Raw genomic sequence first — 57,671 nt, 5'->3', positions numbered from 1 at the left:
ATCGGATGCCGTGATGCCCGAGGTCGAGTAGGGCTGGCTAAAAGTAACCGTGAAACTGGTCGGATACTGCGGTTGCGTGGCCCCGTACTGCGTCGATCCGTTGGCCGGAGATGTCGAAAGAACAGCGAACGGCGAAAGATATCCGACGATCGACGAAACGATGGGCGTTCCGCGGCCGGTGACTAGATCGTAGCCCACCGTGGCGCTATACGTGCCGTTGCTGCCGCCGGTGATGTCGTGAAAGGCATTGCTCGGCATCGAATAGATATCGGGCAGCGTTTGCGTCGCGCCATTCAACGAACCGATTCCGTCGATCGCCCGGCCTTGATCGGCGATGGCGATGATCGCAGCCCAAGAAGGCGCGCCGAGGCTGGTGCCGCCGACCTGCACCCAACCGGCGCCGCTGCCATAATCGAACGAATTCACGACCGCCACGCCTGTGTTCGGATTGGCGTCGAACGACACGTCGGGCATCGCACGGTAGGCCACATTGTTGACGTCGCTGTCGGAACTCGGCACCACCGAATCCTGATAGGAGGGCTCGGGTTCATACACGCTAATGCCGCCGCCGGTCGCCGAGCTGCTGCTATTGTCCCAAACCGTTTCGCTGGAGTACGTGCCCGATGGGGCGAGATACGTGGGCGGAGCGTTCGGATTGGGATTTAACGTCGTGCCGCCGACAGACAAGACGTTCGGCGAATAGGCCGGATAACCGCCGGGCGAGCCGGCGTCGCCGGCGGAGGAGACGAACGTGATGCCGCCGGCTAGCTCCGTTCCGCCCGTCGTGGCGGCGCCCCCCAAATGGCCAGACGGCGTCGTGAAAATCGAATCGTCGGAGGCTTCGCCGTTGAACTCCGATGCTCCGAAACTCATCGAAATGACATCCACGCCGGGCGTGTTTGCCGCGGTCGAGACGGCGGCGAACAAATCCGTCAGGCTGCTGCTATTGGACTCGACGAGCAAGATCTTGGCATCCGGCGCTAGGGCATGGGCCCATTCGACGTCGAGCGAGATTTCCAGCGACCAATCGTTGTTGCTGCCGGGCGTGGGCGTGCTGGGCAACTGCGTCGTGCTGCCGGTCTGCCCTTCCACGGTGAACGTCGGCGGCGCCGTGATGCCAAATGCCGAATCGAAAGTCGTCAAATCGGCTTGGATGTCGGGATCGTTGTAGGCATCGATCAGAGCGATCGTCTGCCCGGCGCCATTGCCCTGGATCGTTCCGCCGGCGAAGGCGACTTGGTCAAAATCATAGACGCTTTCGATTTCGGCCGGCGTGTAGGCGGCCGAGGGTGGCGACGCACTGCCGGTTGCAGGCGATGCGGTTCCAAGCGGATTCGCCAGTGCGACCGTTGTATAGGCCTGTTCGGTCAGCCCCTGCGCCGAAAGCATGCAGCGGGGCTCGAGCCGTTCGACGGCCGTTCGGAATTCCAGCTCGCGGCCACGCCGACTAAAACGGGCAAACCCAGCGCCGGACTGCCCACCCCGATTCGACTGGCGTCTTCCGCGAGGCGACATGAGCGATCCGTTCGGGAGCAAAGCGAAACCACCCCGCGAACTTCAGTTCCGCGAGGCCGATCCTGGGCACTTATTCCGTGGAATCATCCCCGCGGAAATGGATTTGAATCGTGGGCAAATACGGGCGCGAAGATAAGATCCCGATTTGGCGCCGGCATCATTTGAGCCTAACCACGTTCTGCGAGGGCGTCAAGCAAACCGCCCCAACCGCCCCAACCGGCCAACCGGCCAACCGGCATCGTATGGCCAGACGACGCACTGCCGCCAACCTGCCGCTCAGCATGCTGGCCCGAAGCGTTCGCGAGGAAAGAACCCGCCGACCGGCGCTTCCTCGCTAACGCTTCGGGCTAGTATTTTGAGCCAAAGCGTAGGTTTCCACCGCCGGAATGCCCCGTATTAAAGGGGGGATGTTGCCTGTGATCATTCGATCGTTTGATGTCGCACGATTTCACCCTCCACCATGTAAATCACGTCTTCGGCGACATTCGTGGCCATATCAGCCAACCGCTCGAGGTGTTTCGACACGGAGTTTAGCTTCAACAGATATTCGGTCCGCTCGGGATTGCGGCGGATGGCGGCAAGGATCTGCCGGCGGATTCGCTGGCGAGATTCGTCGACTTCATCATCCTCCTCGCGCACCTGCCGGGCCAACGCGGCATCAGCGTTCACCAGCGCGTCGAGACTTTGCTTGACCATATTTTGGGCCTTCATGGCCATGCCGCGGAAATCGACCGGCAGCTCCATCGCCTCCGCCCCCGCGAGATAGCTGGTTCGCTTGGCGATGTTCCTCGCCAGGTCGCCCATCCGCTCGAGGTCGTTGTTGATCTTGAGCGTGGCGACGACGAACCGTAGATCGTTGGCCACAGGCTGATAGAGGGCCAGAATTTTCAGGCACTCTTCCTCGACCTCGACCTCCATGCGGTCGATCACCGAGTCGTTGGCGATCACCTTTTGGGCCATCACGGCGTCGCGATTGATAAGCGCGGAGATGGCGTTCGCAATGGCCTCTTCGACGAGGGTGCCGACGTATAAGATTTTCTGCTTCAGAGCGTCGATTTGCCGATGGATGTGTTTCGTCATCGCTGGGAATGGAGTCGAAAGGATTTATCGCGTAAGAGCATTTTCCCATCGCGACTCGGTGTGTCAAGCAAACGAGCGGCGTCCGGGCGCCAATCCTTGCCGCTTGCGGCGATCCGTGCCATCATACGGGCGGCCGCGTCGGTGATGCGGATCATGGCGGCCACGAAGCATAGGGGATTCGGCGATGCCCATCACGATCGACGGCGCGATGTACGAAGCGCAACCCGGCGAACGCCTGGTCGACGCCATCAATCGCGCCGGCACGAAGCTGCCGCAGGTCTGCTACCATCCGCAACTTGGGCCGATCGAAACCTGCGACACCTGCATCGTGCAGGTCGGCGGGCAACTCGTGCGGGCATGCGGCACGAAAGTGGCCGACGGCATGACGGTCGTCACCAAATCGCCCGCCGCGCTCGCCGCCCAGCACGAGGCGATGGATCGCATCCTCGCCAATCACCTGCTCTATTGCACTGTTTGCGACAACAACAACGGCAATTGCGCGGTTCACAACACCACGAAACTGCTCGCCGTCGAGCATCAGAAAATTCCCTATCGGCCCAAGCCGTATCCGGTCGACGACACGAACCCCTTCTATCGCTACGATCCGGATCAGTGCATTCTCTGCGGGCGGTGCGTCGAAGCGTGTCAGAATGTGCAAGTGAACGAGACGCTTTCGATCCGCTGGGAAGATCCGCAGCCGCGCGTGCTGTGGGACGGCGGTTCGGCGATCGGCGATTCGAGTTGCGTGTCGTGCGGCCATTGCGTCACCGTCTGCCCGTGCAATGCGCTGATGGAAAAATCGATGGTCGGGCATGCGGGCTTTTTCACCGCGCTGCCGAAGCCGGCCATCGACGGCATGATCGACGTGGTGAAAGGCGTCGAGCCGGAGACGGGCTACGGCGCGATCATGAAATTTTCCGACGCCGAATCGGCCATGCGCGATAGCCGCATCCGCCGCACGAAAACGGTTTGCACGTATTGCGGCGTCGGCTGCAGTTTCGAAGCATGGACTAAGGACCGGCATCTGCTGAAAATCGAGCCGCTCGAAGGGCCGGCCAACGGGATTTCGACCTGCATCAAAGGCAAATTCGGCTGGGACTTCGTGAATAGCCCCGACCGGCTCACGACGCCGCTGATCCGCGAGAACGGCCGCTTCCGCGAGGCGAGCTGGGAAGAAGCGCTCGGCTTCGCGGCGCGGCGATTCGCCGAAATCAAGGCCGAGAGTGGGCCCGATGCGCTGGCGTTCATCTCTTCGTCGAAATGCACGAACGAAGAGAGCTACTTGATGCAGAAACTGGCCCGCGCCGTGATCGGCACCAACAATATCGACAATTGTTCGCGCTACTGCCAAGCCCCCGCCACGACCGGCTTGTTCCGCACCGTCGGCTACGGCGGCGATTCGGGCTCGATCTCCGATATCGCCCAAGCAAGCCTGGTGTTGATCATCGGCAGCAACACGGCCGAGAGCCATCCGGTGTTGGCGACGCGCGTGAAGCGGGCCCACAAGCTCAATGGCCAAACGCTGATTGTCTCCGATTTGCGCGAGCATGAAATGGCCCGCCGCGCGGATGTATTTCTCCGCCCCAAGCCGAGCACCGATCTGATCTGGCTCTCAGCCATCACGCGCTACATCCTCGACAACGGCTTAGCCAAAACGGATTTTCTCGCCAAATGGGTCAATGGGCTCGATGAATACCGCAAGTGCCTCGAGCCCTTTACGCTCGAATTCGCCGCCCAGCGCACCGGCCTCGCCATCGAAACGCTCAAAGACGTCGCCCAGCGGATCGCCAAAGCCGAAAGCGTTTGCATTCTGTGGGCGATGGGCATTACGCAACACAGCCAGGGCTCCGATGCCTCGACCGCGATCTCCAACCTGCTGCTCGTGACCGGCAACTACATGCGCCCCGGCACCGGCGCCTATCCCCTGCGCGGGCATAACAACGTGCAAGGCGCAAGCGACCACGGTTCGATGCCCAACGCCTTGCCCGGCTATCAATCGATCGACGACCAAGACGCTCGAGCCCGGGTCGAAACGGTGTGGGGCGCGAAGCTGCCGACGACCAAGGGGCTCGACAATCATCAAATGGTCGATGCCGCGCTCGAAGGAAAGCTGCGGTCGATCTATGTGATCGGCGAGGAAATGACGATCGTCGATTCAAATGCGAATTACGTCGCTTCGGCGTTCGAGAAAATCGATTTCTTCGTCGCGCAAGACATCTTCTTCAGCCACACTTGCCAATATGCCGACGTGGTGTTGCCCGGCACTCCGAGCCTCGAAAAGGAGGGGACCTTCACCAACACCGAGCGGCGAGTTCAGCGGCTGTACCAAGTGTTCGAGCCGCTTTCGGGCGCGCGGCCGGATTGGCAAATCATTCGCGACGTGGCCAATCATCTCGGCGCGAAGTGGAAATACGAACATCCGTCGGAAATCATGGACGAGGTGGCGGCTGTTGCGCCGTTGTTCGAGGGCCTGAACTACGAGCGGCTCGAACGGTTCAAATCGCTGCAATGGCCGGTGCATGCCGGCGGCAAGGATGAGCCGCTGCTGTATACCGAGCATTTCGCGTTTCCGGACGGCAAGGCCCGGCTGTTTCCGATCGGCTGGAAAGAACCGCCGGATCAGCCCGACGGCGAATTCGACCTGCACCTGAACAACGGCCGCCTGCTCGAGCATTTTCACGAAGGCGATATGACGTATCGCTCCGCCGGCATCCGCCATATGACGCCGGATACGTTCGTCGAAGTGTCGCCGGCGCTCGCCGCCGAACGGGGCATTCAATCCGGCACCTGGGTGCAGCTAACGTCGCGCTACGGGCAAGTGCGCGTGCGGGCGCTGGTGAGCGATCGTGTGCGGGGCAAGGAGCTTTACATGCCGATGAACTCGGTCGAAAGCCCCGTGAATCGCCTGACCAGCAGCCATACCGACGCCCAAACGCACACGCCCGCCTATAAAGAAACCTCCGTGAATATGCAAATCCTGCCAGAGCCGCTCGGCGATAGCCCCTTGCCGCGATTCAACCACCGCTTCGGCCACCCCACGCCGCAGAATGGAGTCGAAGTGCGGCGGAAATGGAAGCGCGCCGACTATCGTCCGCCCGACGGCGTGCAACTTGTTCAACTCCAGACCGACATGGGAAGCGTGAGAAAGTAGCGGGCACCCATCGTGTGCCGTCCGGGCACACTTAGCCCGAAGCGCTAGCGAGGAAGCGCCGCAAACGCGGTTTGATCTCCGTTTAATTTCGGACGAGTGTAAGCCGGAGACGGCACACGGAGAGCTTGTGAAAGAATGGGGACTGGCTCCGAACTCGCTTGATGAAACACCGGCAAAAACGGTCGGCGTGAGGTGCCTGTCCCCATTCTTTCACATCCTCGGAGTGTGCCTGCTACGTAACGCGAAAGAGGAGCACCAGCGATGGCACGGCCGATTCTCTTCGAACTGCCGCCGCGCGATCCGCGCGCCGAGCTGCAATCGCGGTTAGCCGACGCGCCGGCGGAGCATGCCGAAGCGCTCTTGGCCGCCTACGAAGTGTTGCAGGGATTGCACGACCGCGGCGTGTTCGACCTGTTGCGCGGCGCGCTCGGTTCCAGCGACCGGCTCATCGAGATTCTGGTCGAAGAAGCGAAATCGCCCGACGCGATTCGCGCGCTCCGCAATTTCCTGATTCTGACAAAGCTGTTCGGCAGCATGGATTCCGACCGGCTCCGAGGCATCACCGGCGTAATCACCGACACACTGCTGCGGCCGCAAGAAACCGAGCCGCCAAGCATGTGGGCAATTTTCCGCCGGCTATGGAACAAAGACTTCCGCCGCGGCGTTGCCATCGGCCAAGATTTCTTGGAAAAGATCGGCCGCGCGCTGTCGAGCAAGAGCGGCCCGGAAAACCGTTAGCGGCGAACTGTTTGGCGGCGCGAACAGGCTTGTCGCGGCCACCTTAAATCGCCGCTTCGGCGGTTTCGCCGGTGCGGATCCGCACCACGTCGAGCAATGGGCTGATAAAAATTTTGCCGTCGCCCACCTGGCCGGTTCGGGCGCTGCGGAGGATCGTGTCGACCACGTCGGCCGCCTCTTGCTCGTTGACGACCACTTCCAGCTTCACTTTCGGAAGAAAATCGACGGCGTATTCCGCTCCGCGGTAGATCTCGGTGTGACCCTTCTGCCGGCCAAACCCGCGCACTTCGGTGACCGTCATCCCTTGCACTCCCTTGGCGTGCAGCGCGTCTTTCACTTCCTCCAATTTGAAGTGCCGGATAATGGCTTCGATCTTTCGCATCGAGTTCTCCCGAATGATGTGTGAGAGCCGCCAGATGAATCAGCTCGCCGCGGACGAATGGCGACGCGACGCCACGGATCGAGTATACCGAAAAATCCGTCGGCTGCTTGAGCCGCTCCGCTCGCTAGCACGCATTTTGCGCTTGAAATCGCATCGATTGCAATTGACAGCTTTTCGATTTGCGGCGACAAATTTCCTCGAAATCCCAGATAAACGGTTCCAAAAAGACGGCTTAAAACTTCTCACCCTTCGCGTGCCGCCATGCAATTCGTAAGTTCTTCAGCGGTCCGGTTCCTCTTCGCCATGGCGATCTTCTTGCATGCGCCGCGCATGTTGTCGGCCGATCCGCCGGCAACGCCAGTCCAATCGGCACCGCAGCCGACGATTGTTTCGCCGACATTGACCGCCCCCGCCGGACCAACGGTCGAAGAGTCGCTATCGAGCATTATTCAACAGCTCATCGTCGATAGCCTGCCACGGCAATTCACCGACGAGCGAAAATGGGGCAAAACCGCCCGCGCGGTCAACGGATTCTCGATCAAAACCGACGGCGACGGCATCAAAATCCGCAAACACACGCATGAAGTCAACGACGGCCTGTGGAAGGAATACCGGGCCGAACTAGTCGATCCGAAAAAGGAATTGCAGATTCGCGTTCAGAACGTCCGCACGACCGCAATGGATCAAACGTCGCTGCAACTTTTTCTCGCGGCCCGGCTGCATGGCGAAGCCCGGCTTGAGCAATGGAAAAATGGTGTCAAGCTGTTCGATGTAAGTGCCGAGGCCGATTGCAAGATCGAGGCCCGCATCGATATGAATGTGCGGTTGATCATGAAGCAGGGCACGCTGCTGGGCGATGTGGCCGTCGAGCCCAAGGTGACCGGCGCGGATTTGAAACTGGTCGATTTCGAATTGCAAAAGGTGAGCAAGCTGCAAGGCTGGGCGGCCCACCAATTGGGCGAAGGGCTGAAACCGGAGATTGCCCGGCAGTTGCACCGGGAAGAACCGAAGCTTGTGGAAAAGCTGAACGCGGCGATCGAAAAGAAAAAGGGCCGGTTGCGCTTCTCGCCCGACGCCGCCGTGTCGAACGGATTTTCGAAACTCGAATCGCTTTTGCATCTCGACGACGCCCCTTAGACACGCAACGCTCCGTCGCGCTGCGGCCTGTCGCTTCAGGAGCCCGCAGCGCTGGCAAAGACGAATCGCTGGATTGCTGTGCGAGCGCTGCGGGCTGCCTCTCTGGTCTCCATTCGTTTCGCGCGCAGGACAGTTAGCTCGGCTTCTCGCCGAGGCGGCGGTCGATCCATTCCTTCGACACGAAGCGGCGCACCAGCGGCAGCAGCGATTGCTGCAAATTCTCGATTTCGGCGGCGCTCGGCGAAGGGGGTGCCGCAACCGGCGGCTTCCCTCTCCCCTTCGTGGGAGAAGGATTAGGGGTGAGGGGCAAGACGTGGTCTCGCGTGACGCCATGCCATGCCAATCGCACGTTCCAATGGTTCTGCGCCGCGGCGACATTGACGCGTTCGGCAACGCGCAGCCCCCACACGACGCCGAATTGATCGCAGAAATCGCTCCACAGCCGCTCGAGCGCGACATGGGATGCGGCTTCTCGTCGCGATCGCCGCAGCCAAGTGAGCGCGGCAATTCCAACTGCCGCTGCCAATAGCGCCGCGCCGACAATCGGCATCCAATCATTGGCGGCGTTTTGAACCGGCCCGCTGCCCCACGGCAATTCGTGCCAGACCAGCACGGCTTGTCCGGCGGCCGCCAACAGCGCGGCGATCGCATTGCGAGTCGGCAAATAATTCGACGCTCCGACGACGATCAGCACGACCAGGAACCACGACCAGATCGGGTGGACCACAAACGCCTGCCCCGGGCGCAAGAGCAACGCCTGCGCGGCTGGCAGCGCGAGAATCACCCAAAACGAGGACACGATCAGTTGCCACGCCCGATCCTGCGGCCGCTTGGCTCCCAAAAGCGCGACAATCGGGCAAAATGTCGCCGCCGCCGCCGCAAACCGAATCGCGGCAATTCCCTCGCCGCCGCCGTTGACGATCCCGGTCAGGATCGCCATCTCCGTCCCAACCACGACGAGCATCGCGATCAGCGACCACATCCAAACGGCCAGCAATGTCGTTCCCCGCGCTGAAGAATACAATCGCGCAAGCGCCGCCGCGGCTACCACGGCAATCGCCGCAACAAGCCCCAAATGCAACCTCACATCGCTATCCGGCATGGGCATTGCACAACCACTTCAAACGAAAAATGGAAACCGCGGATGACAAATCGGCATCGCCGCCGGCACACGGAGTGTGCCTACTACGTAGCAGGCATACTCCGTATGCCGTCGGCCACTTGAAACGGGTTCCACCATCCTCATCCTCTTCGAGCGTTTCGCCCACGAACAAGAATCAGCGATGCGCCTGGTTGAAGGAGCAGGGTTTTAGCGGTGTCGGATTGCGAGGGTGAGCGAATCGGCATCGCCGCCGGCACACGGAGTGTGCCTACTACGTAGCAGGCATACTCCGTATGCCGTCGGCCACTTGAAACGGGTGCCACCATCCTCATCCTCTTCGAGCGTTTCGACCACGAACAAGAATCAGCGATGCGCCTGGTTGGGAGCAGGGTTTTAGCGGTGTCGGATTGCGAGGGTGAGCGAATCGGCATCGCCGCCGGCACACGGAGTGTGCCTACTACGTAGCAGACATACTCCGTATGCCGTCGGCCACTTGAAACGGGTTCCACCATCCTATTCGAGCGTTTCGACCACGATGGAATGTGCCTACTACGCCGATCGATGGCCATGCCTGACCTGTCGCTTCTTCTTATCCGTGTTAATCCGTGTCTTCCGTGGTTTCCTGTCTTCGTGCCTAAGCGGTTTATTCCGCCGGCGTGAGCGGGGTATTATGGCAAAAATCCAACGGTTGCGTTGACTCTACGGTAAATCGGAGGCAATGTTTACCAGACGCAACATCGTGCGACGTGTGCGGAGCCAGACGCGATCGACCTCGGGGCCCGCCGCAGTAATCAACCTGCGAGAAATGTGGACCCATGTTTCCACCAACCTCGGTTAACCCCCGAGGCGACGCTTCGGCAGAGCAAATTTGATCGAGCGAATCCGACCGTGAGAACCCGTTTGAACGCTCTCGGCAAAACGCTTTGGCAAAGGACTTCGGCAATGGTAAAAAAAATCGCTCTGCTGCTGGGCATCGGCGTGAGCGTGGCTTGCTGGGCGTCCGCCGCCAGAGCTGTCGAGTTGTTCACGAATTTTAACAACGGCATGGAGCTGGGTTATCGTCCGCTGGGGTATCCCGAGTTCCCGCCGGTCCGGTTTCATTCATGGCAGCCGCAGGGGTGGTACATCCGCCACGGCGTCACTCGTCCGAGCGGGGATTGGAAATTCGGCGTGCCCCCAAGCCCACCGACCGTCGTGCCGCCGCCGAATGTGCCGCAAAGCAACGGCGCGCGAAATGATCCAATCGAGCGCGATTCCGCTCCCGCCGCTGGCGTGGCATCCATGCCATCGGATCACGAAGATGTCGATTGGCTGCGGGGCAAAAGCTTCTTGCCATTAGAAACGGCAAATTGATGGGCGCTCGGGCGGGCAAAATCCAACATGAGATTCGCGCCCCGTCAATCGGATTCGTGCCGGAAAATGGGACAAAGCGGCAACGAGTGCAGGCCGCAATCCGATTTTTCCTCAAATCCGGATTCAAGCCTTCGCGCGGCGCTGCCGATAAAACCAGTACATGGATGTTGGGAGGACAGGGAAGCACACGCTAGCTAAGCGACCCTGTTTCAGGATAAAGATCATGGTAAGTCCGATGGATCGGCCTACCATGATCTTTTTTATTGCGCCCCGAGGAAACGGTCCAACGCAGCAGGCACGCTCCGAGGATATGAAAGAATGGGGACGGGCACCTCACGCCGGACGGGCACCTCATGCCGACCGGTTTTGCCGGTGTTTCAGCGAGCGAGTTCGGAGCCAGTCCGCCGTTCTTTCACAAGCTTTCCGTGTGCCGTCTCCGCCCTCAACTGAGGATTGCCCACCGAGCAGCGCAGACGGCATCCGGAGTATGCCTGCTAGTTGATTGCGGCTGCGCAACACGGTGCTGTTCGGGCTCGCCTTATTTCTTTCCGAACGTCTTGAACGCAGCTTGCTTGAAGCTCGGCAATGCCTGGCCGCCGTTGCCAGGAAAGCCGGCGGATTGGACCATGAACACGGTCACGAGCCCTTGCTCGGGATCAATCCACATGTCGGTCGCGTAGGCGCCGCCATGGCCGAACGGGCCGACGATCGGCGGATCCTGCGGACCGTGCATTTTTCGCGTGGTCGAGAGGCCGAAGCCATAGCCGTTTTCGCCGTGGCCGTGGCTTTGCAGATCGTCGTCTTGCGTCGAGGTCATCTGCCGCACCGACGCTTCGGATAAATATCGCTTGCCGTCGAATGTTCCGCCCCCGAGAAGCATGCGGCAAAAGAGGGAAACATCCGTGGCCGTGGAAAATAGTCCTCCGGCCGGCGACGGCCCGCGATGGCGATCGCTCAGCGGATAGGAGAGTTGCGAAATGTCGGTTTCCACAAGGCCCTTCTTGTGCGGACCGGCCTTGTAGGATTTTGCTAGCCGCGAGAGCTGTTCTTCATTCGGCCAGAATGTCGTGTCTTTCATTCCCAGCGGCTGGAAGAGCCGTTTGTCCATGAATTCTTCATAGGGCATTCCGCTCACCACCTCGACGATTCGGCCCGCAGTGTTGATGCCCGCGTTCGAATAGTCCCATTTGCTATCGGGTTGGAATCGGAGCGACGTCAGGGCGTAGCTGATCGCGGCCTCGTGGAGCGTGAGCTGATCGATTTTGTGTTCGGCGCGCGACATGAAGGGCAGGCCGCTGGTGTGCGTCAGCACATTTTTCACCGTGATCGGATGCACCGCCTTTTTGAGCAGTTCGTGGTCTGGGTCCTGCTCGGCGACGACCATTTGCCCATGAAAATCGGGCAAATACTTTTCCACCGGATCGTCGACATGCACCTTGCCTTCGTCGACGAGCATCATCAATGCCGAGGCGGTCATCGCTTTCGACATCGAGGCAATCCAAAACAGATCGTTCGTTTGCATCGGTTTCTTGGCGGCGACATCGGCATACCCCACCGCATCGAGGCTAAGCACGTTGTCTTTCGACGCCACGAGCGCTACTGCGCCGGCGAGCGACTCGGCTTCGACGAACGGCTGAAGGCTCTGCACGATCTCTTTCGAACTGCCGGGCGGAGCCGACTGCGCTGAAGCGGTCGCGGCGGCGCCGACAATCGCGATCAGCGCGACCGCGCATCGCAACGAGGTGCGCCGGAGGATGCTTCTGAGCAATCGCGGTGATGGATCGCTGGCGGGCGTTTGCATGGGAGGCTCTTGCTGCGGGGGATGGGAATGGCGGGTTGGACGGGAACTCAGGCACCTACCGATGCGAGCGCGGCAAACGCCGGCCGGCGTTGCCATGCGCCCCACGGCGGGGCCATTATGCACCGCGGCATTTAGCCGTGCAATTGGCCGATCACGCTCCGCAATTCGACGACCTCGATCGGGCAATCCGGCCAATCGTGTTCCCAGCACACGATCAAATCGCATTGCGCGGCGTCGTGCCCGTGATCGCGAAAGTTACGGCTGCGGAATTCGAATTCGATCCGCACGCGTTGCCAGCGGTCTTGATTCGGATCGATACACCGTTTTGCTTCGCAATCGGGAAAGCCGGATTGAATCGCTTCCACGATCAACCCGAGCTCGTAGCTCACGATGCCGAACAAATACACGACGCCCTGTTCGTTGATCGGCGCGTGGCGCAGACCGCGAAAGTCGAGCGGTTTGCCATATTCCATTCCTTCGCGTTTCGTCCACGTTTGCCGGGCCAAGCCGGGGCGGAGGCTCAACGTCGCCGGATGCGACGGCCGTTGCATTCTTAGAACGAGGGTATTCATCAGGGGCGACTCCGGATGATTCTTCGCAAGCCACGATCGGTAGGCTTCCAATGTTCCCCGCAAGCCATGAAATCGCTTGCGAACCGTGCCGGCGGAAATCGACGCCAACGAATCGAAGCGTTGCCAGGTCGGAATCGCGCCCAAGTCATTCGCGACCCGATGGAATTCTTCCAAGAGCGCTTCGTCGCTGAGCGGATCCTTGTCGTGCGGATGCCGTTCGACGCCCGCCAAGCGCAACACTTCGGACCAACCGCCCGGAAACAACCGATAGATTTGGTATTCGCAGATGCCGGAGTTCGCGACGAATTCAGCGCGAGAAACGGCCCCTCCGGCGTTGGCTGCCGAGATTCGTACGGCCGCGACGATCGAGTCTGGCGTCCAGTCCGCCATAGCGCATGTGCGATGCGGCAATTCCATGCCGACCGCTCCCGACGTTTGCTGCCCGCCGCCGGTTCGTTGCGGCGCCGCATGGCGCCGCTGCTTTGGTGCGCGCCGCGCGGCGCCGCTGTTTGGTGCGGCGCCGCAGGGCGTCGCTGTTTTGGTGCGACACCGCGCGGCGCCGCCGTTCTGTGCCGCGTCCGAGCCTGAAAGGCTCGTTCCGTCAGCCCAGGGCGCAGCCGCGCGAGCGGCGTAGCCCTGGGAATGGGGTGCAACGGTTTTCCCGGCCCTGAAAGGGCCGTTCACAATTCGCGTCGTCCTCGATATTTTGTTCCCGTCAGACTGGAAAGTCTGACCTACGTGTTCGGTAAACTTTTCAATCTCGCATGCCGCACGGACCCCGATGCATTGGCGACGCGCGTCATCCGAAGTTTTTGTCTGACCGTTGGTTGCACTGTTATTGCGGCTCGCCGCCGCCCGTGAACCGCAGGCACGCCATGCGGCCCGTCAGGCCCTAGCCATGCATTTCGCTTGCCGCAGGCCGCTTATTTGCCGAGCGCGGTCAGATCCGCGAATTCGGCTTTGCCGCGAACGTTCTTGCCGGCCGGTTTATTGACGCAAAGGCAGATTTTTTCGATCGGGAAATGAATCTTGCCGTCGTTCGCGCCTCCCCAATGTTCGGCCGCCGGACGATCGAGAGCGATGCGGATCGTTTCCCACGCACCACTTCCCGAATACGCCTCGGCGAACTGATGGCATTGGCCGCTGCGGTCGATCAGCCGGACCGAAAGACGCAGCGCTCGCTCGGCCCGCACTCCGACACGCAACTCGCCCGTGGCATCGCCGACATGAACTTCCGTTTCGGTCGAAACGTAGTTGCCCCCCTTGGTGAAATCGTAGCCGAGCTCGCCGGTCTTCTTGCCGCCATCGGTGGCGAGGCCAAAGGTGCCCGTGGCGCCGGGAAACTCCTGGCCGTTGAAAAACGTCCAATGCACGCCCGGCTCAAACAGATTCAAATCTCGCGAACCATTCTCGTGCGCGGCGGTCGCCGGCGACGGGCCGGACGCCGCGACCATCGCGCCGCCTGTCGACGCCGGCTTTTCACGGAGCAGCACCGGATAATCGCGAATCGTCATCCCGTCTTTGAGCAGCCGGCCGCTCGCCCGGCGAAACGACACCGACTCCGCCTTGCCGCTGAGCATATCGACCGCTTCGATGTTGCGGATATCGCTCGGCCAGTTGAGTTCTACGTCGGCCACGCGCGGCTGCAAATCGCCGTCGGCTCGATCGGTTGCCCAGACCATCGCCGCGGGCCGATGCTGCCGATCGATCATGCGATACACGGCGATCGGCGCTTGCTCCGGCCAGGATGCCGCGGGAAAGACGTTTACCGCGCCGACTTCACCGTCGCCGGCGGCGCGATAATCGCCGATGATTTTCGAAAAATTCGTCACGGCCCAAAACGATGGCTTCGGTTGGCCATCTGCCCGCACCAGGCCCCAACGGGCCTCGGCATTGTGGTCGCTGCCAGGATCATTGCCGCCGTCGTCGCGAAAGTCGTAGAGAAACGACGCATCGACGCCCAAGCCAATGCCTTCGGCAAACCGCCGCGCAATATATTTGGCCTGTGCCGACTCGGTGAATCCGGTGAATTGGCCCGCGGTGAGCGGCTGATAGGTGGTAAAACCCCACTCGGTGAGCCAGATGCCGCGCGGCCCGTGAAACTTGGCCGATTGCTCGCGAAAGCCTTGGATCAGCGACGCGAATGTGCCTTGTTCGTCGGTCGTGGCGAAACCGAAATGCTTACGCTGGTCCGATGCGCGGCCCGGAACCCATTCCGGAGGTGAATGGTTCGAATAAGGATGGTCGGCAATCGCATCGACCGCGGGCCCGTTGCCGATTGCCGCTGTGCCGAGAGCCAATTGCTTGTACGTGACCGGAGCTCCGGCGCCGAAACCGATCACGGGCATTTTTGGATTCGCCGCCTTGATGGCCTTGGCCGCGGCGTTCATCAGCGCGACATATTTCGCCACCCACGGCGAATTCCCGTCCCCGTCGTGCTGGCCGCCGTAATACTTGCTGAAACCAAAATTGTTCGGTTCGTTGAGAATCTCGATGGCATCGATATCGGCGGCAAATCCTTTCGCCATCCAAGCGGCGCAGCGGGCATAGGCTTCCGGATCGTAGCGATCGGCATACAGCCGATTGCCGCCGTTCAGGATCGCCAGCACACGCACATGATGTTCGTGAGCCGAGCGAATCCAGGCCAGCGTCCGCTCGGGCATGGCGTATTTACCTTTTTCACGTGTCTCGAGAGATTCCCAGCCGACATCGTCGCGAATCCATCCGAGCCCGGCCTTTTCGATCAGCGGCATGAATTTCTGGTAGTCCCATCCTTGGGCGAAATGCGTGCAGGTGCCGAGTCGCGGATCGCCGGTAAACGTGGTTTGGCCGAAAGCCGGCGAGCCACCGCCGACAAACGCCGAGCAGACTGCCGAGATAAGGAGAATTATTTGTCGACGGAAACTCGACCGGAAATGCAGCATCGGTTTTTTCCTGCGGAAACGTGAAAGGGGAAATCCTGGTTCAAAACGCACGCTGCCAGAGCCAGTGGCACACGGCGGGCAGCGGGAGTTCAGCATTGTAACCACCGCGGCGGCCGACAAAAAAGCTTGCGACCGGCGATTGCGTCGAGGATAACAATCCGTATGAAACTGCTGTTGTACTTGCCGCTTAGTTTTCTCGCCGTCGCCGCAACCTGCGCCGGCGCGGTTCCCACGGCCGCCGCATCGCCTGCAATATCCACCGTGGCGCGGCCTCAACGGCCAACCCTGCGCGAATTCATCGGGTTAAACGTTCACACCGTGCAATTCAAACCGGATCTCTACAAACCGGTTTGCCGGCTGCTTCGCGACTACCATCCGATCGAATGGGATTTCGGTTCCGACACCTCGCGCCCCACCACGTTTCCGATGGCCGCCAATGGCGTCGATTGGCGGAGCCTGTATGGCAAATGGACCGAGGCGGGCTACGATGTCGATGCCTGTCTGATGTTCGACAATCTCAAGCCGGAACACTGGAAAAACTCGGCTCGCGATGCCCGCGCTTACGGCGAGGCGTTTGCCCGCTATTTCGGACCCTCGGGCAAACATCCTTGGGTTTCATCGGCCGAGGTGGGCAATGAACCGGCTGCCTATTCGGATCCGCAATATCGCGAGATTTTTCGGGCGATGGCCGCGGGGCTCCGCGCCGGCGATCCGAAATTGAAAATCGTCACCTGCGCGATCGCGACCGGAAAAGTCGATGCATGGAGCAAGCCCACCTCGACGCTCGATGGCTTGCACGAGTCGTGCGATGTGCTGAATATCCACAGCTATCCGTTCAAAGACTTGTGGCCGATGTGGCGACGGTCGTATCCCGAGGATCCGGCGATCCCGTTTCTGGCGAGCGTCCGCAATCTCATCGCGTGGCGCGATGCCCATGCGCCCGGCAAGCAGATCTGGCTGACCGAGTTCGGTTACGACAGCGCCACGAAGCCGCCGAAAGCCGATGGGCCGTGGCGGCAATGGAAGGGAGTTAGCGATGTCGAGCAAGCGCAATTCATCGTGCGAGCGTTTCTCGTTCTTTCCGCCACCGATCTTGATCGGGCCTATTTGTATTTCTTCAACGATCAAGACGAGCCGCAACTCCACGGCGCCTCGGGGCTGACCCGAAATTTCCGCCCCAAGCCGTCGTTCTACGCAATGAGCCATCTCGACCGCACGCTCGGCGACTACTATTTTTCGCGTGCGGTGGCGGAATTGCCCGGCGATCTGTATTGCTTCGAATACCGCAAACCGGCATCGTCCGAAAAAGTGTTTGTCGCTTGGCTGCCGACGGCTGGTTCAAAGCCGGCCAAGAAATTGATTCCACTCGGCGCGGCCGCGGCGAACATCTATCGCGGCGAACGAATGCCGCTCACCGCCGATGCCGGCGCAATCGCAGCCGACAATGGCTCCCGCAAGAACACCAGCAAAATCGAGTGGTCCGTCGTCCCGCGCGGTTTAGAAATCGAAGTCGGCGAATCGCCAACTTATTTGTGGTCGCATTGAGGGAATGTGCTTGCCATAACCCCCTAGGGAAGAGGGCAAGGTGAGGGGTTCGAAAACGAAGGCGATTCTTCGGCCGAGCCGACGCAGCTGCCGATCGTCGCGCGACAAGCTGTTTATTTACTACGATCCTCTGGAGAGATTTCATGCCGAGCATTCAACCGGAGATGGTCACGACCGCGCTTGAGTTGCCGGGCATGAGGATACGGCGGAATTTGGGCTTGGTGCGCGGCATTGTGGTGCGATCGCGGAGCATCGTGGGCAACATCGGCGCCGGCCTGCAGACACTGTTCGGCGGCAACATCACGTTGTATACGAATCTTTGCGAACGAGCACGCGAAGACGCCTTCGAACTGATGTCTGCCCATGCGGCCCAAATCGGCGCCAATGCCGTGATCTGCATGCGCTATGACGCCAACGAAGTCACCTCCGGCGTAACGGAAGTGCTAGCCTATGGCACGGCCGTAATCGTCGAACCGGCCACCGCGTAATCCGGCATCCACTTCCATAGGCGCCGTTCGCAATTCGCGCCGTAGGATCAGATCGAAAAATAACTTCTCCGCAGGTGGACCAGGCCTCCACCGCTTGCGCAGCTCCGGCCTGGACTGGTAGAATCGGCCTTTTAGGTCGAAGCGTTTCACGTTGCTCCGAGCGAATACAGGTGTGTGGGCAATGCCCCACGGCTTTGCGTGGCCATTTTCTCCGAGCACTGCACATGCCCACCCAAGGCAGCGGGCAGGCCACCGGCGCGTAGACCAATTCACATCGCCTCACATCACATCAAAGGAACCCTATGTCTGCCGAACTTAAACCGCTTTGCCGGCTCGCTGGCGTTGTCGTCGCCCTCTTCGTTTCTTGCTCTGCGGCGATCGCGCTCGCCGCCGCGACGCCGAATACGCTGTTTCAAGACCACATGGTCTTGCAGCGCGAAATGCCCGTGCCCGTTTGGGGAACGGCCGATCCCGGCGAGCAAGTCGCCGTCGCGTTCGCCGGCCAAGCGAAATCCGCCGTCGCCGACGCCGCCGGACGGTGGCGCCTGACGCTCGAACCGCTCAAGGCCAACGCGACGCCCGCGGAAATGACGATCCGCGGCAAGAATAGCTCCGTCGCGATCAGAGACGTTTTGGTCGGCGAGGTATGGCTGGCGTCGGGGCAATCGAACATGACGTTTCGCTTTCAGCCGGCATTCTATCCCGACGAGGCCGCCCACCCCAGTTCGCTAATCCGCGAGGCCAACATCGGCGCGGCGGGCTCGATGCAGCCGCAAGATACCGTGCGGCTCGATTGGACCGTTTGCTCGCCGCAGACGATCGGCCAGAAATTCTCGGCCGTCGCCTACTTCTTCGCCAAACGCTTGAACGATGAATTGCACGTCCCGGTGGGCATCGTTCACAGCTCTTGGGAAGGAACCCGGGCCGAACCGTGGATCAGCCGCGAAGCGCTGTTGGCCAAACCGGCGTTGCGCCAAGAAGCGCAGCAGCAGATCGACGACCTGATCCGCCGGCCGGAAGACGACAAAACCTTCGGCCCGAAAATGATCGCTTGGGAAACGAAATACGCCGCTGCCGACGACTCGAATCGCGGTGTCGATAAAGGTTGGGGCAAGCCCGGCTTCGATGCTTCGACTTGGAAAACCGTCATGATCCCTGCCGATTTCCGCGCCGCCGGCCTGTCCGGCGGCGGCATTGTCTGGTTCCGCAAGGAATTGAACGTGCCCCCCGCCGACGCCGGCAAGCCGTTCGAATTCAATCCCGGCTACACGGTCGACATGGTGCAAACATTCTGGAACGGCACGCCGCTCAAAAGCGAAGCAGAACATCCGGCCTACTATCCGCACGGCCAAGGATTTCTTGTGCCCGGCGATTTGGTCAAGCCGGGGCGCAATGTCGTGTCGATCCGCATCCATGGCCACACCGAGGGGCATCTGTGGTGTACCACGAAGGAAATGCGGCTGCCGATTTCCGAAGCCGATCGGCAATCGAACGAGTGGCAATGCAAAGTCGAGCGGCAATTTCCCGATCCGACGCCCGAATCGCTCGCCTCGCTCCCCAAGGCCCCGAGCGCTCGGCCGGAAGACACGCCCGGCTGCTTGTTCAACGGCATGATCCACCCACTCATGCCGCTGGCGATCCGCGGAGCGATCTGGTACCAGGGGGAATCGAACGTGCAGCATTCGCACGAATATGCAACGGTGCTGACGACCTTGATCGAGGACTGGCGAACGCGGTGGAAGGAAGGGCCGTTTCCGTTTTATATCGTGCAACTGGCCAACCTCGGCCGCCCGCCGCAATCGCCTGAAGAAAGCGACTGGGCCGAGGTGCGCGAGGCCCAATCGCAGGTGGCGCGCCGCGTGCCCAACTCCGGCCTCGCCGTGACGATCGACATCGGCGAGGAAAACGACATCCACCCGCGCGACAAGCGCGACGTCGGCAACCGCCTGGCCTTGAACGCGCTCGCGAAGACCTACGGCCGCGCCGTGGAATGGTCGGGCCCGCAATTCGATTCGCTGGAAATCACCGGCCGAACCGCCCGGCTGAAATTCTCGCACGCCGCCGGCGGATTGGTGGCCAAGGGCGGCCCGCTCCGCCAATTCGCGATCGCGGGAAGCGACAAGAAATTCGTGTGGGCCGAAGCGACGATCGAGGGCGACAGCGTGCTGGTCTCGAGCCCAACGGTCGCGCATCTGGTAGCGGTCCGCTACGCCTGGGCCAAAAACCCCGCCGGCTCGAATCTCTACAACAAGGCCAACCTTCCCGCCTCCCCCTTCCGCACCGACGACTGGTAGACTGCGGAGCGATCGTGCTCCGCGACCCGAAATGCGAACTACGCCCGACAGGATTCGAACCTGTAACCCTCGGTTCCGAAGACCGATGCGCTATCCAATTGCGCCACGGGCGCGAGCTGTCAACTAACGGCGGAGCTTCAAACTCGGAGATGCCGCAGTTTCCGATTCTACCCGCCGCCTTCTTCGCGGTAAATTGGCAAATGCGGTGGGCGGGCAGCGGATCGGCAGCGCGGACCACATCTTGAGATGCGTCGAGCGCGCCAGAGGTTACTTGCCCGGATCCTTTTGAATCTTCGCGGGCGGCCGCTGTTGGCGGGGGCGGGACGGGGGGCCGGCGAAGGGGGGGCGGTCGAACGTTTTGCCGTCGCCTAGCACGCGCGGGTCCTTCGCGTCGGTTAGCACCTTCATGAGCTGCGCAGCCAATTTATGCTTCTGCTCCGCATACGCCGGGTCGTCGGCGCGGTTGAGCATTTGCTCCGGGTCCGATCGCAAGTCGTACAGCTCCTCGGCCGGCCGTTTGCCGAAGGCGTAATTGTAGTGCCACTCCCAATCCTCTTCGCCGAATCGATGCACCAGCCATGCTTTCGTCGGGCTGGCATCCATGTCGGCGAAGGCCACCATCGTGTCGCGCTCCAAAGCGTCGATCGACGGCATGTCGGACGTGTTCGTGAATTTCGGGCTGCCCATCGGCCAGCGATCGGGGGCGAAGTTGCGGATATAAAGGAAATCCTTCGTTCGCAAGGCCCGCTGCGGATAGGGCAAATTCCCTTCCCGCGCCGCGGCCACGTGCCGTTCGCGGCCGGTGACGACCCACGTGCGGCCCGGATCGATCTGCCCCGACCGCTCGGCGTGCAGCACGTTCAGAAAACTGTGGCCGGTCATCACGTCAGGGCGTTTCACTCCGCCGACTTCGAGAAACGTCGGCGCGAGATCGACCAGATTCACGAAGTCGTCGACCACGCGGCCGGCTTGGATGCCCGGGCCGCGGGCAATGAGCGCAACGCCGAGGCCGAAATCGTAGAGATTGCATTTGCCGCCTGGCACGCCGGGCATGCCGTGGTCGCCGCTGATGATCACCAGCGTATGATCGAGCTCGCCGGTTTCCTTGAGCCGCTTGAGCAACACGCCGACGCCGGCGTCCCAAGCCTGGATTTCGCCCATGTAGTCGGTGAAATCAGCCTCGACTTCCGGCACGTCGGGGAGAAACTTGGGCAGCTTGCCGCGGACGGAATCGGGGTCGATTCCCCAAAGGGCCTTGCCCGAGCCTTTTTGATACGGGCGGTGCGTGAGCGTCGGGCCGAACCAATAGCAGAACGGCTGACCGGGCTTGCGATCGGCGAGGAAGGCGTCGAAATTGGCGCGCACTTGGGCCAGGATTTGTTGCTTGGCCGCGTCGAACGTCATTCCACGACGGACCATCGCGGTGGCGCGTTCGGAGAAGCGGCAGAAATCGCTGCCCGCCTTTTCATAGGCATAGAGTTGGCCGCCGTAGGGCGCGTCGGCCGGGGCGCCGGGACTCCACACCTTATAGCTCTTGCCGATATGGTAGCCTGCCTCGCGGAGCAAAAGCGGATAACTGGGGATCGTCGAATCCCACACCGCCCCCTGCAGAATCGCCCCGCGGCCGGTGCGAAAGAAATATTGCCCAGAGAGCAGCGAACTGCGGCAGGGCGTGCAACTCGGGGCGGTGACGAACGCGTTTTTGAAGATCATTCCCTCGCGGGCCACGCTGTCGATCACCGGCGTCTTGAGCACCTGGTTGATCGAGGGCTGCTTATCCAATTCCGCATAAATGCTTGCATAGCGGCCCCAATCGTCGGCGAAACAGAACAGGATATTGGGCCTCGCCGGGGCGCTTGCCGGCAGCGCGCCGGGCGCCGCCCGACTCGCCGCGCCGGGCGCGGATTTGGAGCCACTTTCCGCCGCGTTGTCCGCCGCGCCGTCGGCAGTTTTCAAACCGGGCGGCGAAACGACGAGCGCAAGCAGCGCCACCGCGAAGAGCGAACCGCTCACGCCGCAACGGGCTCGAATCGGCCGAGCGGCTTTCGCATTTTCAAGCATTATTGTGTGGCTCTCGGATATCGATTCGATCAAGCGCGATCGCCGTGGGCCGGCGCCCGTTTCACCTGATTGTCGTGAGTGCGGATCGACATTTCAAGCGCCGCGCTCAAGAAGTCGATGACCCTGCGCTTCTCAAAGACGCTCGCCGATCTCGAAACGACATTTTCCATGTTCGCGGCTTGGTATAACTACTGCTGGCAGGCTCGGCACAAAGCGACCAACGGCAGGCTACGACCGACGGCGGCTACGTTGGCGGGTCGCCGATCATGTCTGGTCGTTCGATGAACCAGGGGCGACAATCCGAATAGCCGCGTCTCGCCCGTGAGAATTTGCATCAACGCAACTTTGGACCACTACCGGCCGCTGGATCGCCTTCGATCGGGGCTGGAACTGGCGCATACAGTTTGATAATCTGCTTCGACCGTACCGCACAGCCTCAAGCCTCACAGCCTCAAGCCTCCCAGCCTCAAGCCTCCCAGCCTTCCCATGAAACAAGCGATTGCCGGCGTCGCGCCGCCCGAATTGGGCGAAGTGACCGTCATGACGGTCTGGCCATCGGTGGCGTGCAGCGGCCCAGGCCGATTTCTCGGCCGGCTCATGGCGATCTCCGCCGGATTTTGGATCTTCACGGTCGGCCGCTTCATGACACTTTTGGCGATGCCGGTCGGGCCGCTGCTGTATTTCTCGATTCGCTTGCCGTTCAATGTGCAGCGCTATCGGCTGACGAATCGCCGGGTCGGCATCATGGCGGGTATCAATCCGCAATTCACGCGGTTCGTGGATCTCGATCGGTTCGACAAGATCGAGATCGCCGTGTTGCCCGGACAAGAATGGTATAACGCCGGCGATCTGGTGTTTCGCCGAGGCGACGTCGAAACCTTTCGCCTCGCGGGCGTGTCGCGGCCGGAGGCATTTCGGCAAACGTGCCTGAAAGCGCGAATGTCGTACGTCGGCGTGCGGAAGGCGCTGGCGATGCAGACGGCATAAGGCGCGGCCGACCAATGCTCGGCGGTCGTTTGGTTTCGACCGAAAAACAGCTTCCGCTTCTGAACATCCCTCAGCCTGCCCTCTGCCGCGAGGGGAGAGAGCACTGCGGAGAAGCTAATTTTCGATCGATATTTAGTGCCGGTGTTGATCGAGGCTCTTGTAGTCGGCGGGGAGCTTCGGATCGACGGGGCCGATCGCGCCGCGGCCTTGATCGAGACGGTCTTTCGTATCGTCGACGATCGAATCGACGTCGGCGTTCCAATACTTTGCCCGCTCTGCTGGAGGGGCGGGGGCGAGCGGCCGAATCACGCGAAAGCCCACCGACAATGCCTCGGGCTCGGTAAACCACCACGGGCTTTTCGGGCTGTTCGGGTCGGTTTCACGCCAGTCGTCGTCGGCCGAAAAGCGGCGCGCGGCGGAGCGGCAATCGACCGCATCGGAGTCCCAATTACCGCCCCGCAAAACGCGTGGAAACAATTTCGTCGGCCAAACGATCGCCTCTTTCCACGAGACACTTTTGCCGGCGAATTTTTTGTAACCGTCGGCCAGCGGCGCGTCCAATGTCCATTGACTCACGTTGCCGCACATGTCGTAGAGTCCCCACGGATTCGGCGGTTTTTGGCCGACCTCGTGGGCCGTATCGTGCGAATTCTTGAAATACCAGGCGTATTTGCCGAGATCCTTCGGATCGTCGCCAAAGTAGTAGGCCGTCGTGGTGCCGGCCCGGCAGGCATATTCCCATTCGGCCTCGCTCGGAAGCCGATAGAACTGGCCGCTGATCCGGCTCAACCATTTGGTGTATTGCTTGGCGGCATATTGCGACATCGTGACGGCCGGCTGCCGCGGCTTGGCCCCCTGCTTGAAGGTAAATGTGGGGTCGTACAGATTCGAGGGGGCGGTTACGGCGTCGGCCTGATTGTCTTTGGTCAACTGTCGCAACGGCGGCTTCGCGGCGCCGAAGGTATTGAACATATCGGCCAGCTTCATGAACTCCTTGTACTCGGCCCACGTGACCGGATATTTCCCCATCCAAAACGCATCGACCTGCACTTTGAATTGCGGCCCTTCGTCCGGCTTTCGGCCTTTCTCGGTCGGCGGGCTCCCCATCGTGAACGTGCCAGCCGCGATCGGCACCATCTCGAATTGCACCGTTGTGCCCGGTATCGTCGCGTTGTAGGGAACCATGTAGCCGCGATCGATCTTGATGAAGCGCCCTTCCTTTGGCGGCTCTTTGGCGATCCCCGGTTCGGCCGCGTCTTCCGCTTGCGCCGTGCGCGGGGTGGCGCCGCAGGCAAGCAAAACCGCGGAAACTGCGAGCAAAATTGAAATGCGAACCCCTATCGCGAAGCGCGAAGTCACGCCGCATCTGGCAACAACGGGCTTCGATGGTCGTTCCACGGCAATGGTTGGATTCGCTCGACTGTGCATTCGGGGCATCGATGGTGAGGGGGTTTATGGTGTAAATGGAAGCGTGGTGGGCGAGCGGCGAGCATTCGCTCTCAAGCCGAAGCTATGATAATTCAATCGCCCGCCGGTAGCAAAACTCGAACAACAGCCGGCATTCTTGCTGCTGAATCAGCCGGCATGGTTGTTCGATCGGCGACCGGCTCCGCAGTTGCGCTTCGCACAGATCGACAAAGCGAAACGGGTTCCAACCGCCGCCGGCGGAATTGCCAAACAGGCCGACCGCATTTCGACCAGGTTCGCCGTCGGTGAATGATGGTTGCGATGCAATCTGTCGCGCGGCCTCCGCCAGCGGCCCGAACACCGGATGCGCGGCCACGCGATGAAACCAGTATTTCGAGTTGCTGAAATCCCCTTCGCGACGATGCAAAATCGCGTGCCAATAGCTGCCCGTGGGGGTTTCGATCGATTGGCTGATCGTGTGCGATTCGTCGAGATGATCGTACATGAGCCACAGGCCGGCCAAACAGGCTTCCGCCATCTCCGCATCGACGATCCGATGCGGAGCGAACGCCTCGTCGAGCGATAGGCTTTGGAGCTTCTTCGCGGCGGCGGCAACCGCGCGACCCGGACCAAGTTCGTTCAGTGGAGCGGCCGCCACGAGCGGTCCGAAGATCGGCCCGGTCGCCGGCAATTCCAACGAGGGCAGGATGTCGTTCGGCATAACGATTCTCGAAGATTGGCGGTTGAGCCCCCTCCACGTCCCGACCTTTTATATGGTACAAAACGCCCTCGTAGACCGCGACTCTGTGGCGCTCGGCCGCCGCCCAGCGGTAAGGCTCGCGTTTCAAACTCGATTGATGTTAGCAGCATGCCGCGTTGGAATACGGTTGCAATTGTCGGCGTGGGGCTGATCGGAGGCTCGATCGGTCTGGCATTGCGCTCCCGTGGATTGGCGGGCCGGGTGATCGGCGTCGGACGAAGCGACGCGTCGCTTGGCAGAGCGCTCGAAACCGGCGCGGTCAGCGAAACCACGCTCGAGCTCGCCGCGGCCGTCGAAAAGGCGGATTTGGTGGTCTTCGCCACGCCCGTCGACCGGATTGTTTCGGCAATTCAAGAAGCACAGCGACATTTTTCTTCGCGAGCACTCGTGACCGATGCCGGCAGCACGAAAGCGGCAATGGTTCGCGAGCTGGAAAACTCGATTCGGCCGCACATCCGGTTTGTCGGTGGCCATCCCTTGGCGGGCGGAGAGAAGGCGGGCGTGGCGTTTGCGTCGGCGGACTTGTTCGAAGGCCGCGTGGCGATTGTCACGCCGATCGAGCAAACGCCGCCAAAAGTCGTGCGGGATGCGCGTGAATTTTGGTCCTCGCTGGGCGCTCGCGTGGTCACGATGAGCCCCGAGGAACACGACGAAGCCGTGGCGGCGATCAGCCATTTGCCACACCTTGTGGCATCGGCAGTCGCCCGGAGCACGCCGCAAGATCGCCTCGATTTGGCGGCCGGCGGTTGGCGCGATACCACGCGGATTGCCGCGGGCGACGCCGAGCTATGGCAACAGATTCTGTTGGCGAATCGGCGGAACGTCTTGAAGTCGCTCGCCCGGTTTGAGAAAACGATAGCAAGATTCAAGGCGGCATTGAAAAACGACAAGCCCGCCGCTCTGAAGCGGCTATTAGCGGAGGCCAAGCGCATTCGTGATGCTGTGGGAAGTTGACATTTATCCGGCGGAAGGACAGCCGGACCGCGCCGCTCGACAGGTCGCGGCCAACGCTGCCGAGCTCGGCTTGGCACACGATCTGGCCGTGACCACAGCCAACGGGTTCTTGATCCAGGGCGAGTTGGACGCCGATGCGGTCGGCCGCGTTGCCCGGCACCTTCTGGCCGATGCGGTGGTCGAGCGATTCATGATCGCGCCCGTCGGCGACCCGCAGCTCGCCGAGCCGCCGCTCGCCAATCCACGCTCGCATTGCAACCGATTGGTGCACGTCATGCCCAAGCCGGGCGTGATGGACCCCGTCGCCCAGAGCACGCTGGCGGCAATTCGCGACTTCGGCCTGCCGGTCGAAGCGGTCCGCACGTTGCGAAAATATTGGTTCGACCTTCCGGCCGGCGACGGGCTGCACACACTCGCCGCGAAACTCTTGGCCAACGACGCGATCGAACAAGTCGTGGTCGGGCCGTTGAAACTGAATCGCCTCGAAGTTGGCAGCGAATATCGATTCCAGCGTGTCACTGTGCCGCTCGGCCGAATGGACGATGCGGCCCTCTCGCGGCTCAGCCTTGAAGGGCAGCTCTATCTTTCGCTCGAAGAAATGCTCGCGATCCAAGCCCACTTCCGCGGGCTGGGCCGCGACCCGACCGACGCCGAATTAGAAACGCTCGCGCAAACTTGGAGCGAGCATTGCAGCCACAAAACGCTCGCCGGCCCGGTGAACTACTCGGGCCCCGACGGCCCACGGCAATTCAAGAACATGCTCAAGGAGACGATTTTCGCCGCCACGCAGCAATTCCGCGCCGCCCGCCGCGAGCGGAGCGAAGAGGATTGGTGCGTCAGCGTGTTCGAAGATAATGCGGGCGTCGTGCGGTTCGACCATCAATACGACGTGGTGTTCAAAGTCGAAACGCACAATCATCCCTCGGCCCTTGAGCCGTATGGCGGCGCCAACACGGGCCTCGGCGGCGTGATCCGCGATCCGCTCGGAACCGGCTTGGGTGCCAAGCCGGTTTGCAACACCGATGTGTTTTGCTTCGCTCCCCCCGATACGCCTCCCGATGCGCTGCCGCCGGGCGTGCTCCATCCGCGGCGCGTCATGCAAGGCGTCGTCGCCGGCGTGCGCGATTACGGCAATCGGATGGGCATTCCCACCGTGAACGGCGCGATCTATTTTGATCCGCGCTATCTCGGCAACCCGTTGGTCTATTGCGGCAACGTCGGCCTGCTGCCGCGCGGCAAATCGCGCAAGGCATCGCCGCAAGCCGGCGATTCGATCGTCGTGATCGGCGGTCGCACCGGACGCGATGGAATTCACGGCGCCACGTTCAGCTCGGCCGAATTGACGAGCCAAAGCGAATCGCTCTCCGGCGGCGCCGTGCAGATCGGCAATGCGATCACCGAAAAAATGGTGCTCGATGTGCTGCTCGCGGCTCGCGATCGCGGGCTGTTCCGCGCCGTGACCGATTGCGGCGCCGGCGGGCTTTCGAGCGCCATCGGCGAGATGGGGCAGGATTTGGGCGCGGTCGTGTGGCTCGATCGAGTGCCGCTCAAATACCATGGTCTTTCTTACACCGAAATCTGGATTTCCGAGGCCCAAGAGCGAATGGTGCTCGCCGTGCCGCCGGAACAATGGCCCGAATTGGCAACGCTCGCCGCATCGGAAGGGGTCGAGGCGACCGTGATCGGAGAATTCGTGCCGAGCGGGCGGCTGGAGTTGCAATATGCCGGCGAGCGCGTGGCCGAGCTGACGATGGAATTTTTGCACGACGGCCGGCCGGCGATCGTGCGCAACGCCGTTTTCGCTCCCCCTGCGCCGCTGCCGCTCACCTGGCCCGCCCCGATCGATCACGCACGAAATTTCACCGCCACATTGAGCAAAATCCTCGGCTCGCTGAACGTGTGCAGCAAGGAATGGGTTATCCGGCAATACGACCACGAAGTGCAAGGCGGAAGCGTGGTCAAGCCGCTGGTGGGTGCGGCAAGCGACGGGCCGAGCGATGCCGCGGTGATCCGCCCCGTGTTGGCGTCGCGGCGGGGGTTGGTGATTGCCTGCGGCATGAATCCTCGCTATGGAGAGCTGGATCCGTATCACATGGCCGCGGGTGCGATCGACGAAGCGCTGCGGAATTGCATTGCCGTCGGCGCCGATCCGGCGCGAATCGCGGTGCTCGACAATTTCTGTTGGGGCGATTGCACACGGCCCGAAACGCTCGGGTCGCTGGTGCGTGCGGCGCAAGCCTGCTACGACATGGCAATCGCGATGGGCACGCCGTTCATCAGCGGAAAAGACAGTTTGAACAATGAATTTCGCTACGCGGATGCGGCCGGCGAACGGCAAACGATTGCCGTCCCGCCGTCGCTCTTGATTAGCGCGATGGGCCAGATCGACGATGTGTCGACGGCCGTGACGATGGATTTGAAATACGCCGGGGGCGTGCTCTATCAGGTCGGGGCGACGAAAGACGAGCTCGGCGGGTCGCATTTCGCGCTCGTGGAATCCCTCGCCGGTGGACAGGTGCCCCGAGTCAATCCGCCCTTGGCCAAAGCGACATTTGCCGCGCTGCATCGGGCGATTCAATTGCAACTCGTGCGGGCATGCCATGATTTGAGCGAGGGGGGGCTGGCCGTCGCCGCTGCGGAAATGGCGTTCGCCGGCCAATTCGGGGCACGGATCTTTTTGGAGCACGCCCCGCACCACATCGAATCGATGATCGAGGCGGAATCAGCATCGCCGGCCGTTGCCAGCCAGCACAACGCGATGCTGCTTTTCGCCGAATCCAACAGCCGTTTTCTCTGCGAAGTGGCGCCGGAGGCGGCCGAGGCATTCGAAGAAGTGATGGGCGACGTGCCGCATTCCGCGGTGGGCGAGGTGCTGGCCGAACCGCGATTGCAGATCGTCAGTGTCGATCCGGCCAACCCCGTGAATGTCGTCGACGCCGATATCGACGAACTGAAAGAAGCGTGGCAGAGCCCGCTGCGATGGTGACCATGGCCCAACCTCGAATTCTAATCCTCCGCGCCCCCGGCACGAATTGCGACGGCGAAACGGCCTACGCGTTTTCGCTCGCCCGCGGCCGGCCCGAGCTGTTGCACATCAATCGCCTGCTGGAGCGGCCGGCTTTATTGAACGACTACCAGATCCTGTGCCTTCCCGGCGGATTCAGCTACGGCGACGACATCGCCTCTGGCCGCATTCTCGCGAATCAACTCCGGCGGCACTTGGGCGAACCGCTGGCCCGCTTTCGGGAATCGGGCAAACTGATCCTCGGCATTTGCAACGGATTTCAAATTCTCATTCAAAGCGGGCTGTTGTTGGACGACGATCCTCAATTCGGCCCGCCCGCCACCTTGGCCTGGAACGCGTCCGGCAAGTTCGAAGATCGCTGGGTGCGGCTGCGGGCCGACAACTCGAAATGCGTGTTCCTCGCCGGCATCGAGCGGATGTATTTGCCGGTCGCCCACGGAGAGGGTCGGCTTGTCGTCCGCGAGGCCGCGCGATTGGCCGAGTTCGAGCGCGATGGCCAGCTCGTGTTGCACTATGCCGGAAGAGGGGCGAGGGGCGAGGGACGTGGGGCGAGTGAAGAAAGCCGAGGGGCGGGGGGCGAGGGACGAGGGACGAATGAAGGAGGGCAAGGGGCTAGGAACGAGGGGCGCGGGGCGAGCGGGTGCAACGTTGCTTATCCCGATAATCCGAACGGGTCGACACTGGATGTGGCCGGCCTTTGTGATCCTAGCGGTCGGGTGTTCGGGCTGATGCCGCATCCGGAACGCTATGTCGATCCGACGCAGCATCCGCGCTGGACCCGCGGCGAAGCTCAAACGCCCGGCGACGGCCTGCGCGTGTTCGCCAACGCGGTCGCTTATTTCGAATAGCGCGGGCAATGAGTCAAGCGGCTCTGCCGCTAGACCTTGGCGCAGTGCGCCGGGCAGCCGACATCGAGATGCGGCGGCGTGTCTCAGGGTTGCCAGATAAACACAAAGTCGCCGTTGTTTTCGTGGCCTTGCAGGAATCCGTGGCAGGGTTCTTGCGTGGACCCGCGGACCGCCCTGAGAACGTCGGGGAACGTAATCAGGCCGTCACGGGGCGATTCTTGCAATAAATTGATCAAATACTGCGCGAATGGCGAGTGAACTGTCCCGTCGGAGGCGGGCTGGTCGGCGCCGACCGACGTCAGAAACATGCAGCATGGATGCGCCATGATCCGCTGGACGATCTTGTCTTTCCGTTCGGGCGTCAGTTTTTCGGCATCCACGCCCCGCTGGCGAGTTTTGGTCGCTTCGGAGAAATCGATCATGTCGCCGAAGCAAATGTCCATGATGAGGAGCACGTGGCGGCAGCCCTTGGCTTGGATCTTTTCCACGTCGTCCTTGATCGTTGCCAGATCGATATAGCTGTTGCGAGTCTGCGAATCTTCTTTCGATGGAGAAAGCGAATCCGCGGCAACCAAATAGCCCTTCGTGCCGACGCGCTCGCCGTGGCCTGCGATGTAGATCAAAAGCTGGTCGTCGTGTCCGAATCGAAATTTGTCGCCCAGAAAATAATCTTCGAGCGCGCCCGTCACTTCATCTTTCGGACAATCCCAGCAGCGCTTGACGTGCGCGGGCGAGAAGCCGTAATGTGTTTCCGACAGATCGGCGATCGACGTGGCGTCTCGAACGGCGTTGTGCAAAGGCGACCAGTGAGCGTAGTGGTCGGTGGCGATGAAAATCGCGTAGTCGCTGCCGGTCCGTTTTTGTTGGATTTTTTCATCGACCGTGTCGTCGCTGACGGTCAGGAATTCGATTCCGCGCGGCGCGCCGGCCGCCGATGCCGCCCCGAGAGAGTTTGTTGCCCCGGAACCCGGTCCGGCGACGACAGCGACCGAAGGTTCGACGCCGCGCGGGCTTCCCGTCGAATCGGGGCGATGAAAGAACCACCAACCCCCGCCGACCAACAAGCATACGAATACGGCGGCGACGGCCGTTTGGTGGCGAGCAAAGCCCGGGCGTTTCAGTCGCGGCGCGTCGCACCAGTCGTGAACGATCGCCATTAGATCGGCTTCGCCGAGCTTCGTGCCCTGGTGCGGCGCGGCAACCAGCGTATAGTCGAATCGCTTGCCGTCGAACCACGGATCTCGAGCGGCCGCGTCGGCGTCGAGTTTGGCTTCCGCCGCTTGCAGCACATCCGCCAACGGCTTGATCGAGACGCGTTGCACCGGGTCGGTCGAAAAGACCCAGTGCCGGTTGCCCCAATCGACCGCGAGAAACACGAACGGATCATGGGCTCCGCAATACTCCGCCCGCCGGCTCCACTGCTTGAAGAGCAGGCTCTTGGGGTCGCGGAGCCGTATTGCGCGGCCGCGCGGCGGCCCGCCGGCAATCGAGACTTCCCATTGCTGCCCGCGTTCGACATCCTGCTTGTAAACTTCGTGATCGCGTGCCAAGAACGCCTGTTCACGGGCGAATTCCGATCCCTCGGCGACCAACGGCGTGGTAAAGGGGTTCAGTCCATCCGCGGCCGCTTGCAGGATTCGTCGCGATAGCTGCTCCCATCGGGCCGCGAACCGCGTGGCGATCTGCTGCTGAGTGAGATCGGCGCCGTCGGTATTCCGGATCGCCAAGAACAAGCCTTCCAACGAACTTTCCAAGGGGAGCTTGCTGGGAATGTGTCCTTCGCGCACCAGCGCCGCATAACGGGCAAACGAGGCGGCTCCGGGAGGCAATTCCCGGCCGGCGAGCAACTCCATGACAAACGTCGCGGCGAGAAGATCATCCAAGGTCGGCTCGGCAGAGACGATCGCCGTGTCGACCACGCCCGTTCCGTGCCGCAAGCACTTCAGTCCTTGCTCCAAAACAAGGCTCGCCAGATCGCAACGGTTTTGAAATTCGCCGGCCGCCGGCTGAATGTAGATCTCCCCAGCTCCCGACGCCCGCGTGTCGGCTGCGTCGATGACACGAAAAATCAACTTCATGGCCGGCTCGACGCTTGCGGATCCGAAAACCGAGCAACTCGACATTCAAGTATATATGCTCGGCCGATCTGCAACACCCATCTCGGCATATCGCCGCGGTGGTTTCTCGGGCTTCGCGCGCCGTGTGAATTCGCGAACGACGCGTTCGCACGTCAAGCGTTGTTCGCAGGGTCGCGCTTGTTCGCGCCCGCCGCCGAACGCTCGGCTTGCGCGCGAGCCGCAGACGACGGATCGGTTGCTGAAGCGGCGATTCCGGAGACGGCGGCGGCCGGCCGTGCGGCAGGAAGCTTTAGCGTGAACGCGGTGCCGCGGCCGGGCGTACTTTCCACGCGGATGCGGCCTTGGTGGGCCTCGATGATGTCGCGGCACATCGACAGGCCCAGGCCCGTGCCTCCTTTGCCGGTCGCGTCGGGGCCTGATTTGGTCGTGAAATAGGGATCGAATATTCGCCGCAGTGTTTCGGGCGCCATGCCGCTGCCGCTATCGCGCACGAACAGTTCCAGCATTTGGCTCGCCGGATCGAAGCCGAGGCGCACGAGAATCTGGCCGCCGCTGGGCATTGCTTGCCGTGCGTTGATCAGCAGGTTGAGCAGCACTTGCTGAATCTGATTGCCGTTGGCCCACGCCGGCGGAACCGCCGCGATCTGCTTCTCGACGTGCACGCGATACTTCGACATCTCCCGTTCCAAGAGCAGCAGCGAGTCGTCGATCACGCGCGCCAGATCGGTGGGTTCGAAGGAACCCGAACGATTGCGGGCAAAGGCAAGGATGCCGGTGGTGATCTTGGCGGCGCGAGTGCCGGCGGCGAAGATTTTTTCGAATGCTTTGTCGCGCGTCGGCTCGTCTTTCTGCCGCAGGCCGATCTTCGAATAATTGATCACCGTCATCAGCACATTGTTGAATTCGTGGGTGGTGGTGCCGACCAAGTCGCCGAGCGCGGTCAGCTTTTGGGCCTGCGCGAGCTGCTGCTTCAGCGCAGCCACCTGTTGCTTGAGCATGTCGACTTGCTCTTCCAAACTGCCCGATTGGCCGGACGCGTGTTGCGGAACGATCGACATGGAAGGCTCCAAGATGCAATGAATCGCTGGATCGTGATCGTAAAATGGTGCCAAGCTTTTCTGGCTTCGCCAACCCGCACGGAAGCACCGATGTCGCCCGAGTCGCGAAGCTTGCCGCCGTTGCGAATTCGGGTTTGCTTACCAAGAAGACGTGGCTTAACCCTTTGTGCAACAGCGGTTTAGCGCTATTGAACGGTATCGTCGTTTCGCGATTGGTGACTGAAATGCAAGCCGCTACAATCGCTTTGCTTAGGGACGAGAGGCGAGGGATGAGGGACGAGAGGCACGGAAAGAGAGGCGACTTCTTTGGACAGCCTGCAGCTTCTTGCTGAAGCGATCGAGGTGGCCAAGCGGCTTGGGGTCGAGATCCGCGAAGAGCTGATCGGCGACGGACACGGCGGCGTATGCCGAATTCGCGGGCGAAAGTGCGTGTTTCTTGACTCGCGCCTCGGTCCGCGCGAGCGGCTGATGCAAGTGCTTTCGGCACTGCGCGGCGAACCGTTGCTGGCCGAGCAATCACTGCGGCCGGCGCTGCGGCATCTGCTAGAAACTCGATAGTCCGAAGCCCGCGCTTTCGCCCGGGTCGTTACCGCAGAAACAGACGAGGAATCGTCTCACACCGTCCCACAGATCCAGCAGCCGAAGCCGGTCCCGTCTGTCAGCGGTTCCCTCGCTAACGCTTCGGGCTAGTGTGCCGTCGGCGAGCTTCGGGACAAAGCCTTAGCATTCCCTTGCTAGCGCTGCGGGCTCCTGCGTGTCCCGCGCTCTTTCCTATCCCCTCATCCTACCCCCTCACCCTATCTCTTGTACGTTTGATACGCGGCCACGGCCAATTCATCGCAGCGATCGTTTTCGGGGTGGCCGCTATGGCCCGCAACGCGAGTGTATTTAATTTGGTGTTTGGCGATCAACTCATCGAGTTGCTTCCAGAGATCGAGATTTTTGATACCGTCGGCCTTCGAATACGGGCTGGGCTTCCGCCGCCAGCCGTTCGCCTTCCACTTGGGCATCCACTGGCTTAAGCCCTGGCGAACATATTCACTATCGGTAAACAATTCGACGGCCGAGGGCCGCCGCAGCGCCTCCAGGCCGCGGATTACCGAGAGCAGCTCCATGCGGTTGTTCGTCGTGACCGCCTCACCGCCGGATTGCTCCATTTCTTTTCCGGAAGCCGGGTGCCGAAGAATAAACGCCCATCCGCCGGGCCCTGGGTTGCCGCTGCATGCTCCGTCGGTGTAGAGCAGCACTTGCGGCAACGCAGGGGAATCGCTTGGAGGGGAATCGGGCATGGGCAGGGGCGAGGGAAGAGGGACGAGGGAAGAGGGACGAGGGAAGCGCAAGCGGTCGGTCAATTCGGTTTTTTAACTCACCCCCTCGCCTCTAAGACTGCGAGTCGATGGTTGGGGCTGCCGGCACGGGGCGATCCAGCGAACGCTGCAATTCCACCCGCCGCGGCCGGAGCAGTTCGTCGATGTTTTCCGCCAGCGGCGAATCCATGCGGGGCTGATCGGCCCGAATCCACGGCAGCCGCACGGTGAACGTGCTTCCCTTTCCCAATTCGCTGGCGAGCGAAACTTCGCCGCCCATCAATTTGCACAGTTCCTTGACGATCGACAGTCCGAGCCCGGTGCCGGAATATTCGCGCGTCATGGCGTCGCCGCCGGCGAGAGCGGTTTTGCCCTGACGGAATTTTTCGAAGATCGCCACCTGATCTTCTTCGGCGATCCCGACGCCCGTATCGGCAACGGTAATCGCCAGTTGGTCGCGATCGCTCCATCGTTCGCGATGGCCGCTGACAACGATTCGCCCTCCCTCGGGCGTGAACTTGATCGCATTCGAGAGCAGGTTGTTCAGCACCTGCTGCACTTTGCCCTGGTCTTGGAACAACTCTGGCAGATTGGGCTCAACCTCGACTTCGAGATCGATATTCTTCCGCTCCGACAGCGGCCGGGCCATGTCGCATTGCGCGGCGATCGCGTCTTCGATGCGAAATTCGCTGAGGCGAAGTTCCATCTTGCCGCTTTCGATTTTCGCCAGATCGAGGATGTCGTTGATCATGTCGAGCAGCACGCGGCCCGATTTCTGGATGTTTTGCACGTAGCGATGCTGCTTTTCGTCAAGCGATTTGATCGAATTGAGCACATCGCTGAATCCGATGATGCTGTTGAGCGGGGTGCGCAGCTCGTGGCTCATCGTGGCCAGGAAATCGCTTTTCAGGCGGTTCAATTCGTAGAGCCGCATGTTGGCCTGCGCCAACTCGTCGACTTTCGTGTCGAGATTCGTGTTCACGCTGCGCAGCTCGTCTTGCACGGCCACGAGATGACGAAGCATTTTATTGAACGCGACGCCTAGCTCCTCGAATTCATCGGCGGTGTGAATTTCCGCCCGGGCATCGATATTGCCGCGGCTCACCTCATCGCTGACGTTGCGCAGGTGCTTGAGTGGCTTGACGATCACGTAGCGCACGATCACATACGAGGCGATCATGGCCATGAAAACGGTGACCAGGGCCGTGGTGATGAAAATCGCCCGATTCCGGGCAAGCGCAGTTTGCGTTGCGGCATCGGGCTGCGTCACCTCGACCACGGCCATGAGATCGCCCGGAACCGGCGGCGGCGGCGCCGGCAACCCGGCCGTTCCGAGCACGACATGCTGGCTCAATGAAAAGTGGCAGCGCATGCAATCTTTCTGCAACCGGACCGCTTGAAAATAATGATATTCCTTGTCCGACGTGCGATCGTCGCGCCATTCTGGCGGTCCGGCCAAGGCGGCGTCGCTGGGGCGGACTTCATGAATGAAGTAGTCGAGCACCTCGCGTTCGGTGGCGGTTTTGGGCTGGTTTTCGGGATTCGCCGCATCGGGGATCAGAATCCGCGATTGATATTCTTGATGCGTTTGCAGGATTTTCGCGGTCGAATTGATGAAATCGCGGGAACTCTGCGTGATGTCTCGCCCCTCGGCGTTCCAATGCCTTTGCAGCATGACCGCGTCGACGAGGTATTGGGCATTATTTGGGCTTTGGGCGTAGACCAGTTTTTCGGTGCGGCTGCCGTACCACCAGAAGCTGCCGGCAATCAGCACCAGCAGGCAAAATCCGAATAGAAAACGGCACTTCCGCTCCAAACTCGTCTCACCCAGCGCGCGTTTGAACGAGTTGTACGACATGAAGGCCGAAAAGACGGAACAATCGGAAAGAGAGGAAAAATGGGGCAATTCGCCGGATGCCAGCGATCCCTATTTTATGACCTTCGCGAAAGTCGAGCCAGAGGAAAAGGAAACCGGTGGCCGCGACGCCGACGACGCGTGTCGTGCCAGTGGCGCCCGGCGGTACGGTTTGCCGTAGGTCCGCCTTGCTAGGCTGACGAAGCCCGAGGAATCTCAGGCTGGAAAGCCTGACCGACCGCAAGCTATTCTTTTCTAGCGGCATTTGACGCGCAATCGAAGCCTTGGATAGACGCTATGGAAACGGACAAAAAATCGCCGAATCCCGATTCGCATTCGGCGAATCCCGACCGCCGGGCCCCTGGCTCGGCCGCACATTCGCCCCATCCGAAGACGGATCCGAAATCGGATTTGAAAACGAATCCGAACGCAGTAGTTCCACGTCCCGCCGTCCGCGCTGCGGCGGCACGAGATTCGAACGCGGCCGCGAGCGCGCCCCTCTGGGCCAAGCTCCTCAATCCTAAGTATTTGGCCGTCGCGGCGGCGGTTGTAATCGCGATCAACCTGGGGGCATTCTATTTTCTCCGCGTGCGAGCCCCCGCGCCGAAGCCTGCCAAGCCGAATCTGCAAATGGTGCTCGGGGCCTTCGAATACAACCGCGTCAACCCCCGCGACAAGCAACTCAAGCACGGGCAATTCACCGTCACGCTGCATCTCGCCAAAAAACTTGATCCGGCCCGATTTCGCGAAATCCACGACCGAGAAAAAGACCTGCAAGCCGCGATCGAAGATTCGATGCGGCTGACGCGGGCTTCCGATTTTGCCGATCCGCGATTCATTCGGCTCAAGAGCCGCTTCCAAGAACGGCTCAACGAGGAACTCGGCTTCGACGGGATCGACGAGGTGATGGTGGCCAATGTTCCCGAACCGGCCATGCAAGCTGCCGATCCGCAAGATGCCGGCGCCGATGCGAACGGTGCAGCCGAAACGGCTCCCGATCCATCGACCACGGGTGCCGCGGCTCCGAACGCCGCCGGCAAATAATCGCCCGCGCTTCCAAACCTCGTTGTTTCAAACCGCTTTCTTCGGCGTCGCTGGCGCTGCGGCTTCGTTCGCTCCGTTGTGGTAGTGGTACAGTTTGCCGTAGGTCAGCCTTTCTAGGCTGACGGAGTCGAGGGATGTCAGGCTGGAAAGCCTGACCTACTTGAAGACGTACCTACCGCCTCCGTTGCCGGCGGATTGACGCATGCGGGCCCGGTTGCTACAAAGACTGGCTTGCAAAAGCAAGAATTCGCGAGCTCGCGGCGCTCGCAAGGAAGTTCCGCCCTGCTTGCAGTCAGGCGGGCGCGAATCGAGTTGCCGTACCATTAACCCGGGAGTGTGCCACGTGGGTGGAATCAGCGACCGCAAGCAGGAAATCAAGCGTCGTCGTCATCGCCGCAAGAAGCTGGAGATCGTGAAGCGGCGGCTCAAGAAGTCGACCGCCTCCGAACGCTCGCTGTTCGTCGAAAAGATCCGCAAGATGACGCCTGGCTGCGATGTGGTCGTCGCCAATCTAGGCTTGGCGGAACGCAAGAGTTAACGACAGCGGACGACCGGGAAACGGCTGGCGCTTGCCCAAGATTGCCCCAACGCGCCAGCTCTCTGTTCTTATTGGCCGATTCGGTCGGGGTACACGACCAATTCGATCCGCCGGTTGCGGGCCTTGCCGGCCAGGGTGGCGTTGCTCACCACCGGATGGTTGGCGCCGTGGCCAACCAGGAACAATTGGTTCGGTCTCAAATGGGTTCGAGTGGATAGATAATCGAACACGGCCATCGCGCGTCCCATCGTGAATTGATGCGGCGAAGCCCAGGGCGGTGGGGGTGGATCGTTGTCGGTGTGTCCTTCGATGCCGATGATCTGCTCCGGATAGGTTCGCTCGATCTCAGCCGCGACGGCATCGAGCAGGTTCGCGGAATCGGCTCGCAATTGGGCCCCTCCCGGCTCGAAGATCTGATCGCCCGAGATCTCGATCCGCACCACGTCGCCATCTTGCCGTACGAAGACGCCCGGTAGATTCAACGCCGGCAGATTTTTGGCAAGGCTGCTGTTGGGCGTAATCGTGACGCCGGCTCGACGCTTCGTCGACGCGACGATTGCTTGGGCATTGCGCTCGACCAATTGCTTATCCTGCTGCGACTGGGCCAACAGGGCCGTCGTGCTGGCAAGCTGTTCGCGCAATGCGACGGACTGGTCCTGATAGAGCCGCGCTTGGCGTTGCTCTTGGGCCAGTTGCGTGTGCAGATCTTGGTTGTCTTGATCGAGAGTGCTAGCGCGGCTTTGGATTTCTTGATCGCGCTGCACCAGGGCCGTCTGTTGCTGCTGAAGCGTCGTGATTTGGCTCTGAAGGGCGTATGGATTTTGAGCGCAACCAGCCTGAATCAGGCCGGCCAGAAGAGCGATCGCGCAGCCTGCGGAAACGCCCCGCATGGCACTCTCCGAAATAAAGCCCTGCAATCCCGGCAACCGACCGGGCGCGACAGAAGAGGAAAATCGGGCGGGATAGTAGCAATGGCCCTACGGCCGGACAAGGGCAGTTCGATGGCATTCGCGGCGCGCGAGCGGCGGCATTGCCCAAGCTTCAAATGGCGGCAGCGTAGAAGGCCGCTCGCGCGTCGTGTCAGCACGCGCCAAACCGCAAGCGGACATTTCCTCCTCGCGGAGAAGCCGCGAACTCGCTTTGCGCGCGATCGCCTGGGTCACGGCATCTTACCTAAACCGCTGGCAGACGGCCGGACGATCGTTATTTTCGGTATCCCTTGCCGTTCTTACTCAACTAGCGCGACTAGCATGACCGATACTACCGTCACATCCCACAATACAGGTGCATTTGTGGGGAGCTTGCGCGGACATTTTCGAGCAGCCCCGGTGGATTGAAAAACATGGAACGCAACTTCTTGCAGTCGTGGTTGGTGGGCATGGCGGTGCTCTTAGGCGGAGCCGGGGTCGCTTGGGCTCAAGAGCCGCCCCCGCAGCGCATGCCGGCCGAGGATAATAACCAGACGGGCGAATATCTACAAATCCAGCCGATTGGCCCGGTGCAACAAGGGAACGTGGCCGATGCCCAATTCTTCCGTCCGCCCGATCTCACGAACATCGGCAATTATCCCGAGCCAAACTACGGGCCATTCTTTCAATACGAACGGCTCTATTGGTCGCTGCACCAGCCGTCGACGACGGTCATCGGCGACCCCGCGACGGCTGCGGGTTTCGGATCTGTGAACGACCTCGACACCGGCTTCATGAAGGCCCGCTTCGTCTGGGGCAACCGCTTCGACATCGGCTACATGCAGGATGACGACAAGGGATGGCTCACCAGCATCCTGAAGACGAATACACAGTTCAACACGCTCAATTCGGCCACGCCGACCACCGTGTTTTTCATCGACAACGAGCCTGCTTTCGGCGGGGCGTCGACGGCGCAATTCGTGGAGAACTCGACACCGACCTATTCTTCGATCATCGTCAGCAACACCACGCGCATGACCGGCATTGAATTGATGCGGACCCTTCGCTACGCGGTATCGCACGACGGCGGCGTGTGGACATTCATGTACGGTGCAAGGTTCTTCCAGCTCCACGACCGTTACGACATCGAAGCCGAAACGCTCGGTGGCGATGTAACGGTCAGCGCCACCGAAACGCTGGAAACCACCGCTGCGCCTAACTCGTACGACCTCGGCATCAACAATAACGTCGTCGGTCCGCAAATCGGATTAAGCTGGCAGCACGAAGATGATCGCGTGGTGATCGGAGCCGACTTGCGAGCGATGATCGGCGCCAACTTTCAAGAAGCGACCTTGTTCGGCTATTCCGGCAGCGGCAGCACGGATGTTGTCACGGGTGTCGGCGCGCAAACCGTCGGGATCGGCATCCCCAACCAGCCGCTCGACACGTTTCACGGCACCAAAGACAACGTGACATTCGCCCCCTTGGGTGAATTGCGGCTCAATGCCCAATACAAGGTAACGTCGAACGTGTCGCTCACCGCCGGCTACACGGCCCTGCTGGTCACCGGCGTCGGTCGGGCGGCCAATCGGCTCGAATACGTCTTGCCGGACTCCGGCATCTCGAACGGCGCCGACAAGGAACACTTCTTCGCCAACGGCATCAACGTCGGCATCGAGGTCAACCGATAGTTGCCCGTGTGCGACATTGATCGCATGTCGCCAAAATGGATTGGGGCTGGGCTTCGCGCGGGCAGCCTGGAGTTGAACTCCAAGGAGCTGCAAAGGCACTTAGGCTCGGCCGAAAAACAACTTCCGCTCTTTCCCGCAAGGGGTGGGATCGATGGAGAAGTTATTTTTTGGCCGATGCTTATGCCCTGATCGCCGAAGTGGCCGGGAGCCTCAATCGAGCCCAAGATATATAGTTGGCGCGCTGCCACCACTGAGCAATCTGTCGAAAGTCGACAGTTGCACAACCGGTCGAGCCCCCGCTCGCCGAAACTGGCCATGCTGCCATGGCCCTTCTTTTCTCAACGGTTGGACATTGCGATTTTTCGCAGTTCTTCCAACTCGGTGCTAAGGCGATGACGCAGTGGGCTTTCGGCCCGCAACTCGTCCAACAGCGCTTCGGCTTTCGAGAAGTCGTCGTCGCGAAGTTCCGAGCCCTTGAACAGCGTTCGCCAGCTTTTCGATACTTCTTTTTCGGTCAACAAAGCTCACCTCTTGCCGAAAAACCAAGTGTTCGTTCCCGCTACGTGCATTGTATTCAATTGAAACGCTTTCGCAAGAGCAGCGCCGGCATGCCGGATGCCGTCCGCCGTACAAGCCAGCAGTGTCGAACCCATCGGACAAAGCGGCAGCGGCATCCGCCGTCAGCTGGATTCGCTTCGGTCAGGGCTGCTTCAAAACCGTGAGCCGCCACCTGGCAGGAATGTCGAATTGCAATGGGGCCGCGGCCGGCGTGTGGTCGCTGATGTCGATCCGACCGGGCGCGGCATGAATATCGAGCACGTGATCGTGCAAATGGATCCGCGTGATCGTCAACTCGGGCCAGTCGTGGGGCAATTGCGGGTTGATGTCGCAGCCGCTCGTGGTGGGCCGCACGCCAAGAAAGCCGTACAGCATCACCTGCGGCACGAGGATCGATTCGAAGAATTCCCGATCGACCCCAATTCCGCCGGCGACGTTGCCCCCTTGCAACGTTCCCCGCCCCGGATGGCGATAGTATTCGCGATAGCCGCCCGCGGATCGGACATCGGCGTACCAAGCGAGAATTTCGCGCAATCGCCCGGCCGCATCGTCCGCCCCGGCCGTTTTTAGTCGGGCCATCAGGTCGTGGAACGAGAAACCGAGCACCGCTCCGCCGTCTTGAACCTGGTTGCCCCACGGCACCGACGCGGGATTGCTCCAGCCCCAAAAATAATAATCGAGATTTCGCCGGGTCGTGCTGCGCGGGCCGAAGCGCCAATGGTAGATGTCGGCTCCGGTGGCGGTATCGCCGTCGACGATCCGCCGGCCGCTGAGCCAGGCGTGGATCGATTTCGCTTGCTCGCGGGTGGCGAAATTGTAGTACACCGCTTCGTTGTTCAGGAACGTGAAGCCGTAGTCGTGCATCATGCCGTCGAGATCGACGGTGCCGAATCGGCCAGTGGATTGATTCCAGAATCGCTGCGTGCCGTAATCCCGTACTTCCTTCGCATGGCGACGCAGGTCGGCGGGATCGAAGGGCGCATCGCGTGCATCTGTTGCCACGATTTTCCATTGCGGGTGCGCGGCGATTTGCTCTTCCAGCTCAGCAAGATCGAGAACCGAATCGTAGTAATAGATTGTCGCCAGCGCGTCTTCCCCGCCGAACGGCAACAAGTCCCAATAGTTGCTGCCGATTCCTTCGCCGCGAACGATGTTCGGCGGGCCCCCGACGCGCCCCTCGGCATATCGCACTCCGCTACGGCCTTCGTGGCCTGGCCAGGTCGTGTAGATACATTTTCGCTGCCGCGTTTGAAATTCGTGCGTATTGAATCGCATTGCGGTGCGAATCCGGCCGATTTGGCTGCGAAGGAAATCGACGTCGGCCGTCCACATGAAATAGTCGTGCGCTCCGCGGATGAAGTTGGAATCGTTGATGTTGTGCCGGCTGTCGCACGCCGTGTGAAACGATTTGATCACGATCCGCGGCGACGGCTGGCCAGAGGGCTTCTTGGAATCCGGCATTTTGAAACCGATCCGCAAGTCCGTGATCGTGCCGTTCCAACCGGCGAGCCGGTACACCGGAATCATCGTTCGGGTTTCGCGGTGCGAGAGGTTTCCCTCGGCGACAGCAAACTCGACATGCCGGTCGGGGCCGAAGCCAGGCGATTTGCTCGTCGTCCACTCGATGGAACACCGCGCGCCTTCCAGTCCGGTGGCCCACCAATTGAGCCGGAGCCAGGGTGCGATGCGCGCATCGATTGCGAATTGCGGCGGCTCGAGCGTTACGCTACCGCCGGCGGCTGCGGTGATTTCGATCGGCCAGCCGTTTTCGCGAAGCGGGCTGCCATGCGCGCCCGTCAGATGCCAGCCGTCGGATGTCGCGTGCGGAGCCTCGTAGCCCGGCACGCCGATCGGCGCGAAATGCCAACCGATTCCGCCGGCCTGCATCCAGGTTGGAAACGGCCAGCCCTCGGCGTGCGCCGGCCCGTCGTGCTGTTGACTGCTGACGTAGCCCTCGGCGTCGAACACGCGTCCGGCGAGCGCCGCGGCCCAGCGGCCGCGCATCGATTGCAACTCGGCTCCATCGCCGCGAACCGGCCAAAGCGTGCTCATCGGCATCCAGGCGTCCCAAACAGGGATCAACGGGCCGGCCGATTTGTAGTGGTGCCAAAACAACTCGCGCAACAGCGCCATCTCGCCGTCGTGGCCCGGCACGACGAACCGCGGAAAATCATCGGGAACGAATTCGTCCGCAAGCGACCAAGTCGGAATAAGTGCGAGAATCGCGGCGGCGCAAAATAGCATCCCCACCCGCACCGTGGAAACAACCGCGCATTGCCATGAATTCAGCATCCGGTTGTCGATCTCCTACGCCCGCAGGGATACTAAAAGATCGGAGCAAGGTGCATAATAGCATCCGAGCGAGTTAAACCGGAAGCGTCGCAACGGCTGGGTAGTGGTGCGGTTTGCCGTAGGTCAGCCTTTCTAGGCTGACGAAGCCCGAGGAATGTCAGGCTGGAAAGTCTGACCAATTGAAGACGTCCGCTTGCCGCACAAATCATCGTCGATCTTGAAGGAAAGAATCCATGTCGCTGTTGGTTGTCGGCTCGGTGGCGCTCGATAGCGTCGAAACACCCACGCGCCGCCGTGACAATGTGCTCGGCGGCTCGGCGGTGTTTTTCTCTTATGCAGCGCGGTTCTTTTCCGACGTGCGGCTGCTCGGCGCGGTCGGCGAGGATTGGCCCGTCGAGCACACCCGGCTTCTCCACGACCGCGGCATCGACACGGCCGGCCTGCAAGTCATTCCCGGCGGCAAGACGTTTCGTTGGCGCGGCAAATATTTGCCGAACATGAACGATCGCGAAACGCTCGAAGTGCATCTGAATGTGCTGGAAACGTTCGATCCCGTGCTTTCGCCCGATTTGCGGCGGGCAAAATTTCTGTTCCTCGCCAATGGCACTCCGACACTTCAATCCAAAGTGCTCGATCAGATCGATGCGCCGCTGCTCGTCGTCGCCGATACGATGGATCTGTGGATCAACGTTCAGCGCGACGAATTGCTGCGCGTGATGCGGCGGCTCAATGGCCTGGTGCTCAACGATAGCGAAGCAAAGCTGCTCGCGGGCGAAGAGAATCTCGTCCGGGCCGGGCATGCGGTCCGCAAGATGGGGCCGAAGTTCGTGATCATCAAGAAGGGGGAGCACGGAGCGATGTTTTTCGGCGAGCACGATATGTACGTGCTGCCCGCGTTTCCCACGCCCGATGTCGTCGATCCGACCGGGGCCGGCGATACTTTCGCGGGGGCGATGATGGGATACCTCACCGAGCGGGGGAATTTCAATCCGGCAACCCTCAAGCAGGCCATGGCCTACGGCATCGTCGTCGCCAGCTTTACGGTCGAGGATTTCAGCCTCGACCGGCTGCAACAGATTTCGCGAACCGATATCAATCGCCGCATGACCCAATACCACCAGATGATGAGCTTTTGAGCGCTCCTCTGTGCCTCGTCCTCAAGCCTCAAGCCTCAAGCCTCACAGCCTTTCTCCCCATGTCCGTCTTCCGCACATTCGTGGCGGTTGAAACACCGTCGGAAATTCGCCATCGCGCCGCCGCGCTGCTCGAGCGCCTGAAGGCGAGCGGGGCCAAGGTGCGCTGGGCCGACACGGAAACAATGCACTGGACGCTGAACTTCCTGGGCGATGTGCCGGACACTGAAATCGCGGCCGTTTGCGAATGCGTGACAAAAGCAGTGGCCCCGTTCTCGCCGTTCGATTTGGAAATCTCGCATTGCGGCGCATTTCCATCGTCGGGCCGGCCGCGAACGCTCTGGCTGGGTGTCGGCGATGGAGCCGCGGCGCTCATCGAGTTGCAAGCGGCGCTCGAGCGCGACTTGGCCCAGCTTGGTTTTCGCCCCGAAGCACGGCAATTCAAGCCGCATCTGACGCTCGGCAGAGTCCGCGACGGTTCGATGGGCTTGGACGAATTGGCCGAACTGGTGCGACACCACGCCGATTTTTCTGCCGGCGAGATGTATGTCGACGAAATCGTCGTGTTTTCGAGTCAACTCGAACGCACCGGCGCCGTGCACACGCCACTCGGCCACGCGCCGCTTGGCGGCCCGCGACCGGAACGAAAGTGGTGATGGGGGGCGAAGGTTGTGGTGGAACCCCTTGGGGCGGCTCGCACTGGTCGACTGCGCTCGCTAGTGGCACACGTGGGGGTTCGCTTGGCGTCGCTTAGTAGACTCCCGGCGTCTGTGGTACACGTGCGGATTGTCGGCCGATGCCACGTTGGCGGGGCCCTTCACACTGCCCCCGCTCTTAGATGCCGCGGCAGGCAAAGTGGTGCAGCAAAATTCCCGCGGTCACGGCGACATTCAGCGAATCCGTTCCGGCTTGCATCGGAATCGTGATTTTCCGCTGGCACAATTCGACCAACTCGGCCGAGAGGCCGTGTCCCTCGCTTCCCAATAGCAGAGCAAATCGTTCTGGCCGCGTTGCCTGGGCAAGCGGCTCGGCCGTCGGATCGAGCACCGTCGCCGCCAACTGCACGCCCAGCGGCCCGGCAAGCTCGCGCAAATCCTCGGCAACATTGGTCGATTGACGCACGGGCACGCGCAGTGCCGCTCCCATCGAAACCCGCAACACGCGGCGCGAAAATGGGTCAGCCGCCGCCGAGCCTACGATCACCGCGTCGCCCCCCAATGCCGCACAGATCCGCAGGATGCCGCCGAGATTCTCTGGATCCTGCACATTCGGACAAACGACAAGCGTCGTCCGGCCGCCGAGTGGAGCGAGCTGGTCGAGCCGCGGGGCGGGTTTTCGCCGTCCGCAAGCCAGGATGCCCCGATGAAAGTTGAACCCCACGAGCGATTCGACCAGCGCGTCGGGCACGACGAACAGCCGCGATTCCGGCGCCACCCACCGCCCGAGTTGCCGTTCGAACCGATCGCTCAGCAGCACCGATTCGATGGCGAAATCGCTGGCGAACAGTCGCCGGACAAGCTTTTCCCCTTCGGCGATGAATCGGCCTGTCCAGCGCGTGCGGTTCGTGTCTTTCAGATTTCGATACGCCTCCAATCGCGGGTCGTCGATCGAATTGACAAGCTCGCGCGGCATCGATGTGGAGATGGGTTGACGGCTGCTGTGACGACTGCGAATGGGAGCGTGCGTGCCCCCGAACGTCAAGCCTCACGGCCCTCAAGCCTCACGGCCCTCAAGCCTCACAGTCTGCTACTCGTCCGTCACGCAGCCTTCCGAGGCGCTGCGAACGTTTTTGATGTATTTATAGAGCGTGCCGCGCTTCGATTTGTAGGGCGGCGCTTTCCAGGCCGCGCGGCGGGCCGCCAATTCGCCGGCGTCAATTTCGACGGCGAGCGAGTTCTTTTCGGAATCGATGACAATCGGATCGCCGTCGCGCAGCAGGCCGAGTGGGCCCCCTTCTTGGGCCTCGGGCGTGATATGGCCGACCAGAAAACCATGCGAGCCGCCGGAAAATCGGCCGTCGGTCAGCAGTGCGACATCCTTGCCCAAGCCGGCTCCCATCAAGACCGACGTGGGGGTCAACATCTCAGGCATGCCCGGTCCCCCTTTCGGTCCTTCGAAGCGGATCACCACCACATCGCCTTTCTTGACCTGATGATTTTCGACTGCCGCGAGCATCGCTTCCTCGGAATCGAACACGCGGGCCGGCCCGGCGAATCGTTCCCCTTCCTTGCCGGTGATTTTCGCCACCGCGCCGTCGGGAGCCAGGTTGCCGTGCAGGATGCGGATGTGGCCGGTCGGCTTGAGCGGTTTTTCCAGCGGATGGATGATCGATTGTCCTTCGGCAAGGCCCGGCACTTCGGCGAGATTTTCGGCGACGGTGCGACCGGTGACGGTGCGGCAATCGCCCTCCAACAGTCCCTTTTCGAGCAGATATTTCATCACCGCCGGCGTGCCGCCGATTCCGTGCAGGTCCTCTTGCACATATTTCCCGCTCGGCTTCAGATCGGCCAGATACGGAACCCGGTTGCTGGTGCGCTGGAAATCGGCCAATTCGAGCGGCACCTCGACGGCGCGCGCCATCGCAAGCAGATGCAGTACGGCGTTCGTCGAACCGCCGAGCGCCATGACCAGCACCATCGCGTTTTCAAACGCTCGGCGGGTCATGATGTCGCGCGGTTTGAGGTCTAATTCCAACAGCCGGCGGATTGCCGCTCCGGCGGCGAAACACTCCTGCATTTTTCGCGGATCTTCGGCCGGCGTCGAAGAGCTATACGGCAACGACATTCCGAGGCCTTCGATGGCCGTGGCCATCGTGTTGGCCGTATACATTCCGCCGCACGCGCCGGCACCGGGACACGCATGCCGCACGATTTCCTGTCGCTGCTGGTCGTCGAGTTTTCCCGCGACATATTCGCCATAACATTGAAACGCCGAGACGATATCGAGGGCCGCGCCGTTGAGATGGCCCGCCCGAATCGTGCCGCCGTAAACCATCAACGCCGGCCGATTCAACCGGCCCATAGCCATCAGGCAACCCGGCATGTTCTTGTCGCAGCCGGGCAGCGCCACAAGCGCGTCGTACCATTGGGCTTCGACGACGGTTTCGATCGAGTCGGCGATCAGATCGCGCGATTGGAGCGAGTAGCTCATTCCCTCCGTGCCCATCGACATGCCGTCGCTGACGCCGATCGTGCCAAACCGCATGCCGACCAGCCCGGTCGCCACGACGCTTTCTTTCACCCGGGCTGCGAGTTTATCGAGGTGCATGTTGCAAGGATTGCCCTCGAACCAATTGCTGACGATGCCGACCTGGGCCTTGGCCATATCGGCCTCGCTGAGGCCGGTGGCATAGAGCATCGCCTGCGATCCGCCTTGCGATTTCGATTGCGTGATGCGCGAACTATACTTGTTCAATGGATTGGGCATGCGGGGGGAAGGGTGAGGGAGAGGGAGAGGGTGGGGGTGAGGGGTCAGGAACGTAGCAGGCACGCTTCCGTGTGCCGTCCGCCCCGGGGCGCGCCAAGCCGACCAGCAACCGTGGGCCGGCCGGGTTTACCTCGACGCCGGATCATTCTATCCTATGAAGGCCCCCGGCTTCCACGGCCGAACCCGACCGCGACAGACGTAATTTCAATTCATCCACGCCCCCGCGAACCGCAATCGATCGCCACGCTAGCGACCCATGTTCATCTATTTCGATTTGGGCAACGTTGTTGCGTTTTTCGACCGCCAAAAGGCCTGCCGGCAGATGGCGGCCGTCGCGGGGCTCGAGCCGGCGCGCGTCGAGGCGGTGGTATTCCAGTCGCCGCTCAACGATCGCTACGAGCGTGGCGAAATCTCCAGCCGCGAGTTTTACGAAGCGTTTTGTGCCGCCACCGGCACGAAGCCGAACTACGAAGCCCTGCTGGTTGCCAAGTCCGACATTTTTCAGATCAACTATTCGATTCTGCCGATCATCGCCGCATTGGAAGATGCCGGCATCCGGCTCGGAATCCTATCGAACACCAGCCCGTGTCATTGGGATTTTCTTTGCAGCCGCGGCTACGGCGTCTTGCCCCACGCATTTGCCGTGCGGGCGTTGAGCTACGAGATTGGAGCGCTCAAGCCCGAGCCAAAGATCTACCGGGCCGCGGCGGAGTTGGCCGGAGTTCCCGCGCGCGAAATTTTCTTCTGCGACGACATGCCGGGCCACGTCGCCGCCGCGCGCGAAGCGGGCTTCGATGCCGTGCAATACACCTCGACGCCGGAATTGATCGCGGAGTTGCGCCGCCGCGGCCTGGAATTCAACTTCTAAGCTGGGAATGCCTTATTGCCGGTTTTCTGGTGATCGCCAAAGCCGATTCCACCGCGGTCCAGGCGCGCGATGCATCGGAAGGAAGGCGCCGGAGGGCAGCCAGCCGGTGCCACCGAAACTCCGAAGAAACATCGCCCTCCGCGTCGATGAAGGCGCTGTCCGCGGCGAAACGCCCACCTATCCGCGCATGCTCTTCATCAAGCTCAGTTCGATCACGCGGCAATGCGTCGGGGTCGCCGTATCGGTGATTCAAAAATGTTCCAAGAATAAATCGCCGCTTTGAACAACCGCGGCTAGCGCCTTGCCGCCCATGAGACATGGCACCTCTCAATTTTGCGTGGACGGGCCGCCGGGCTCGAGGAAGAAGCGCTATTCCCCTGGGCGGCGCATCAGATTTTCAAAAAGATCTTCTTGCGATACATGGCCAACAGGATCAGCCATTCGACGAACAGCACGGCCGCGCCCAACAAGAATGGTTCGTATTCGGGGCCGAAGCAGGCGAAAAAGTCTTGGCCGAGATGCGTTTTCAACGCGCTGCCGATGAAGTTCGGAAACAAATGCGCCATGCAGTAGGCGCCGATCGAATTCGCCCCCACGACCATCAGCGGAAACGCCCAGGCCCGCTGCCATCGCCGGCTAGCGACGATGTCGAGCAAGCAATAGAAGCCGGCCAGGAACAAGAAACTCCAGCCGCCGCTAAACAGTGTCCAACTCGGCGTCCAAATGCGTTTTACAACCGGGCAGATGCCCGCCGCTCCGAGCCCCCAACCAGCCGCCAGCGACACGATGCCGGCGATCGCCAGCCAACGCACTTTCTGCCAGGGGCCGCGCTCGCTGCGCAGCACCTTGCCCGAGATCAGGCCCAAGATCATCGTGCCCAGCGTGGGGACGAAGCTCAGCGTGGCGTAGCCGCCCACGTTGTCGACAAACGGCTCTTTGCGTGGAAAGAGATTCAAAAACCAGCGATCGAAGGCCCAAGCGAAGTTGCTGTTCTTGTTCCAGTGGATGGCGAAGCCCGACAGGCCATGTTGCTCGAGCCACGCGCTGGAGACGCCGACCTTGGCGTAATCAAAATCGGCGGGCGGCAGCGGATAGAGCGCGAATGCGGCCCAATAGCCGACCAGAATCAGCGCGAGCGCCAGCCACTGCTCGCGCATCGGCCGGAAGCCGAGTAGAAACAAAAAACCGTAGCCGAGACCGATCTGGCTGAGCGTGTCTTCGAAGGTGAAATAGGTTTGCGACTTGCCGATGCTGCGCAACAACACGCCAATCGCGATGAGGATGAATGCCCGCCAAAAAGCGTGCAGCGACATCCGCAGCGTCGATTGCCCGCGAGCCTGCCGGCTGGCAATCGAAAACGGCAGCGCGACGCCGACGAGAAACGAGAACGAAGGCTGGATCAGATCGTGCAGCGAGCAACCGATCCATTCGGAATGGGTTTGATGGTGTGCCAAGAAAGCCCAAAATCCGCTAGCCGGCAAGGCCTTGGAAACTTCCGCCAACTTTAGCACCTCGGCCATCATCAAGAACATCACCAATCCGCGATATGCGTCGATCGACGCCACACGCGGCGGTCGGGCGGAAAGCGTCGGTTGTGCGATTGCCGTGCTCATAGCTGGAATGGTCGGCCGCGACGATTTGCGAATCGGCCTTCCATGATAAGATGCGTCGCCGCGGAATGCCACGCCGCCGTTGCGCCGACGGCCGACTGGCGCCTCATGCAGTTTGACAATTAAGCGCCAACGTAGCAGGCACACTCCGTGTGCCGTCCGCGCAACACAGCGGGCTGCCCAAAGAGCAGCGCAGACGGCACACGGAGTGTGCCTGCTACAATAAACGCAAAGCCATGGGCATGGCACCCAACCGCTCCGCGATCGCCGCGGAATGCCACGCCGCCGTTGTGCCGACTGGCGCCTCATGCAGTTTGACAATTAAGCGCCAACGTAGCAGGCACACTCCGTGTGCCGTCCGCGCAACACAGCGAGCTGCCTAAAGAGCGGCGCAGACGGCACACGGAGTGTGCCTGCTACAATAAACGCCTAGCCATGGGTATGGCACCCAACCGCTCCGCGATCGACAGCGATCCGGGCCAGTATTGTAGAATTGCAGAAACAGTTCTCAGAGGAGTTCAAATGCCGATCTACGAATACACCTGCGGAAAGTGCGGTCACGAATTCGAACTGCTGGTGCGCGATTCGGAGCCGCCGGCTTGTCCCGACTGCGGCACGCGCAAGCTCGAAAAACGATTCAGCGTGCCGGCGGCTCACACCAAGGCGCCGGCATCGCTGCCGATTTGCGAACGCCCGTCGCCCGGCGGCTGCGGATTGCCCCAATGCGGAATGGGCGGCTGCGGAATGTAGTCGTCCGGGACTGTTTCGAGCCGGTCGATCGCTTTCGAGAGGTCCGGCGAATCGTCGACCGGGCCAGGCATGGCGAAAGTCGCACTGCCGGTTGTACTGTCGTTTGTGCTGTCGAATGCACCATCGCTGGAAGTATCCGTCGGCGATTGCGCGCCGGTGTCGTTGGAGTCGTCGCCCGAAGCGGGTGTGGTCGTCGGAAAGCTGGCCGGCGATGCGACAAGTGATTTGGCAATGCTGGACGCACTATTCTGCGACGCGCTTGCAGATCCGAGAAACTGTGGCAACAGCGGATAGCTTCCTGCCATCGGCTCGGACTCGGCGGTCGAAGCGAACTGGCCGTAAACCGGTCCGACGGCGGTGTAATTCACGATTGCCGCGGACCCGCCCTGGAAGCCGAAGTTGTACGTTCGCAGCCGCGACACGCCCGTCGGGCTGCCGGTCGTGCCGTTGATGAGATCTTCGATCAACACGTTTGCCACCGGACTGCCGAGACCAGTCACTGCGTCGTAGCCGACGCCCGTGGCGTAGGTGCCATTGTTGCCGCTAGTGACATCGTGAAAGGCATTGGCCGGCAGCGTGTAGAGCCTTGCTTGGGCCTGGGCGAGGGCCGGTTTGCCGGCTGCCGCAAGGCCTTCGTCGGTGATGGCGAGCAAAGCCGACCATTGCGGGGCTCCGGCGCTCGTGCCGCCGATTTCCTCCCAACCGGTGCCGTAGCGATCGTCGATCGTGTCGTAGACCGCGAAGCCGGAATTGGGATTCGCGTCGTAAGAAACATCCGGAGCGCTGCGGTAGCCGGTGGCTTGGGCGCCATCTTGAAAGGCGGGCTCCTTTTCAACGGTGCTCACTCCGCCGCCGCCATCGCTCCATGCGGTTTCGCTGCCGTAGCTGCCGCCGGAGCTTAAGGAAAGCGTCGTGCCGCCGACGGCCAACACGTTCGCCGACGTGGCCGGATATTCGGGCGGACTTCCGTAGTCTCCGGCCGCCGCCACAAACGTCACCGGATGATTTGCCGCGGTGGTGAACGTCGAATCGGTCGCCGCTTCGATCCGATACTCGGGCACGTCCCAACTCATCGACACCACGCTCACGCCCGGCTGATTCTTGGCGTAATCCACCCCGGCGATCAAATCCGACCAGCGATCGCTTGTCGTTTCGACCAACAGGATATTCGCGCCGGGGGCGATCGCATGCGCCCATTCCACGTCGAGCGAAATCTCGGTATCCCAATCCGGATTGGTGACCGGCAGCTTCGACGTGCCGGTCTGACTGACGATTTTGAAACTCGGCGGCGCGGCGATTCCGAACGTGGCATCGAACACTGCCAGATCGCTGGCGATGTTTGGGTCGTTGTAGGCGTCGACGATGGCGATGGTTTGCCCCGCGCCATTGGCCGATTCGGAGCCGGAGCCCGTCGAGAAGGTCGTCAACAGGTTGAATCCGTAAGCGGCGAGAATCTGCCTCGGCGTGTAGCCGACGACGGTCGGATTGGTCGCCGTTGACGACTTGGCAGCGGCAGCGCTGCCGCTGCCGAGCACGACCGCCAGCGGCGATGCTACTAAAGATGATGCTGCGGGGGGCGCCGGAAAAACGGACGCGGCCGACAGCAGGTTTCGGGGCTCAAGCAATTCGACGGTTAAACGCCGCCGTTGGCAATTGGACTTTCGATCGGAGCGCATGGCAACTCCCCAGATTTCGGCTCTGATTCCAGGCACTGCGCTTCGTCCGCCCAGACCGTTGCGAATCGAATCGAGCGCAGAACGAATGCGGGTCGGACCATAGCAAATCGCCAGCAGCAGCGGCAAGCTGAACTGCGCGGGGAGCGTCGGCGAGGAAGAATGGCGGCTCATCGGCAATGGCCGCTAGCAAGGGAATACGGCGTTGTTCCCTTGCTAGCGCTGCGGGCTCGGGCCGCGTGGGGCGAGCTGCGGCGCTGGCAAGCAGTCTGCCAGTGCAGAGCTACCGCATCGCACCGCCGCCGGCCGACTGCGCTGGCCAGTGGCACACTCGATCCAACTCGCGGCGCTGATATTTTTTTCGATACTCGCGAGTATCGAACGGTGTTGAATCCCTGTAGAGAGACGCACTGAAGCAGCCGACTGGGCTGCACCGACAGGGCGTGGCTCATGGGTTCTATGTACGAGGAAGGGATGGGTTTTGGTATGCGACGGTTTATTGCGTTATTGGCGCTCGGCGGCAGTTTGTGCTTCGGCGGGTCGGCGATGGCCCAAGGCCCGAGCGCGGCGGTTGTGCTGCCGGTGGCCTGTGCAGCGCCTTGCACGATGCCGGCTCCTGCCGCTGTACCGGTGGTTGCCACGTGTAACACATGCGTGAGAGTTCGGCATGTGCACTATCGGCACCACCACCGTCACTATCGCCACTGCTGCCGTTGATTGGCAGTGACGGACGTCGTGCGCATTGCGCATCGCGAATTGTTTTCGATCGGGCCCGATTCGAATTTTGCAGCTCAGGCAGGGAATCGCCTGGGCCGTGTTTTGGCAAGAGGCCAATGGATTCGGCCGTCGTCGGACAAGTCGCCGCGAACGTCGTCATCGAAAAGCAAGTGGTTCGCGAACGTGTCGCCACCGCGCATTTCGCAAGGCACTGGAATCATGAGTTCCACCGCTTCCATCGCTAAAATCGTCGGCCGTTTTGCAATTCCATCAAGCCCAGGAAAGGCCCTCAGGCGTCTGGCCATTGCCACCAATCTCCCCCGGCCTTTCCTGGGGGGCACTGCGACCGACTCATTCCACCTCCAATATCTCGATCTTGATCTGGCCGATCACCTGCGACACCGGAAGAAAGCAACTGTAGGCCGCTTCGCCCGCAAGACTCGAATCGGCAAGCTTGAGCTGCGCGGCGCCGACGCCTCCTGTCCCGCGCGTCGCATCGAGGGGAATCCACCGCCCCCCGATCCACACTTCATTCCACATATGGAAGGCGAAGCCGGGCGTGCTTTCCGTGTACACCAGCCCGATCGCCACGCGCGCCGGCAGCCCGCGAGCGCGGGCCAATGCGGCCAATAGAACTGCATGTTGCGTGCAAGCGCCTTCGCGGCTTTCGGCGACTTCGACCGCCGTGGAAAAAGCTTTGGAATAATTCCGCCCGGTGATGTAATCATGCGTGAACTTTTCCAGCGCCACGGCCACCTCCCACGGATCGGTCCGCGAACCGGCTGCCTGCCCGGCCAGCGCAATGATTCTCGGATCGTCGCATTGCACGAGACTATTCGCGGTGCGATCTTCTTCCGTTGGCGGGCTATCTTGCTGTGAGCCGGGTGGAGCGAGATTGAGCGCCGGATCGGCGATTCCATCGGCCGGCGTTGCCGTGGCGGCGGCAGCCGTAGCGGCGTTGCGGATGGGTCGGGCGGCTCGAACTTCGATTTCCGCCGTATGGGCATCGAGCGGAGTGACGCGTTGCGAAGCGCACGATGCGAACACCCGGCTTGGGTCCGCGGATTCCAGTTGCACGCGATAACGAACTCGTTTCGTACGATTCGGCCGCACGAGCGGCCGGTTCACGCGCACCCTGGTCGATAGCAGCAGATCGAATCGAGCGGGCCCAGTCTCGGCAAGCGCGATTTCCCGAGTCGTGCGAAATGTCACTTGCCGCAGCGCGTCGAGCTGCATCTTCATCACTTCGCCATCGCGATTCATCCACCACTCGGCGGCGATCGTGTTTCCTTTCGGCAGCGTGGCGGTCCACTGGATACGCAACAATTCTTCGGAATGGTTGAGCATCTGTGTCGGTTCGTAGGCGCCGGCAACCATTTCGATCTCCGCTATTTGATTGAAGCCGACCATCAGACCTTTCAAATTCCGGCGCTCGCCGGGTTGCATCGGTCGGGCGACGAGCGATTGTTCGGTGGCCTTGAAGCCGCCGACCCGCGCCTCCCACGGAAGGAACGTGCGTGTCACGGTTCCGGTGGAAATCGTCTGGAAACACATGTCGCCGTCGCGGACTTCACCGGTCGTAACGATCGGCGCGGAGCCAGATTCGATTTCGGTGCGAAAGCGAAGCAATTGTCCGGTGGGCGTCTCGATGCCGGTCGAGACGACCCGCTCGTCGCTCGGCTGTCCGTTTCGGACGACGGAAAAATGGACCTCCTCGACGACTTGGTTCAATGCCTGGCCATGTTCGACGACACGGTTCGTGACGGTTTTTCCGTAGCCGACTTTGGTTCCTTCGATATACATCGCGAACCAGCCGTCTTGGAGCGGATTGGCCGGATGCGTGGAGGCCGCTTGCAAGCCGGCGAAATCGGAGGGGGTCGCGGCCGGGGCTCTTTCCGTGGGCGGCGTCATAGAAGCGGTCGCCCCGATTGCACGAGCTTGCTTTTCGGCCGACGCCGATTCGGAAGCCGAACAACCGCTGCAAACGGCCAAGGCCACCACGATCGTTGCAAGCAGAGCCCGTGCGCCACCGGAGCGGCAGAGATGAATGGCTGTTCGCATCGACGATCCATCCTGATGGAAATGGTTCCTCAATTGGGGCGGATCGTGACGGCGACGCATGGAACGTCAAACAGCCGGGTTGCGAATCGGCAACGCAGCTTCGCAGCGCTTCGCAAGCGACCGGCCCCACACCATTTACCCGAACGGGCCGTTTCGTGGCAATCTCGATTTGTGGGCGGTGGTTGTTTTCGTGCAACATCGCGACGAGGGGGGAGTCGCACTCAAGGGTGCAAATTGCAACGTCCGGCCGCACCGCGATGGCTCAGCACGGCGACCTTTCCGCCTTCTCGCGGCAATCCGGCGAGGCGGAGTTTGGCGCAGTCAGAGTTGCCGCGATCCGAGCGATTGCGCGCCGTGGGCCAAACTTTTTCTGTCACGTGTTTTGCAGCTTCGCCCGCCGCGCATCGCAGGGTGCTAAAGTAATGGTGGAGGGCGATTCGGCAAGGCGTTCGCCTCACGCCATCGCTCCGTTCGCTGTCGCGAACAAGCGACCGGGCCACCGAGCGCCGCGAGCAGTGAAACGAATATGCCGGACCTGCGGGGACGGCTCGGCGAGCGGTCCAGAAATTGCGGTTTGCCCCGGCCGAGTCGAAAAAACTGTAACCTAAGTTTTCCTGACAGAAGCGATAGGAACGCGTTCAACCAGGACAAACCCGCGCAGCTTCTCGGGACACGCCGGCCAGCACTCCTCCGACCGATCGAATCCCGCGGACCCCTTCAAAAGACAATCGAGATCGCCGATGGGATTTTTGAAACGATTCTTTCGCAATGTTTTTCGCGATTCGTCGCCCGTGGGAACCACGAGCAGTTTCGAGCGGCTTTCGGAGGAAGAGTTGGAGGCGCATCTGGGCGTGGCCCGCTACGGAAGGTTCTTGCTCACCGACGCCGTGCGACCCTCATACGATCTGCAAGTTGTCCCGTCGGAAGGCTACCGGCACGACGTCTATTTCGATGAAGAAACTCAGGCTCGCGTGCCGGTGTTGATGGGCGCCGCCTCGCACGAACGGCTATTCGACACATTCATGGATCTGCTCGATCCACTGGGCGTCGAAGTCGACGTCGTGCTCGAGACAAGCCACAACCGCCAGCAGCGCGGCCACGTCGATCTCTATCGCGAGCACATCGATCTGCCCGTGCTCAAAAGCATCCTGTGGGACTTCGAAGAATTGTTGCTCAACGATGGCTGCGTCGGCATCGCGGTGCTGAATCCGCACGTGCCCTTGGAAGTGCAGTTCGATGAACACAAGTTGCTGATCGCCTATGGACACGATCTCAGCGTGTTCGAAAGCGTGTTCGCTGATCGGCGGATTTCCCGCAACGATGCAATGAAATTCATCACCGAAGCCGAGCATGTCCATTCTTCGAGCGACGCCTACCATCGCCAGTTCGAAGAATTGAAGATGCGCTTGGGAATGGACGCAGATTTCGAGCAGGGCGAGTGCTGCTGAACGGGATGCCTCTTGCCGTGTTCGAGCCTGAAGGGCTCGTTCCGCCAGCCCAGGGCGCAGCCGCGTAGCGGCGTAGCCCTGGGTATGTGATTCCGCGCGTCGCCCGGCCCGAAGGGGCCGTTCAAATCCGCGTTGCCTCGTTGAACGGCCCTTACAGGGCCGACGCCATCGCGGGGCCCCATAACCCAGGCCTCCGCCGCTCGCGCGGCTACGGCCTGGGCTGACAGAATCGGCCCTTCAGGCCGAAAGGCATCCTTATAACGAACGGCGGCGATTGCGCCGCCGTGTTCGAGCCTGAAGGGCTCGTTCTGCGAGCCCAGGGCGCAGCCGCGTAGCCCTGGGTATGTGATTCCGCGCGTCGCCCGGCCCGAAGGGGCCGTTCAAATCCGCGTTGCCTCGTTGAACGGCCCTTACAGGGCCGATGCCATCGCGGGGCCCCTTAACCCAGGCCTCCGCCGCTCGCGCGGCTACGGCCTGGGCTGACAGAATCGGCCCTTCAGGCCGAAAGGCATCCTTATAACGAACTGGCGGT

General features: G+C 61.4%; 44 protein-coding genes and 1 tRNA gene (1 of these 45 running past the window's edge). 22 read left to right on the top strand and 23 right to left on the bottom strand.

Annotation, left to right across the window (positions count from 1 at the left end; genetic code table 11):
- Nucleotides 1–1,389 carry the start of a pre-peptidase C-terminal domain-containing protein gene (locus VHX65_00240; protein HEX3996961.1) on the bottom strand. The gene continues 3,483 nt to the left of window position 1, outside the view, so 1,389 of the gene's 4,872 nt are visible here — the first part of the coding sequence; its start codon is at nt 1,387–1,389; its stop codon lies off the left edge, out of view.
- Between the two features lie 546 nt (nt 1,390–1,935).
- Nucleotides 1,936–2,595 carry a phosphate signaling complex protein PhoU gene (phoU, locus tag VHX65_00235; GenBank protein HEX3996960.1) on the bottom strand — a complete coding sequence of 220 codons (660 nt, stop codon included), beginning with the start codon at nt 2,593–2,595 and terminating at the stop codon, nt 1,936–1,938.
- 184 nt (nt 2,596–2,779) lie between these two features.
- Between phoU and fdhF the strand changes: the two genes are divergently transcribed.
- Together fdhF and VHX65_00225 are read left to right on the top strand one after the other, a co-directional pair.
- Entirely contained in the window at nt 2,780–5,746 is a 2,967-nt protein-coding gene (fdhF, locus tag VHX65_00230; GenBank protein ID HEX3996959.1) for a formate dehydrogenase subunit alpha, read from the top strand.
- 261 nt (nt 5,747–6,007) lie between these two features.
- Entirely contained in the window at nt 6,008–6,484 is a 477-nt protein-coding gene (locus VHX65_00225) for a hypothetical protein (protein HEX3996958.1), read from the top strand.
- A 43-nt stretch (nt 6,485–6,527) separates the two neighbouring features.
- Here the strand turns inward: VHX65_00225 and VHX65_00220 are convergent, their stop codons facing one another.
- Nucleotides 6,528–6,866, bottom strand: a complete 339-nt coding sequence (locus VHX65_00220) for a P-II family nitrogen regulator (GenBank protein HEX3996957.1) — start codon at nt 6,864–6,866, stop codon at nt 6,528–6,530.
- A gap of 303 nt (nt 6,867–7,169) precedes the next feature.
- Here VHX65_00220 and VHX65_00215 point away from each other — a divergent pair, with 303 nt between their 5' ends.
- Nucleotides 7,170–8,003 carry a hypothetical protein gene (locus VHX65_00215; protein ID HEX3996956.1) on the top strand — a complete coding sequence of 278 codons (834 nt, stop codon included), beginning with the start codon at nt 7,170–7,172 and terminating at the stop codon, nt 8,001–8,003.
- 133 nt (nt 8,004–8,136) lie between these two features.
- Here the strand turns inward: VHX65_00215 and VHX65_00210 are convergent, their stop codons facing one another.
- Nucleotides 8,137–9,111, bottom strand: coding sequence for a hypothetical protein (locus VHX65_00210; protein HEX3996955.1), 975 nt, complete (start codon nt 9,109–9,111; stop codon nt 8,137–8,139).
- A gap of 936 nt (nt 9,112–10,047) precedes the next feature.
- Between VHX65_00210 and VHX65_00205 the strand changes: the two genes are divergently transcribed.
- Nucleotides 10,048–10,458, top strand: a complete 411-nt coding sequence (locus VHX65_00205) for a hypothetical protein (protein HEX3996954.1) — start codon at nt 10,048–10,050, stop codon at nt 10,456–10,458.
- 538 nt (nt 10,459–10,996) lie between these two features.
- Here the strand turns inward: VHX65_00205 and VHX65_00200 are convergent.
- The 3 genes from VHX65_00200 to VHX65_00190 form a co-directional block, all read right to left on the bottom strand.
- The gene (locus tag VHX65_00200; GenBank protein HEX3996953.1) at nt 10,997–12,259 is read right to left on the bottom strand and encodes a serine hydrolase domain-containing protein; all 1,263 of its coding nucleotides are present in this window, start codon (nt 12,257–12,259) and stop codon (nt 10,997–10,999) included.
- Between the two features lie 131 nt (nt 12,260–12,390).
- A complete protein-coding gene (locus VHX65_00195; protein ID HEX3996952.1) occupies nt 12,391–13,221 on the bottom strand; it encodes a hypothetical protein in 831 nt (276 codons plus the stop codon).
- Between the two features lie 533 nt (nt 13,222–13,754).
- Nucleotides 13,755–15,755, bottom strand: coding sequence for a hypothetical protein (locus VHX65_00190; GenBank protein HEX3996951.1), 2,001 nt, complete (start codon nt 15,753–15,755; stop codon nt 13,755–13,757).
- A gap of 162 nt (nt 15,756–15,917) precedes the next feature.
- Here VHX65_00190 and VHX65_00185 point away from each other — a divergent pair, with 162 nt between their 5' ends.
- The 3 genes from VHX65_00185 (at nt 15,918) to VHX65_00175 (ending at nt 20,082) form a co-directional block, all read left to right on the top strand.
- Nucleotides 15,918–17,300, top strand: a complete 1,383-nt coding sequence (locus VHX65_00185; GenBank protein HEX3996950.1) for a hypothetical protein — start codon at nt 15,918–15,920, stop codon at nt 17,298–17,300.
- A gap of 143 nt (nt 17,301–17,443) precedes the next feature.
- Nucleotides 17,444–17,788, top strand: coding sequence for a YbjQ family protein (locus VHX65_00180; protein ID HEX3996949.1), 345 nt, complete (start codon nt 17,444–17,446; stop codon nt 17,786–17,788).
- 302 nt (nt 17,789–18,090) lie between these two features.
- A complete protein-coding gene (locus VHX65_00175) occupies nt 18,091–20,082 on the top strand; it encodes a sialate O-acetylesterase (GenBank protein ID HEX3996948.1) in 1,992 nt (663 codons plus the stop codon).
- A 39-nt stretch (nt 20,083–20,121) separates the two neighbouring features.
- Here VHX65_00175 and VHX65_00170 read toward each other — a convergent pair.
- Nucleotides 20,122–20,195: transfer RNA gene (locus VHX65_00170), tRNA-Arg, on the bottom strand.
- A 154-nt stretch (nt 20,196–20,349) separates the two neighbouring features.
- On the bottom strand, nt 20,350–22,143 hold the full coding sequence (locus VHX65_00165) for a sulfatase (GenBank protein HEX3996947.1): 1,794 nt from the start codon (nt 22,141–22,143) through the stop codon (nt 20,350–20,352).
- A 486-nt stretch (nt 22,144–22,629) separates the two neighbouring features.
- Here VHX65_00165 and VHX65_00160 point away from each other — a divergent pair, with 486 nt between their 5' ends.
- Nucleotides 22,630–23,130 (top strand): PH domain-containing protein, encoded by a 501-nt coding sequence (locus VHX65_00160; protein ID HEX3996946.1) that lies wholly within the window; start codon nt 22,630–22,632, stop codon nt 23,128–23,130.
- Nucleotides 23,131–23,262: 132 nt separating this feature from the next.
- Here the strand turns inward: VHX65_00160 and VHX65_00155 are convergent, their stop codons facing one another.
- Complete coding sequence (locus VHX65_00155) at nt 23,263–24,450, bottom strand: formylglycine-generating enzyme family protein (GenBank protein HEX3996945.1); 1,188 nt, start codon at nt 24,448–24,450, stop codon at nt 23,263–23,265.
- A 190-nt stretch (nt 24,451–24,640) separates the two neighbouring features.
- Nucleotides 24,641–25,258, bottom strand: a complete 618-nt coding sequence (locus VHX65_00150) for a hypothetical protein (protein HEX3996944.1) — start codon at nt 25,256–25,258, stop codon at nt 24,641–24,643.
- Between the two features lie 147 nt (nt 25,259–25,405).
- On the opposite strand from VHX65_00150, the gene VHX65_00145 reads away from it, so the two are divergent.
- The 3 genes from VHX65_00145 to VHX65_00135 are packed head-to-tail and all read left to right on the top strand — an operon-like array spanning nt 25,406 to nt 30,124.
- The gene (locus VHX65_00145; GenBank protein HEX3996943.1) at nt 25,406–26,251 is read left to right on the top strand and encodes a prephenate dehydrogenase/arogenate dehydrogenase family protein; all 846 of its coding nucleotides are present in this window, start codon (nt 25,406–25,408) and stop codon (nt 26,249–26,251) included.
- On the top strand, nt 26,232–29,237 hold the full coding sequence (gene purL, locus VHX65_00140; GenBank protein HEX3996942.1) for a phosphoribosylformylglycinamidine synthase subunit PurL: 3,006 nt from the start codon (nt 26,232–26,234) through the stop codon (nt 29,235–29,237). The genes VHX65_00145 and purL overlap by 20 nt, the downstream gene beginning before the upstream one ends.
- 2 nt (nt 29,238–29,239) lie before the next feature.
- Nucleotides 29,240–30,124, top strand: a complete 885-nt coding sequence (locus VHX65_00135; GenBank protein HEX3996941.1) for a phosphoribosylformylglycinamidine synthase subunit PurQ — start codon at nt 29,240–29,242, stop codon at nt 30,122–30,124.
- Between the two features lie 83 nt (nt 30,125–30,207).
- On the opposite strand, the gene VHX65_00130 is transcribed toward VHX65_00135, so the two are convergent.
- Together VHX65_00130 and VHX65_00125 are read right to left on the bottom strand one after the other, a co-directional pair.
- Nucleotides 30,208–32,202, bottom strand: coding sequence for a hypothetical protein (locus tag VHX65_00130; protein ID HEX3996940.1), 1,995 nt, complete (start codon nt 32,200–32,202; stop codon nt 30,208–30,210).
- A gap of 152 nt (nt 32,203–32,354) precedes the next feature.
- Nucleotides 32,355–33,260: an ATP-binding protein gene (locus VHX65_00125; protein HEX3996939.1), complete on the bottom strand. Its 906-nt coding sequence runs from the start codon at nt 33,258–33,260 to the stop codon at nt 32,355–32,357.
- A 306-nt stretch (nt 33,261–33,566) separates the two neighbouring features.
- On the opposite strand from VHX65_00125, the gene VHX65_00120 reads away from it, so the two are divergent.
- Complete coding sequence (locus tag VHX65_00120) at nt 33,567–33,818, top strand: hypothetical protein (protein HEX3996938.1); 252 nt, start codon at nt 33,567–33,569, stop codon at nt 33,816–33,818.
- A 239-nt stretch (nt 33,819–34,057) separates the two neighbouring features.
- Here the strand turns inward: VHX65_00120 and rnhA are convergent, their stop codons facing one another.
- Complete coding sequence (rnhA, locus tag VHX65_00115) at nt 34,058–34,549, bottom strand: ribonuclease HI (GenBank protein HEX3996937.1); 492 nt, start codon at nt 34,547–34,549, stop codon at nt 34,058–34,060.
- A gap of 91 nt (nt 34,550–34,640) precedes the next feature.
- Nucleotides 34,641–36,425, bottom strand: coding sequence for an ATP-binding protein (locus VHX65_00110; protein HEX3996936.1), 1,785 nt, complete (start codon nt 36,423–36,425; stop codon nt 34,641–34,643).
- Here VHX65_00110 and VHX65_00105 point away from each other — a divergent pair.
- From VHX65_00105 to VHX65_00095, 3 genes are all read left to right on the top strand, one after another.
- Nucleotides 36,424–36,603 (top strand): hypothetical protein, encoded by a 180-nt coding sequence (locus VHX65_00105; GenBank protein HEX3996935.1) that lies wholly within the window; start codon nt 36,424–36,426, stop codon nt 36,601–36,603. The genes VHX65_00110 and VHX65_00105 overlap by 2 nt on opposite strands.
- Before the next feature lie 116 nt (nt 36,604–36,719).
- Nucleotides 36,720–37,466 (top strand): hypothetical protein, encoded by a 747-nt coding sequence (locus tag VHX65_00100; protein HEX3996934.1) that lies wholly within the window; start codon nt 36,720–36,722, stop codon nt 37,464–37,466.
- Nucleotides 37,467–37,809: 343 nt separating this feature from the next.
- Nucleotides 37,810–38,004, top strand: a complete 195-nt coding sequence (locus VHX65_00095; protein HEX3996933.1) for a DUF6800 family protein — start codon at nt 37,810–37,812, stop codon at nt 38,002–38,004.
- Nucleotides 38,005–38,072: 68 nt separating this feature from the next.
- On the opposite strand, the gene VHX65_00090 is transcribed toward VHX65_00095, so the two are convergent.
- Nucleotides 38,073–38,894, bottom strand: coding sequence for an OmpA family protein (locus VHX65_00090; protein ID HEX3996932.1), 822 nt, complete (start codon nt 38,892–38,894; stop codon nt 38,073–38,075).
- A gap of 452 nt (nt 38,895–39,346) precedes the next feature.
- On the opposite strand from VHX65_00090, the gene VHX65_00085 reads away from it, so the two are divergent.
- Nucleotides 39,347–40,603, top strand: a complete 1,257-nt coding sequence (locus VHX65_00085; GenBank protein HEX3996931.1) for a BBP7 family outer membrane beta-barrel protein — start codon at nt 39,347–39,349, stop codon at nt 40,601–40,603.
- A 338-nt stretch (nt 40,604–40,941) separates the two neighbouring features.
- Here VHX65_00085 and VHX65_00080 read toward each other — a convergent pair whose 3' ends face one another.
- Nucleotides 40,942–41,124 carry a hypothetical protein gene (locus VHX65_00080; GenBank protein ID HEX3996930.1) on the bottom strand — a complete coding sequence of 61 codons (183 nt, stop codon included), beginning with the start codon at nt 41,122–41,124 and terminating at the stop codon, nt 40,942–40,944.
- A gap of 178 nt (nt 41,125–41,302) precedes the next feature.
- The gene (locus VHX65_00075; GenBank protein ID HEX3996929.1) at nt 41,303–43,453 is read right to left on the bottom strand and encodes a hypothetical protein; all 2,151 of its coding nucleotides are present in this window, start codon (nt 43,451–43,453) and stop codon (nt 41,303–41,305) included.
- A 233-nt stretch (nt 43,454–43,686) separates the two neighbouring features.
- On the opposite strand from VHX65_00075, the gene VHX65_00070 reads away from it, so the two are divergent.
- A complete protein-coding gene (locus tag VHX65_00070) occupies nt 43,687–44,589 on the top strand; it encodes a PfkB family carbohydrate kinase (GenBank protein ID HEX3996928.1) in 903 nt (300 codons plus the stop codon).
- A 59-nt stretch (nt 44,590–44,648) separates the two neighbouring features.
- Nucleotides 44,649–45,242 (top strand): RNA 2',3'-cyclic phosphodiesterase, encoded by a 594-nt coding sequence (gene thpR / locus VHX65_00065; protein HEX3996927.1) that lies wholly within the window; start codon nt 44,649–44,651, stop codon nt 45,240–45,242.
- Between the two features lie 178 nt (nt 45,243–45,420).
- On the opposite strand, the gene VHX65_00060 is transcribed toward thpR, so the two are convergent.
- Nucleotides 45,421–46,218 (bottom strand): RNA methyltransferase, encoded by a 798-nt coding sequence (locus VHX65_00060; protein ID HEX3996926.1) that lies wholly within the window; start codon nt 46,216–46,218, stop codon nt 45,421–45,423.
- Between the two features lie 114 nt (nt 46,219–46,332).
- Nucleotides 46,333–48,012 carry a dihydroxy-acid dehydratase gene (gene ilvD, locus VHX65_00055; protein ID HEX3996925.1) on the bottom strand — a complete coding sequence of 560 codons (1,680 nt, stop codon included), beginning with the start codon at nt 48,010–48,012 and terminating at the stop codon, nt 46,333–46,335.
- Between the two features lie 256 nt (nt 48,013–48,268).
- On the opposite strand from ilvD, the gene VHX65_00050 reads away from it, so the two are divergent.
- Both VHX65_00050 and VHX65_00045 read left to right on the top strand, forming a co-directional pair.
- Nucleotides 48,269–48,880, top strand: a complete 612-nt coding sequence (locus tag VHX65_00050; GenBank protein ID HEX3996924.1) for an HAD family phosphatase — start codon at nt 48,269–48,271, stop codon at nt 48,878–48,880.
- Between the two features lie 106 nt (nt 48,881–48,986).
- Nucleotides 48,987–49,163: a hypothetical protein gene (locus tag VHX65_00045; GenBank protein HEX3996923.1), complete on the top strand. Its 177-nt coding sequence runs from the start codon at nt 48,987–48,989 to the stop codon at nt 49,161–49,163.
- 106 nt (nt 49,164–49,269) lie between these two features.
- On the opposite strand, the gene VHX65_00040 is transcribed toward VHX65_00045, so the two are convergent.
- Entirely contained in the window at nt 49,270–50,493 is a 1,224-nt protein-coding gene (locus VHX65_00040; GenBank protein HEX3996922.1) for a DUF5009 domain-containing protein, read from the bottom strand.
- Between the two features lie 432 nt (nt 50,494–50,925).
- On the opposite strand from VHX65_00040, the gene VHX65_00035 reads away from it, so the two are divergent.
- Nucleotides 50,926–51,240: a zinc ribbon domain-containing protein gene (locus VHX65_00035; GenBank protein ID HEX3996921.1), complete on the top strand. Its 315-nt coding sequence runs from the start codon at nt 50,926–50,928 to the stop codon at nt 51,238–51,240.
- Here the strand turns inward: VHX65_00035 and VHX65_00030 are convergent.
- Nucleotides 51,144–53,087, bottom strand: a complete 1,944-nt coding sequence (locus VHX65_00030; GenBank protein HEX3996920.1) for a S53 family peptidase — start codon at nt 53,085–53,087, stop codon at nt 51,144–51,146. The genes VHX65_00035 and VHX65_00030 overlap by 97 nt on opposite strands.
- Before the next feature lie 894 nt (nt 53,088–53,981).
- Nucleotides 53,982–55,691, bottom strand: coding sequence for a transglutaminase family protein (locus tag VHX65_00025; protein ID HEX3996919.1), 1,710 nt, complete (start codon nt 55,689–55,691; stop codon nt 53,982–53,984).
- A gap of 740 nt (nt 55,692–56,431) precedes the next feature.
- On the opposite strand from VHX65_00025, the gene VHX65_00020 reads away from it, so the two are divergent.
- Nucleotides 56,432–57,139: a hypothetical protein gene (locus VHX65_00020; GenBank protein HEX3996918.1), complete on the top strand. Its 708-nt coding sequence runs from the start codon at nt 56,432–56,434 to the stop codon at nt 57,137–57,139.
- Nucleotides 57,140–57,671: the final 532 nt, after the last annotated feature.

It is taken from the genome of Pirellulales bacterium, assembly GCA_036267355.1.
Classification (GTDB): Bacteria; Planctomycetota; Planctomycetia; order Pirellulales; family DATAWG01; genus DATAWG01.
Note: the sequence above shows the minus strand (reverse complement) of the source record. Positions and strands in the feature narration are given on the sequence as shown.

Bases quoted from the DNA above. Each gene is read 5' to 3' on its own strand.
- phoU (HEX3996960.1), bottom strand. From the start codon at position 2,595: ATGACGAAACACATCCATCGGCAAATCGACGCTCTGAAGCAGAAAATC.
- fdhF (HEX3996959.1), top strand. From the start codon at position 2,780: ATGCCCATCACGATCGACGGCGCGATGTACGAAGCGCAACCCGGCGAA.
- VHX65_00225 (HEX3996958.1), top strand. From the start codon at position 6,008: ATGGCACGGCCGATTCTCTTCGAACTGCCGCCGCGCGATCCGCGCGCC.
- VHX65_00220 (HEX3996957.1), bottom strand. From the start codon at position 6,866: ATGCGAAAGATCGAAGCCATTATCCGGCACTTCAAATTGGAGGAAGTG.
- VHX65_00215 (HEX3996956.1), top strand. From the start codon at position 7,170: ATGGCGATCTTCTTGCATGCGCCGCGCATGTTGTCGGCCGATCCGCCG.
- VHX65_00210 (HEX3996955.1), bottom strand. From the start codon at position 9,111: ATGCCCATGCCGGATAGCGATGTGAGGTTGCATTTGGGGCTTGTTGCG.
- VHX65_00205 (HEX3996954.1), top strand. From the start codon at position 10,048: ATGGTAAAAAAAATCGCTCTGCTGCTGGGCATCGGCGTGAGCGTGGCT.
- VHX65_00200 (HEX3996953.1), bottom strand. From the start codon at position 12,259: ATGCAAACGCCCGCCAGCGATCCATCACCGCGATTGCTCAGAAGCATC.
- VHX65_00195 (HEX3996952.1), bottom strand. From the start codon at position 13,221: ATGGCGGACTGGACGCCAGACTCGATCGTCGCGGCCGTACGAATCTCG.
- VHX65_00190 (HEX3996951.1), bottom strand. From the start codon at position 15,755: ATGCTGCATTTCCGGTCGAGTTTCCGTCGACAAATAATTCTCCTTATC.
- VHX65_00185 (HEX3996950.1), top strand. From the start codon at position 15,918: ATGAAACTGCTGTTGTACTTGCCGCTTAGTTTTCTCGCCGTCGCCGCA.
- VHX65_00180 (HEX3996949.1), top strand. From the start codon at position 17,444: ATGCCGAGCATTCAACCGGAGATGGTCACGACCGCGCTTGAGTTGCCG.
- VHX65_00175 (HEX3996948.1), top strand. From the start codon at position 18,091: ATGTCTGCCGAACTTAAACCGCTTTGCCGGCTCGCTGGCGTTGTCGTC.
- VHX65_00165 (HEX3996947.1), bottom strand. From the start codon at position 22,143: ATGCTTGAAAATGCGAAAGCCGCTCGGCCGATTCGAGCCCGTTGCGGC.
- VHX65_00160 (HEX3996946.1), top strand. From the start codon at position 22,630: ATGAAACAAGCGATTGCCGGCGTCGCGCCGCCCGAATTGGGCGAAGTG.
- VHX65_00150 (HEX3996944.1), bottom strand. From the start codon at position 25,258: ATGCCGAACGACATCCTGCCCTCGTTGGAATTGCCGGCGACCGGGCCG.
- VHX65_00145 (HEX3996943.1), top strand. From the start codon at position 25,406: ATGCCGCGTTGGAATACGGTTGCAATTGTCGGCGTGGGGCTGATCGGA.
- VHX65_00135 (HEX3996941.1), top strand. From the start codon at position 29,240: ATGGCCCAACCTCGAATTCTAATCCTCCGCGCCCCCGGCACGAATTGC.
- VHX65_00130 (HEX3996940.1), bottom strand. From the start codon at position 32,202: ATGAAGTTGATTTTTCGTGTCATCGACGCAGCCGACACGCGGGCGTCG.
- VHX65_00125 (HEX3996939.1), bottom strand. From the start codon at position 33,260: ATGTCGATCGTTCCGCAACACGCGTCCGGCCAATCGGGCAGTTTGGAA.
- rnhA (HEX3996937.1), bottom strand. From the start codon at position 34,549: ATGCCCGATTCCCCTCCAAGCGATTCCCCTGCGTTGCCGCAAGTGCTG.
- VHX65_00105 (HEX3996935.1), top strand. From the start codon at position 36,424: ATGAAGGCCGAAAAGACGGAACAATCGGAAAGAGAGGAAAAATGGGGC.
- VHX65_00110 (HEX3996936.1), bottom strand. From the start codon at position 36,425: ATGTCGTACAACTCGTTCAAACGCGCGCTGGGTGAGACGAGTTTGGAG.
- VHX65_00100 (HEX3996934.1), top strand. From the start codon at position 36,720: ATGGAAACGGACAAAAAATCGCCGAATCCCGATTCGCATTCGGCGAAT.
- VHX65_00090 (HEX3996932.1), bottom strand. From the start codon at position 38,894: ATGCGGGGCGTTTCCGCAGGCTGCGCGATCGCTCTTCTGGCCGGCCTG.
- VHX65_00085 (HEX3996931.1), top strand. From the start codon at position 39,347: ATGGAACGCAACTTCTTGCAGTCGTGGTTGGTGGGCATGGCGGTGCTC.
- VHX65_00075 (HEX3996929.1), bottom strand. From the start codon at position 43,453: ATGCTGAATTCATGGCAATGCGCGGTTGTTTCCACGGTGCGGGTGGGG.
- VHX65_00070 (HEX3996928.1), top strand. From the start codon at position 43,687: ATGTCGCTGTTGGTTGTCGGCTCGGTGGCGCTCGATAGCGTCGAAACA.
- thpR (HEX3996927.1), top strand. From the start codon at position 44,649: ATGTCCGTCTTCCGCACATTCGTGGCGGTTGAAACACCGTCGGAAATT.
- VHX65_00060 (HEX3996926.1), bottom strand. From the start codon at position 46,218: ATGCCGCGCGAGCTTGTCAATTCGATCGACGACCCGCGATTGGAGGCG.
- ilvD (HEX3996925.1), bottom strand. From the start codon at position 48,012: ATGCCCAATCCATTGAACAAGTATAGTTCGCGCATCACGCAATCGAAA.
- VHX65_00050 (HEX3996924.1), top strand. From the start codon at position 48,269: ATGTTCATCTATTTCGATTTGGGCAACGTTGTTGCGTTTTTCGACCGC.
- VHX65_00040 (HEX3996922.1), bottom strand. From the start codon at position 50,493: ATGAGCACGGCAATCGCACAACCGACGCTTTCCGCCCGACCGCCGCGT.
- VHX65_00035 (HEX3996921.1), top strand. From the start codon at position 50,926: ATGGGTATGGCACCCAACCGCTCCGCGATCGACAGCGATCCGGGCCAG.
- VHX65_00030 (HEX3996920.1), bottom strand. From the start codon at position 53,087: ATGAGCCGCCATTCTTCCTCGCCGACGCTCCCCGCGCAGTTCAGCTTG.
- VHX65_00025 (HEX3996919.1), bottom strand. From the start codon at position 55,691: ATGCGAACAGCCATTCATCTCTGCCGCTCCGGTGGCGCACGGGCTCTG.
- VHX65_00020 (HEX3996918.1), top strand. From the start codon at position 56,432: ATGGGATTTTTGAAACGATTCTTTCGCAATGTTTTTCGCGATTCGTCG.